Source organism: Prochlorococcus marinus XMU1408 (assembly GCF_003208055.1).
GTDB lineage: Bacteria > Cyanobacteriota > Cyanobacteriia > PCC-6307 > Cyanobiaceae > Prochlorococcus_B > Prochlorococcus_B marinus_A.
Genome location: NZ_QJUE01000006.1, coordinates 1 through 56,014 on the forward strand (window position 1 = coordinate 1; position 56,014 = coordinate 56,014).

67 protein-coding genes and 4 tRNA genes are annotated in these 56,014 nt (G+C 36.4%); 20 read left to right on the forward strand and 51 right to left on the reverse strand.

Annotated elements, in window-relative coordinates; translation table 11 throughout:
• From DNJ73_RS08440 to DNJ73_RS08455, 4 genes are all read left to right on the forward strand, one after another.
• A partial coding sequence (locus DNJ73_RS08440) for a tetratricopeptide repeat protein (RefSeq protein WP_158467277.1) occupies positions 1–2,008 on the forward strand: 2,008 nt, incomplete at its 5' end.
• 421 nt (positions 2,009–2,429) lie between these two features.
• Positions 2,430–2,660, forward strand: coding sequence for a hypothetical protein (locus DNJ73_RS08445; RefSeq protein WP_187152639.1), 231 nt, complete (start codon positions 2,430–2,432; stop codon positions 2,658–2,660).
• 82 nt (positions 2,661–2,742) lie between these two features.
• The gene (locus DNJ73_RS10090) at positions 2,743–4,527 is read left to right on the forward strand and encodes a sulfotransferase family protein (protein WP_187152640.1); all 1,785 of its coding nucleotides are present in this window, start codon (positions 2,743–2,745) and stop codon (positions 4,525–4,527) included.
• A 164-nt stretch (positions 4,528–4,691) separates the two neighbouring features.
• The gene (locus DNJ73_RS08455) at positions 4,692–4,901 is read left to right on the forward strand and encodes a hypothetical protein (protein WP_158467279.1); all 210 of its coding nucleotides are present in this window, start codon (positions 4,692–4,694) and stop codon (positions 4,899–4,901) included.
• A 405-nt stretch (positions 4,902–5,306) separates the two neighbouring features.
• Here the strand turns inward: DNJ73_RS08455 and DNJ73_RS08460 are convergent.
• Together DNJ73_RS08460 and alr are read right to left on the reverse strand one after the other, a co-directional pair.
• Positions 5,307–5,395 (reverse strand) — tRNA-Ser (locus DNJ73_RS08460).
• 60 nt (positions 5,396–5,455) lie between these two features.
• Complete coding sequence (gene alr / locus DNJ73_RS08465) at positions 5,456–6,655, reverse strand: alanine racemase (RefSeq protein ID WP_158467280.1); 1,200 nt, start codon at positions 6,653–6,655, stop codon at positions 5,456–5,458.
• Between the two features lie 82 nt (positions 6,656–6,737).
• Here alr and DNJ73_RS08470 point away from each other — a divergent pair, with 82 nt between their 5' ends.
• Positions 6,738–7,244 carry an HNH endonuclease gene (locus DNJ73_RS08470; protein WP_158467281.1) on the forward strand — a complete coding sequence of 169 codons (507 nt, stop codon included), beginning with the start codon at positions 6,738–6,740 and terminating at the stop codon, positions 7,242–7,244.
• A gap of 6 nt (positions 7,245–7,250) precedes the next feature.
• Here DNJ73_RS08470 and prfA read toward each other — a convergent pair whose 3' ends face one another.
• The 30 genes from prfA to rplC all read right to left on the reverse strand — a co-directional run bounded on the left by prfA (position 7,251) and on the right by rplC (position 23,765).
• The gene (prfA, locus tag DNJ73_RS08475; protein WP_158467282.1) at positions 7,251–8,348 is read right to left on the reverse strand and encodes a peptide chain release factor 1; all 1,098 of its coding nucleotides are present in this window, start codon (positions 8,346–8,348) and stop codon (positions 7,251–7,253) included.
• A gap of 36 nt (positions 8,349–8,384) precedes the next feature.
• On the reverse strand, positions 8,385–8,645 hold the full coding sequence (gene rpmE, locus DNJ73_RS08480) for a 50S ribosomal protein L31 (protein WP_158467283.1): 261 nt from the start codon (positions 8,643–8,645) through the stop codon (positions 8,385–8,387).
• 35 nt (positions 8,646–8,680) lie between these two features.
• Entirely contained in the window at positions 8,681–9,088 is a 408-nt protein-coding gene (gene rpsI, locus DNJ73_RS08485; RefSeq protein WP_158467284.1) for a 30S ribosomal protein S9, read from the reverse strand.
• On the reverse strand, positions 9,081–9,536 hold the full coding sequence (rplM, locus tag DNJ73_RS08490; RefSeq protein WP_158467285.1) for a 50S ribosomal protein L13: 456 nt from the start codon (positions 9,534–9,536) through the stop codon (positions 9,081–9,083). The genes rpsI and rplM overlap by 8 nt, the downstream gene beginning before the upstream one ends.
• Positions 9,537–9,724: 188 nt before the next feature.
• Complete coding sequence (gene truA / locus DNJ73_RS08495) at positions 9,725–10,567, reverse strand: tRNA pseudouridine(38-40) synthase TruA (RefSeq protein ID WP_158467286.1); 843 nt, start codon at positions 10,565–10,567, stop codon at positions 9,725–9,727.
• Between the two features lie 70 nt (positions 10,568–10,637).
• Positions 10,638–10,988, reverse strand: a complete 351-nt coding sequence (gene rplQ, locus DNJ73_RS08500; RefSeq protein WP_158467287.1) for a 50S ribosomal protein L17 — start codon at positions 10,986–10,988, stop codon at positions 10,638–10,640.
• A gap of 39 nt (positions 10,989–11,027) precedes the next feature.
• On the reverse strand, positions 11,028–11,966 hold the full coding sequence (locus tag DNJ73_RS08505) for a DNA-directed RNA polymerase subunit alpha (RefSeq protein ID WP_158467288.1): 939 nt from the start codon (positions 11,964–11,966) through the stop codon (positions 11,028–11,030).
• Positions 11,967–12,016: 50 nt separating this feature from the next.
• Positions 12,017–12,409, reverse strand: coding sequence for a 30S ribosomal protein S11 (gene rpsK / locus DNJ73_RS08510; RefSeq protein WP_158467289.1), 393 nt, complete (start codon positions 12,407–12,409; stop codon positions 12,017–12,019).
• A 63-nt stretch (positions 12,410–12,472) separates the two neighbouring features.
• The gene (rpsM, locus tag DNJ73_RS08515; protein ID WP_158467290.1) at positions 12,473–12,838 is read right to left on the reverse strand and encodes a 30S ribosomal protein S13; all 366 of its coding nucleotides are present in this window, start codon (positions 12,836–12,838) and stop codon (positions 12,473–12,475) included.
• A 111-nt stretch (positions 12,839–12,949) separates the two neighbouring features.
• Positions 12,950–13,066, reverse strand: coding sequence for a 50S ribosomal protein L36 (gene rpmJ / locus DNJ73_RS08520; protein ID WP_011295453.1), 117 nt, complete (start codon positions 13,064–13,066; stop codon positions 12,950–12,952).
• A gap of 43 nt (positions 13,067–13,109) precedes the next feature.
• Positions 13,110–13,658 (reverse strand): adenylate kinase, encoded by a 549-nt coding sequence (locus DNJ73_RS08525; RefSeq protein WP_158467291.1) that lies wholly within the window; start codon positions 13,656–13,658, stop codon positions 13,110–13,112.
• A 21-nt stretch (positions 13,659–13,679) separates the two neighbouring features.
• The gene (gene secY, locus DNJ73_RS08530; protein ID WP_158467292.1) at positions 13,680–14,999 is read right to left on the reverse strand and encodes a preprotein translocase subunit SecY; all 1,320 of its coding nucleotides are present in this window, start codon (positions 14,997–14,999) and stop codon (positions 13,680–13,682) included.
• Positions 15,000–15,059: 60 nt separating this feature from the next.
• Complete coding sequence (gene rplO, locus DNJ73_RS08535; RefSeq protein WP_158467293.1) at positions 15,060–15,512, reverse strand: 50S ribosomal protein L15; 453 nt, start codon at positions 15,510–15,512, stop codon at positions 15,060–15,062.
• Positions 15,513–15,518: 6 nt separating this feature from the next.
• Complete coding sequence (rpsE, locus tag DNJ73_RS08540; protein WP_158467294.1) at positions 15,519–16,142, reverse strand: 30S ribosomal protein S5; 624 nt, start codon at positions 16,140–16,142, stop codon at positions 15,519–15,521.
• Positions 16,143–16,156: 14 nt separating this feature from the next.
• Positions 16,157–16,525: a 50S ribosomal protein L18 gene (rplR, locus tag DNJ73_RS08545; RefSeq protein WP_158467295.1), complete on the reverse strand. Its 369-nt coding sequence runs from the start codon at positions 16,523–16,525 to the stop codon at positions 16,157–16,159.
• A gap of 32 nt (positions 16,526–16,557) precedes the next feature.
• A complete protein-coding gene (gene rplF / locus DNJ73_RS08550) occupies positions 16,558–17,097 on the reverse strand; it encodes a 50S ribosomal protein L6 (protein ID WP_158467296.1) in 540 nt (179 codons plus the stop codon).
• A gap of 18 nt (positions 17,098–17,115) precedes the next feature.
• On the reverse strand, positions 17,116–17,517 hold the full coding sequence (rpsH, locus tag DNJ73_RS08555; protein WP_158467297.1) for a 30S ribosomal protein S8: 402 nt from the start codon (positions 17,515–17,517) through the stop codon (positions 17,116–17,118).
• Between the two features lie 19 nt (positions 17,518–17,536).
• A complete protein-coding gene (gene rplE, locus DNJ73_RS08560) occupies positions 17,537–18,076 on the reverse strand; it encodes a 50S ribosomal protein L5 (RefSeq protein WP_158467298.1) in 540 nt (179 codons plus the stop codon).
• A gap of 92 nt (positions 18,077–18,168) precedes the next feature.
• Complete coding sequence (rplX, locus tag DNJ73_RS08565; protein WP_158467405.1) at positions 18,169–18,480, reverse strand: 50S ribosomal protein L24; 312 nt, start codon at positions 18,478–18,480, stop codon at positions 18,169–18,171.
• Between the two features lie 47 nt (positions 18,481–18,527).
• Positions 18,528–18,893 carry a 50S ribosomal protein L14 gene (gene rplN, locus DNJ73_RS08570; RefSeq protein WP_158467299.1) on the reverse strand — a complete coding sequence of 122 codons (366 nt, stop codon included), beginning with the start codon at positions 18,891–18,893 and terminating at the stop codon, positions 18,528–18,530.
• Positions 18,890–19,156, reverse strand: a complete 267-nt coding sequence (gene rpsQ / locus DNJ73_RS08575) for a 30S ribosomal protein S17 (RefSeq protein WP_158467406.1) — start codon at positions 19,154–19,156, stop codon at positions 18,890–18,892. Before rpsQ ends, rplN begins: the two co-directional genes overlap by 4 nt.
• 10 nt (positions 19,157–19,166) lie before the next feature.
• A complete protein-coding gene (gene rpmC, locus DNJ73_RS08580) occupies positions 19,167–19,379 on the reverse strand; it encodes a 50S ribosomal protein L29 (protein WP_158467300.1) in 213 nt (70 codons plus the stop codon).
• On the reverse strand, positions 19,376–19,861 hold the full coding sequence (gene rplP, locus DNJ73_RS08585) for a 50S ribosomal protein L16 (RefSeq protein WP_158467301.1): 486 nt from the start codon (positions 19,859–19,861) through the stop codon (positions 19,376–19,378). The genes rpmC and rplP overlap by 4 nt, the downstream gene beginning before the upstream one ends.
• A 12-nt stretch (positions 19,862–19,873) precedes the next feature.
• Positions 19,874–20,608, reverse strand: coding sequence for a 30S ribosomal protein S3 (rpsC, locus tag DNJ73_RS08590; RefSeq protein ID WP_158467302.1), 735 nt, complete (start codon positions 20,606–20,608; stop codon positions 19,874–19,876).
• Positions 20,608–20,988 carry a 50S ribosomal protein L22 gene (gene rplV / locus DNJ73_RS08595; RefSeq protein WP_158467303.1) on the reverse strand — a complete coding sequence of 127 codons (381 nt, stop codon included), beginning with the start codon at positions 20,986–20,988 and terminating at the stop codon, positions 20,608–20,610. Before rplV ends, rpsC begins: the two co-directional genes overlap by 1 nt.
• Positions 20,989–20,990: 2 nt before the next feature.
• Complete coding sequence (gene rpsS / locus DNJ73_RS08600; protein ID WP_158467304.1) at positions 20,991–21,266, reverse strand: 30S ribosomal protein S19; 276 nt, start codon at positions 21,264–21,266, stop codon at positions 20,991–20,993.
• Between the two features lie 35 nt (positions 21,267–21,301).
• The gene (gene rplB, locus DNJ73_RS08605; protein WP_158467305.1) at positions 21,302–22,165 is read right to left on the reverse strand and encodes a 50S ribosomal protein L2; all 864 of its coding nucleotides are present in this window, start codon (positions 22,163–22,165) and stop codon (positions 21,302–21,304) included.
• A 4-nt stretch (positions 22,166–22,169) separates the two neighbouring features.
• Positions 22,170–22,481, reverse strand: coding sequence for a 50S ribosomal protein L23 (locus tag DNJ73_RS08610; RefSeq protein WP_158467306.1), 312 nt, complete (start codon positions 22,479–22,481; stop codon positions 22,170–22,172).
• On the reverse strand, positions 22,474–23,109 hold the full coding sequence (gene rplD, locus DNJ73_RS08615) for a 50S ribosomal protein L4 (protein WP_158467407.1): 636 nt from the start codon (positions 23,107–23,109) through the stop codon (positions 22,474–22,476). Before rplD ends, DNJ73_RS08610 begins: the two co-directional genes overlap by 8 nt.
• Positions 23,109–23,765, reverse strand: coding sequence for a 50S ribosomal protein L3 (rplC, locus tag DNJ73_RS08620; RefSeq protein WP_158467307.1), 657 nt, complete (start codon positions 23,763–23,765; stop codon positions 23,109–23,111). The genes rplD and rplC overlap by 1 nt, the downstream gene beginning before the upstream one ends.
• Positions 23,766–24,130: 365 nt before the next feature.
• Between rplC and DNJ73_RS08625 the strand changes: the two genes are divergently transcribed.
• From DNJ73_RS08625 to recA, 5 genes are all read left to right on the forward strand, one after another.
• A complete protein-coding gene (locus DNJ73_RS08625) occupies positions 24,131–24,595 on the forward strand; it encodes an NAD(P)H-quinone oxidoreductase subunit N (RefSeq protein WP_158467408.1) in 465 nt (154 codons plus the stop codon).
• 12 nt (positions 24,596–24,607) lie between these two features.
• Entirely contained in the window at positions 24,608–25,630 is a 1,023-nt protein-coding gene (locus DNJ73_RS08630; protein ID WP_158467308.1) for an LdpA C-terminal domain-containing domain, read from the forward strand.
• Positions 25,631–25,811: 181 nt separating this feature from the next.
• A tRNA-Gln gene (locus DNJ73_RS08635) sits at positions 25,812–25,883 on the forward strand.
• A 13-nt stretch (positions 25,884–25,896) separates the two neighbouring features.
• The gene (locus DNJ73_RS08640; protein ID WP_158467309.1) at positions 25,897–26,676 is read left to right on the forward strand and encodes an HAD family hydrolase; all 780 of its coding nucleotides are present in this window, start codon (positions 25,897–25,899) and stop codon (positions 26,674–26,676) included.
• 116 nt (positions 26,677–26,792) lie between these two features.
• Complete coding sequence (recA, locus tag DNJ73_RS08645; RefSeq protein WP_158467310.1) at positions 26,793–27,926, forward strand: recombinase RecA; 1,134 nt, start codon at positions 26,793–26,795, stop codon at positions 27,924–27,926.
• 29 nt (positions 27,927–27,955) lie between these two features.
• Here recA and DNJ73_RS08650 read toward each other — a convergent pair whose 3' ends face one another.
• Both DNJ73_RS08650 and DNJ73_RS08655 read right to left on the reverse strand, forming a co-directional pair.
• Entirely contained in the window at positions 27,956–28,192 is a 237-nt protein-coding gene (locus tag DNJ73_RS08650; RefSeq protein ID WP_158467311.1) for a DUF2839 domain-containing protein, read from the reverse strand.
• 38 nt (positions 28,193–28,230) lie between these two features.
• Complete coding sequence (locus DNJ73_RS08655) at positions 28,231–29,679, reverse strand: helicase (RefSeq protein WP_158467312.1); 1,449 nt, start codon at positions 29,677–29,679, stop codon at positions 28,231–28,233.
• Positions 29,680–29,751: 72 nt separating this feature from the next.
• Between DNJ73_RS08655 and DNJ73_RS08660 the strand changes: the two genes are divergently transcribed.
• Positions 29,752–30,615 (forward strand): prephenate/arogenate dehydrogenase, encoded by an 864-nt coding sequence (locus DNJ73_RS08660; protein WP_158467313.1) that lies wholly within the window; start codon positions 29,752–29,754, stop codon positions 30,613–30,615.
• A 4-nt stretch (positions 30,616–30,619) separates the two neighbouring features.
• Here the strand turns inward: DNJ73_RS08660 and crtD are convergent, their stop codons facing one another.
• Entirely contained in the window at positions 30,620–32,137 is a 1,518-nt protein-coding gene (gene crtD / locus DNJ73_RS08665) for a C-3',4' desaturase CrtD (protein WP_158467314.1), read from the reverse strand.
• A gap of 26 nt (positions 32,138–32,163) precedes the next feature.
• Here crtD and DNJ73_RS08670 point away from each other — a divergent pair, with 26 nt between their 5' ends.
• On the forward strand, positions 32,164–33,051 hold the full coding sequence (locus DNJ73_RS08670; protein ID WP_158467315.1) for a fructosamine kinase family protein: 888 nt from the start codon (positions 32,164–32,166) through the stop codon (positions 33,049–33,051).
• Positions 33,052–33,085: 34 nt separating this feature from the next.
• Here DNJ73_RS08670 and DNJ73_RS08675 read toward each other — a convergent pair whose 3' ends face one another.
• Positions 33,086–33,448 (reverse strand): CAAD domain-containing protein, encoded by a 363-nt coding sequence (locus DNJ73_RS08675; RefSeq protein WP_158467316.1) that lies wholly within the window; start codon positions 33,446–33,448, stop codon positions 33,086–33,088.
• A 123-nt stretch (positions 33,449–33,571) separates the two neighbouring features.
• On the opposite strand from DNJ73_RS08675, the gene DNJ73_RS08680 reads away from it, so the two are divergent.
• Positions 33,572–34,084 carry a M67 family metallopeptidase gene (locus DNJ73_RS08680; RefSeq protein WP_158467317.1) on the forward strand — a complete coding sequence of 171 codons (513 nt, stop codon included), beginning with the start codon at positions 33,572–33,574 and terminating at the stop codon, positions 34,082–34,084.
• Positions 34,085–34,107: 23 nt separating this feature from the next.
• Positions 34,108–35,256, forward strand: a complete 1,149-nt coding sequence (moeB, locus tag DNJ73_RS08685; protein WP_158467318.1) for a molybdopterin-synthase adenylyltransferase MoeB — start codon at positions 34,108–34,110, stop codon at positions 35,254–35,256.
• 2 nt (positions 35,257–35,258) lie between these two features.
• Here the strand turns inward: moeB and DNJ73_RS08690 are convergent, their stop codons facing one another.
• Entirely contained in the window at positions 35,259–36,410 is a 1,152-nt protein-coding gene (locus DNJ73_RS08690) for a cob(I)yrinic acid a,c-diamide adenosyltransferase (protein ID WP_158467319.1), read from the reverse strand.
• Positions 36,411–36,542: 132 nt separating this feature from the next.
• On the opposite strand from DNJ73_RS08690, the gene larE reads away from it, so the two are divergent.
• The gene (larE, locus tag DNJ73_RS08695; protein WP_158467320.1) at positions 36,543–37,385 is read left to right on the forward strand and encodes an ATP-dependent sacrificial sulfur transferase LarE; all 843 of its coding nucleotides are present in this window, start codon (positions 36,543–36,545) and stop codon (positions 37,383–37,385) included.
• Positions 37,386–37,432: 47 nt separating this feature from the next.
• Here the strand turns inward: larE and speD are convergent, their stop codons facing one another.
• Both speD and recF read right to left on the reverse strand, forming a co-directional pair.
• Positions 37,433–37,900 carry an adenosylmethionine decarboxylase gene (gene speD, locus DNJ73_RS08700; RefSeq protein ID WP_158467321.1) on the reverse strand — a complete coding sequence of 156 codons (468 nt, stop codon included), beginning with the start codon at positions 37,898–37,900 and terminating at the stop codon, positions 37,433–37,435.
• Positions 37,901–37,942: 42 nt separating this feature from the next.
• Positions 37,943–39,043: a DNA replication/repair protein RecF gene (recF, locus tag DNJ73_RS08705; protein WP_158467322.1), complete on the reverse strand. Its 1,101-nt coding sequence runs from the start codon at positions 39,041–39,043 to the stop codon at positions 37,943–37,945.
• A gap of 79 nt (positions 39,044–39,122) precedes the next feature.
• Between recF and DNJ73_RS08710 the strand changes: the two genes are divergently transcribed.
• Positions 39,123–39,196 (forward strand) — tRNA-Arg (locus DNJ73_RS08710).
• Between the two features lie 16 nt (positions 39,197–39,212).
• Here DNJ73_RS08710 and DNJ73_RS08715 read toward each other — a convergent pair.
• The 8 genes from DNJ73_RS08715 to DNJ73_RS08750 all read right to left on the reverse strand — a co-directional run bounded on the left by DNJ73_RS08715 (position 39,213) and on the right by DNJ73_RS08750 (position 50,136).
• Positions 39,213–39,665, reverse strand: a complete 453-nt coding sequence (locus DNJ73_RS08715; RefSeq protein ID WP_158467323.1) for an N-acetyltransferase — start codon at positions 39,663–39,665, stop codon at positions 39,213–39,215.
• A gap of 1 nt (position 39,666) precedes the next feature.
• A complete protein-coding gene (gene ppc, locus DNJ73_RS08720; protein WP_158467409.1) occupies positions 39,667–42,651 on the reverse strand; it encodes a phosphoenolpyruvate carboxylase in 2,985 nt (994 codons plus the stop codon).
• A gap of 35 nt (positions 42,652–42,686) precedes the next feature.
• Entirely contained in the window at positions 42,687–43,826 is a 1,140-nt protein-coding gene (gshA, locus tag DNJ73_RS08725; RefSeq protein WP_158467324.1) for a glutamate--cysteine ligase, read from the reverse strand.
• The gene (locus DNJ73_RS08730) at positions 43,823–45,343 is read right to left on the reverse strand and encodes an anthranilate synthase component I family protein (RefSeq protein WP_158467325.1); all 1,521 of its coding nucleotides are present in this window, start codon (positions 45,341–45,343) and stop codon (positions 43,823–43,825) included. The genes gshA and DNJ73_RS08730 overlap by 4 nt, the downstream gene beginning before the upstream one ends.
• Before the next feature lie 61 nt (positions 45,344–45,404).
• Positions 45,405–45,830, reverse strand: a complete 426-nt coding sequence (psaD, locus tag DNJ73_RS08735) for a photosystem I reaction center subunit II (protein ID WP_158467326.1) — start codon at positions 45,828–45,830, stop codon at positions 45,405–45,407.
• A gap of 96 nt (positions 45,831–45,926) precedes the next feature.
• On the reverse strand, positions 45,927–47,321 hold the full coding sequence (locus DNJ73_RS08740; RefSeq protein WP_158467327.1) for a sensor histidine kinase: 1,395 nt from the start codon (positions 47,319–47,321) through the stop codon (positions 45,927–45,929).
• Between the two features lie 448 nt (positions 47,322–47,769).
• Complete coding sequence (rodA, locus tag DNJ73_RS08745; RefSeq protein ID WP_158467328.1) at positions 47,770–49,041, reverse strand: rod shape-determining protein RodA; 1,272 nt, start codon at positions 49,039–49,041, stop codon at positions 47,770–47,772.
• Positions 49,042–49,050: 9 nt separating this feature from the next.
• Positions 49,051–50,136, reverse strand: coding sequence for an Mrp/NBP35 family ATP-binding protein (locus tag DNJ73_RS08750; RefSeq protein ID WP_158467329.1), 1,086 nt, complete (start codon positions 50,134–50,136; stop codon positions 49,051–49,053).
• Positions 50,137–50,317: 181 nt separating this feature from the next.
• Here DNJ73_RS08750 and hemF point away from each other — a divergent pair, with 181 nt between their 5' ends.
• Complete coding sequence (gene hemF, locus DNJ73_RS08755; RefSeq protein ID WP_158467330.1) at positions 50,318–51,364, forward strand: oxygen-dependent coproporphyrinogen oxidase; 1,047 nt, start codon at positions 50,318–50,320, stop codon at positions 51,362–51,364.
• A gap of 11 nt (positions 51,365–51,375) precedes the next feature.
• Here hemF and DNJ73_RS08760 read toward each other — a convergent pair whose 3' ends face one another.
• A complete protein-coding gene (locus tag DNJ73_RS08760) occupies positions 51,376–52,128 on the reverse strand; it encodes an N-acetylmuramoyl-L-alanine amidase (protein ID WP_158467331.1) in 753 nt (250 codons plus the stop codon).
• A gap of 12 nt (positions 52,129–52,140) precedes the next feature.
• Positions 52,141–52,698, reverse strand: coding sequence for a cofactor assembly of complex C subunit B (locus DNJ73_RS08765; RefSeq protein WP_158467332.1), 558 nt, complete (start codon positions 52,696–52,698; stop codon positions 52,141–52,143).
• Positions 52,699–52,884: 186 nt separating this feature from the next.
• Here DNJ73_RS08765 and DNJ73_RS08770 point away from each other — a divergent pair, with 186 nt between their 5' ends.
• Positions 52,885–53,529: a ribonuclease D gene (locus tag DNJ73_RS08770; RefSeq protein WP_158467333.1), complete on the forward strand. Its 645-nt coding sequence runs from the start codon at positions 52,885–52,887 to the stop codon at positions 53,527–53,529.
• A 21-nt stretch (positions 53,530–53,550) separates the two neighbouring features.
• Here the strand turns inward: DNJ73_RS08770 and DNJ73_RS08775 are convergent, their stop codons facing one another.
• Together DNJ73_RS08775 and DNJ73_RS08780 are read right to left on the reverse strand one after the other, a co-directional pair.
• Positions 53,551–53,820, reverse strand: a complete 270-nt coding sequence (locus DNJ73_RS08775) for a hypothetical protein (protein WP_158467334.1) — start codon at positions 53,818–53,820, stop codon at positions 53,551–53,553.
• A gap of 42 nt (positions 53,821–53,862) precedes the next feature.
• Positions 53,863–55,098, reverse strand: coding sequence for a lipid-A-disaccharide synthase-related protein (locus DNJ73_RS08780; RefSeq protein WP_257473440.1), 1,236 nt, complete (start codon positions 55,096–55,098; stop codon positions 53,863–53,865).
• A gap of 57 nt (positions 55,099–55,155) precedes the next feature.
• Between DNJ73_RS08780 and DNJ73_RS08785 the strand changes: the two genes are divergently transcribed.
• Positions 55,156–55,226: transfer RNA gene (locus DNJ73_RS08785), tRNA-Cys, on the forward strand.
• Positions 55,227–55,567: 341 nt separating this feature from the next.
• On the forward strand, positions 55,568–55,999 hold the full coding sequence (locus DNJ73_RS08790; protein ID WP_158467335.1) for a hypothetical protein: 432 nt from the start codon (positions 55,568–55,570) through the stop codon (positions 55,997–55,999).
• The last annotated feature ends 15 nt before the right edge of the window (positions 56,000–56,014 follow it).

Below are 56,014 nucleotides of genomic sequence, written 5' to 3' on the forward strand. Positions count from 1 at the left end.
TTATAATCTAGGAAATATATTGAGAGCTCTTGGTAAATTACAAGAAGCAGAAGAATCCATCAGAAAAGCAATTGAACTTAAGCCTGATTTCGTAGAAGCACATTCAAATCTAGGACTTGTTTTAAAAAATCTTGGCAACTTAAGCGATGCAGAATTATCACTTCGCAAAGCAATTGAACTTAAACCTGATTTCGCCAATGCTTATTCCAATCTAGGAACAATCTTGAAAGATCTTGGCAACTTACATGAGGCTGAATTATCACTTCGCAAAGCAATCGCACTTAAACCTGATTTCGCCAATGCTTATTCCAATCTGGGAACAATCTTAAAAAACCTTGGCAATTTAAAGGAAGCTGAATTATTTCAGCGCAAAGCAATTGAACTTAAACCTGATTTTGCAAGTGCTTATTTAAACTTAGGAAATACATTACGAGATCTTGGTAATTTAAAAGAAGCTGAATTATTTCAGCGCAAAGCAATTGAACTTAAACCTGATTTCGTCAATGCTTTTTTAAACTTAGGAAATACATTACGAGATCTTGGCAATTTAAAAGAAGCTCAATTATCACTTAGTAAAGCATTTAAACTTCAGCCTGAAAGTGCTATTACTAATCACAATATGGGAATGATATTTAATGATCTTGGTAAATACCACACAGCTATAAAATTTTTTAAAAAGAGTATAGAGTTAGATAATGATTCAGTATTTCCCAAATGGGGCTTAATTACATCAAAAGGATATATATGCGATTGGAGTAACCATGAGAATCAAAATAAATGGTTGGAAAAGCTAGGAATTGAGGGTTCACCTGTAATACCATTAAGCTTATTTTATTATGAAGATAATCCATTAAAACAATTAAAAAGAGCTCAGAATTTATATAAGAAAAAATATCAAAAAGAAACTAAATCTATAGGACATTTTAAAAATAAAAAAATTCATATTGGATATTTCTCAGCTGACTTCAGAGCTCATCCCATGATGTATCTAATGAGCTCTATGTTCAAATTACATGATAAATCTAAATTCAAAGTATACCTATACTCATTTGTGAATAAGGAAGATGAGTATACTAAAATAGCAAAGGAATCTGGATGTATTTATAGAGATATAAAAGAATTAAATGATCTTGAGGCTGTTGAATTAGCAAGAAGTGATAGATTAGATATAGCTATTGATCGTATGGGTTATGTTAGTGGAAATAGAATGAATATATTTTCTTATAGAGTAGCACCTATACAAATTCATTATATGGCATATGCTGGAACACTTGGAGCTGATAGTATCGACTATCTTATAGCAGATAATATAATAATTCCAAAAGAATATGAAAAATATTATTCTGAAAAAATAATAAGGATGCCAAATACTTATCAATGTAATGATAATAAAAAAGAAATATGTAAGGAGCCTATTACTCGTAAGGAATTCAATCTTCCTGAAGAAGCATTTGTATTTACTTGCTTTTGTGCTAATAAAAAGATCACTCCACAAGAATTCGATATTTGGATGAAATTACTTAGATCAATTAATGGGAGTGTTCTTTGGTTATATAAATCAAATGATTATTCAGAAAAGAACTTGATTTACGAAGCAGAAAAAAGAAAAGTAGATCCAGATAGATTAATTTTTGCCAATAAATTACCATTAAAAAAACATCTAGCAAGACATGCTCTTGGAGATTTAGCACTAGATACTTTTAATTATAATGGTCATACAACTACCTCAGATGCTTTATGGGCAGGATTACCAGTTTTAACAAAGATAGGGGAAAGTTTTTCTGCAAGAGTCTCTGCAAGTTTGCTAAACTCAATAGGACTTTCTGAACTTATTACTTCTAGTAAACAAGAATACGAAAAGAAAGCTTTAAAGATCGCTAGTAATCCTAACGAACTTATAAGATTAAAAACGAAATTAGCCCAATCAAGAGAGACGTCACCACTTTATAATTCAGAATTATTCACTAGAGATCTAGAGAGTAAATTCAAGGATTTGTTAAATAAATAAGTGTAAAAATGATATTAAATTAATATATTTATTTTTCTAGTAAAAGTAATAATTTTTTATAAAACAAATAATAAACTTATGTAATTGCAATATTAACTATATAAAATCAAAAAAGTCATTATCAATGATAAGAATTATATTTCGAAGTTCATATTCCAAAAAAGTTCTACCAACAATATTCGAGTCAAATAACATGAACAAATATTGTCCTCATTCCATATTCTTTAAGTCTATTAGTAATTTTTAGCGATTTCGAACTCGTCTGAACTAATTAAAGGAGGGAGAGTCTTCTCTGACACTGCAATTATTCCTGTTATTGGTTTATGTGCCTTTATGAGCTCTCATATCAACCTATGATGACCAATAAGAACGGAGAGGGAGTCCGTTAGTGGCGAACCATAAAGAACGGCAGCGGAAGGGAATGAGAGCGTTAAAACTTCTTTTATTGGAATTGTGTATCAGAGAAGCGAAGTGGATAGGGAAGCATCCCAACTCATTAAAACTTCAGAGAGTTCCAATAGAAGAGTTTGAACAAACCTTTGATTATGGATTAAAAGATATAACCAAATTTGACGACTTCAATCAAGTAGTTGATTGGCAAAATAGTTCATTTTATCAAGCAATTAATCAATCATCTAGCGTTATTAGTTAAGTATTGATAATCTCAGAAAGAGGTTCAAATGGCACTTATAGTTAGTAGTAGAATTACTTCATACAAAAGTTCTTAGAAGATAATGGAATCTAGTGATAAAGATCAAGGGAAAAAGAATACACCTCAAGTCCAAACATTTTCAATTCCATTTCCTTTAAGAGAAAATCAAGAAAACATCACTATTAATACAAATACTCCTACGCAACCTTCTAAAGAACAAATAATTAATCAAGCATTTAAGTTTCATTCACAAGGAAACATTTCAGAAGCAGCAAAATATTATCAATATTTCATAAATCAAGGTTTCAAAGATCACAGGATTTTTTCTAATTATGGAACAATTTTACAAGGTCTTGGCAAATCACAAGACGCAGAATTGTCATTTCGTAAAGCAATTGAAATTAATCCTGATTACGCAGAGGCTTATTCCAATTTGGGAGTCTTATTGAATGATCTAGGCGAATTACAAGACGCAGAATTACATACTCTCAAAGCGATTGAAATTAAACCTGATTACGCAGAGGCTCATTCCAATCTGGGAAACATATTAAAAGAACTTGGAAAATTACAAGAAGCAGAATTACATACTCTCAAAGCGATTGAAATTAAACCTGATTACGCAGAGGCTCATTACAATCTAGGAATCATATTGAGAGCTCTTGGCAAGCTACAACAAGCAGAAATTTCATATCGCAAAGCAATTGAAATTAAACCTGATTACACAGAGGCTCATTCCAATCTGGGAAACATATTGAAAGAACTTGGAAAATTACAAGAAGCAGAATTGTCATTGCGCAAAGCAATAGAACTTAATCCTAATCTAGGAAACGCTTACTATCATCTATCACTTCTTAATTCCTTATGTGACAACAAAAGTTGGCAGGACAGACTTTTCTCTGAAAGCATCTTAAAGAATCAAAAGGAAAAAGACCTAGTTGATATTTACTTTGCCAGGGCGAATATTCTAGAAGAAAATTATAATTTCCCTCAAGCCTCTCATTTTCTAAAGAAAGCAAATAATTTGAATAGAAATATATATGGCTCAAATTATTCAGATATCAGGCAAAAAATAGAGAGTTGCTATCATAAAGTTTGGGAAGAAAAAAAAATAGATTTAAATCAAATAAATAATCTTCCTATTCCAATTTTTATAGTTGGATTACCACGATCTGGTAAAACAATTACCGAAACAATACTTGCCTGTAATAATAAATTAATAAAATGTGGAGAGGATTACACACTTCCAAAGGCTATAAAAATATATCACGAGGAAAAAGAAAATTTACTTGATTCAAATTTATCCAAGCTCTACTTCGAAAATATAGAAGCAGATATTTCCGGGAAATCATTTATTTCTACAACATTGCCAATGAATTTCATCAACATTGGATTAATTACTAGTCAAATTCCTACAGCAAGGATTATTTATTGTTACAGAAATCCTTTGGATAACATTAAAGAGACCTATAAAAAGAATATGGGAAATAAAAATACATACTCTTGTTCTATAGTTGAATCAGCAAATCTTTATATAGAAGTATACTTTTTAATGAAAGAATATCAGAAAAGGTATAATTCTATAATATATTTTCTAAATTACGATGATCTAGTCACAAATACTGGAGAAGAAATAAAACATCTTATTGATTGGCTTGGTTGGGAAAACAATAATAAATATTTAGAGCCTAATCTAGATCCGAAGACAATAAAAATAACAGGAAAAATTGATCAACAAAGAATAAATGAAAATGAAATATCCAGCTGGAAAAACTATAGAGATCTTTTAAAGCCCGCAATTCAAATATTTAATAGTAATACAAAATTTAGAAATCTATTTAAGCAATATGTAGAGGAAATGAATCAATAAATGATAGTTTTTTAATCAATACTATGTCCTAGAAGATAATAAGCAAATAACCTTACAAAACTGAGAAAAGTTTGAAGAAAAACATCCCAACACTTTCGCGGGAATGTATCAGTTCTGGGTTTGAAAAAGCGAATAAATAATTATTCTAAAAATAAGAAAATCAAATGAGAACACAAGGTATTTACATAAATGTTTCACGCAGAAATGATGATTTACCAGAAATGATTGAGGAGTATTCAGAAAAGTTCAACCTATCCAAAGCGGATACGGTTGCTGAGATTCTTAGAGCGTATCCAAAACTTATTGCTTACAAGCAGAAGGTAATGGAAGAAGAAAGCAGATCATTTGGGAGGATGTTTTCTAATGCCGTATGAGAAGAACAAAACCTCCTACCAAGATGAGGAGTTGTTTGAGAGAGAGCAAAGAGAAGAGTTAGTGAATACATAGAACAGAGAATCCTATTTCTCATTTGGAGTAGAGAGCACCCACCGTTACGGGTGCTCTTTTTTTATGCCTTCTTTTAAGGAGAGGGAGGAGAAAAGAAACCCCCACATCCTCAAAAAAGTTTCCCCCCACGCAGCACCCGAAAAAGAAAGATATACCTGAGATCTCCCTTCCCTTCAGTAATTTCCATTCCCCCCACATTTCCCCCCACACAGAACTCGGAATCTGTGGCACACTACGAACAGGTGCGAACTCTTTATTCTTCTAATCCCTTACTGCTACTGAGTTATTTCTGTTTTCTGAACTTATACGAACTTACCTGAACCAATAAAGAACGGAGAGGGAGGGATTCGAACCCTCGACAGAAGTTACCTCCTGTAACTCCTTAGCAGGGAGCCGCTTTCAACCACTCAGCCACCTCTCCATAATTAATACATTATCAAGTCAAAGCTCAAAAAATATATATTGTGATCCTCTTCGGATGTTAAGTGATTACTCTAGGGAGTCGATTTCTAAAACTGCAAAGAACTTCCCAAGGAATTGATCCAGATAAATCACTCCAATACTGAGGAGAAATAAAGTTTTCACCATCAGTTCCAAGAAGTGTTAAAACTTGGCCAACTCTGATATCTGGTTTGTCAGTTATGTCAAAAACCATTTGATCCATAGCAATAGAACCAACTTGAGGTACTAAAACACCATCTATGGATGCAGATATCTTGCCAGAAAGAGCTCTACTCACTCCATCTGCATATCCAATAGAAACTACAGCAAGCTTGCTTTCCCTTTTAGTTTTAAATAAATGTCCATAGCCCACTCCTGTTCCCTCTTGCACTTCCCTAATTAATGTTACTCTGGCCTTAACTTTTAAGGCTGGCTGAAGATTCAAAATAGACTCAAAATTATTAATCGGTAGATAACCATACAAACTTAGTCCAACTCGAACCATGTCAAAATGGAGTTGTTTATTGGAAAGTGTTCCTGCAGAATTTGCCAAGTGTCTACAAAGGGAATTGCTCCTCACACCTATATCTTTCAATACCTTTTCAAATCTGTTTAATTGAATCTGAGTAAAACTGATAAAAGACTGATTCAAATTATCTTCATCAGCAATCGCAAGATGACTATAAATTCCTTGCAATGAAATACTGTCTAAGCAATCAATTTTAGAAACCAAATCTTCTACTTCATTGCAATTACATCCAAGTCTTGTCATTCCTGTATCTACCTTTAAGTGAATAACGAATTTTTTATACTTATGTTTAGCGATGTTGTTACAGATTATTGCCTCACGAATACCACTAATCGTAGGAATCAGATCCCAGTAAAAAGAGGAATACAATTCTTCTGAATTTATTAGATTTCCAAGAATCAATATCTGGCATGTCAAACCAGCATTTCTTAATTGAATTCCCTCTTCTAAAGTTGCTACACCAAGGGTATCAGCACCTCCATTTAAAGCAGCCTTTGCGACAGTCTCTGCTCCATGGCCATAACCATCAGCTTTGACAACTGCCATTAGTAAGCAATCTTTGCCAATATAGTTTTTCAAGACTCTTGCATTATTTTCAATTGCTTTAGAATCAACTTCAACCCATGCACGACTACAAGGGTCAGGTTTAATTACACTTTTAGATGTCTCATCAAAAGTGACTAACTTTTCACTCTTACGGATGTTGGACATTATTTAGATGCAATCAATGTAATAAGGGAAACTGCAACAAGGCTGTAATACCACTAGCATGCCGCTTAAATAGCTTGCTTGCATGGGTCAAGTTCTTGTTTTGAATGCGTCCTATGAACCATTGAACATCACTTCATGGCGTCGCGCGACTGTCTTAATGCTTAAAGGTAAGGCTGAAAGTCTTGAAGAAGATCCTGCTCACAATATTCGACAAGATGTAAAAGCCCCTACTGTAATAAGATTAAGACAATTTATTAGAGTTCCATATCGTGATATCCCTTTAAGTAGAAAAAATATATTTCAAAGAGATCATAACTGCTGTCAATATTGTGGCCAAAAAAATAAAAAACTTTCAATTGATCATGTCCTACCCCGCAGTAGAGGAGGAGCAGACAATTGGGAAAATGTTATTACTGCCTGTCTTCAATGTAACGTAATTAAAGGTAATAGGACACCTGAAGAGGCAAAAATGCCATTAATAACAAAACCTTACAAACCTTTGAATAATATGAGTTTTGAGACGACAAGACAAATTCACTCCGGACGCCACAAGGAATGGGGTAAATATGTAATTGGATGGGTAGCTTAGTTCCTTTTACTCTACAGATTGATTACTAAGTTCTTCCATTTGTCTTTTTTGTTCTTCTGCAATACATGCTTCAATAACATCTTCCAGTTGACCAGATAAAACTTGTTCTAACGGAAAATTAATTCCCAATCTATGATCAGTGGTTCGGTTATCTTTGTAGTTATAAGTTCGTATTTTTTCACTTCTGTCACCTGTCCCCACCTGAGACAATCGCGCAGATCTTTCTTTTGCATTTGCCTCAGCTATTTCTAATTCTAATAATTTAGCTCTTAAAATCTCCATTGCTCTCTCTCTATTTTGTAATTGAGAACGTTCCTGTGTACAAAAAACTCTAATGCCAGATGGCTTATGAAATAAATCAATTGCTGTCTCAACTTTATTAACATTTTGTCCACCAGCACCACCTGACCTGGCCGTACTAATTTCTAAATCAGTGGCTTCTATTTTTACCTCAACTGGATCAGCTTCAGGCATTACAGCAACAGTTGCCGTGGAAGTATGTATTCGTCCTTGAGATTCAGTTGAGGGGACTCTTTGGACTCTATGAACACCTGCTTCAAACTTCAATTGGCTATAAACAGAATCACCTTTCACAGAAATAATCATTTCACGAAAGCCGCCTACGTCAGCTTCGGTTGAGCTTATGGGTTTTACATTCCACCCTAATTTTTGCCCATATCTCTCATACATTCTTGCTAAATCTCCAGCCCACAAACAAGCTTCGCTCCCTCCAGCTCCAGCTCTTATCTCAAGCATCACACTTCTTTCGTCTCTTGGATCTTTAGGCAAAAGAGCTAAAGTCAATTTTTGAATTAATTGATTTTTTGTAAGTTCGAGGGTTTGAAGTTCTTCTTTAGCTAAAAGTTCCATTTCTTTATCGTCTCTACTATTTTTTACTAAATCTTTAGCTTCAGTACATTCTTTTTCTATATTTTGGAGTTTCAAATAATCATTAACTAAAGGCTCAAGTTTTGATCTTTCCCTAGCAATTTTCTCTAATTGCTTTGGATCTGACGCAACATCTGGATCTGCTAGTTGCATCTCCAAATTTTGAAAACTACTTTTAGCTGTTTCTAAACGTTTTATTAGGGTTGAAGAATCCATTCTTTTTTTTCCCTAAGTCTTTTTAAATCAGCTCTATCAACTTTCTTTTGTCTTTTTTGTTGAATTATCGTTATCTTTACTTGATTCAGATGAAGCCATACCATATTTCCTCATAAATCTGTCAACCCTGCCTTCAGTATCAAGTATCTTTTGAGTCCCTGTAAAGAAAGGATGATTTCCACTCCAAACATCAACCTGGATTTCCGGTTGTGTAGAACCCGTTGTCATTACAACTTCACCATTACAAATTACTTTTGCATCTGGATACCAAGTTGGATGTATGTCTGATTTAGGCATTTTAAAAAAAGAATAAGGTTAAGGTAAAAGTAAAGTTATCTCTTGGAAAATTGTGGGGCTTTACGAGCTTTCTTAAGACCATATTTACGCCTCTCTTTTGCTCTAGGGTCTCGACTTAGGTGACCCTCAACTTTAAGGGGCTTTCTATTATCAAGAGATAGTTCACACAAAGCTCTTGCAGCCCCTTGCTTTATCGCATCAGACTGACCAGTTAAACCTCCACCATATACATTTACTAAGACATCATATGATTCACTTAAGCCTAAAGTTTTTAAAGGAGCTTTAACTGCAGATATATAGGCTGGATTAAAATTTAGATAATGATCACCAGGTCTCCCATTTATAACTATTTCACCTTTGCCAGGAGTTAATCTCACTCTGGCTACAGATGTCTTACGTCTACCAGTTCCCCAGTAAACTACTTTGTTAGTGGAACTAGTCATTGTAAACAGAGTTAGAATTTAGATTAAGAACTTTAGGTTCTTGCGCTGAATGAGGGTGATCAGAACCTTTATAAACTTTTAGTTTATTAAATAATTGTCTGCCTAATCTCGTATGAGGCAGCATTCCTTTGATTGCCTTCTCTACTATTCTTTCAGGAATTCTAGATTGAAGTGCCTTAAAGGTTTCAACTTTCATTCCTCCAGGACGTCCAGAGTGTCTTCGATAAAGTTTTTGATCAGATTTTTTACCGGTAACTTTGATCTTTTCTGCATTTACGACAATAACAAAATCACCTGTATCTAAATGAGGGGTGAAATTTGGCTTTGTCTTACCCCTAAGGACACTAGCAACTTCAGTTGCTAGTCGACCAAGAGTCTGATTCTCTGCATCCACCAGAAACCACTGGCGATCTATTGAATCCGATGATGGAACGGATGTCTTGTTCATTTTTCCTGGACGCCTTTAACACTGAATAAACATTATCGTGTTGATAATGCTGTTTTAGGAAGTTATCAAGTCAAATAATTGATCTGATTCTTCAGAAGTTTAATTCTACACTTTCATGGCTGAAAACTGGCCTTTTTTACTCATAAAATTTTAATTACTGATTTAATGAAATTCCAAATATGCAATCATCAATCTTTTGTATTTTTTAATTCTTGAAAAGAATCTACAATTGGCAGAGAAAATCTAGGGAAAGTATCAAAACTTTTTTCTTTTGAAAAGATTTTCTCTTCATAACCAACTCTTATCAAACAAAGGCCATGAGGTGGAGCAGCTTCCCTAACCTCAGAACGCAAACCATTTCTCCATCTATTTTTAAATTCTCTAAGAGTCAATCGGTTTTCTCCTAAAGCAACTAATTGACCCATTAAAAGTCTGACCATTCCATACAAAAAACCACTCGCCTGGATCTCAACCGTAACAATATCGCCATCTCGACAAATTGAAACTTCTTGAACCGTAGTCAATGAATTACTTCTATTACTTCCCGCTTTTTGAAAAGCAGCAAAATCATGAAAACCCACTAAGTCATTCAATGCATTTTTCATTAAATCAACATCTAATCGAACTTTATACTTGTGCCAACTGATATTTTGAAGAAAAAGATTTGGATGGCAGCCATTAAAGATTGAATATCTATATCTTCTATTCTTGGCCGAATAACAAGCATGCCAATCTTTTGACACACTAGCTGCCTCAAGTACTCTAACTGTTGCTGGGAGCCTCCCATTAAGTGCTGATGGCCATTTATTAATAGGAATAGGCCCAGAAGAATCAAAATGAACAACTTGTCCAGAAGCATGTACACCTGAATCAGTTCTGCCTGCTGCTATTACCTTTACTGGTCTATTCGGATCAAGCTCTGCAATTTTTTCTTCTAAAGTTCCTTGGACTGTAATTAAATTGCTTTGATTTTGCCAACCACTAAAACCTGAACCATTATATTGAATAACAAGTGCAATTCTATTAGTCAAATTAACCTAAAAATTTAAATTAACGAAAAATCTGAACGTATTAAATTAAGTAATGATAGTAATAAATAATTTATACAAGCTCAACGATCGCCATTTCAGAATTATCTCCACGTCTTGGAGTGGTTCTTACGATTCTCGTATATCCACCTTGACGATCACCATATCTTTCTTGAGCTTTTTCAAAAAGTGCGTGAACCAGCTGTTTATCGTATACATACCCAATAGCTCTTCTTCTAGAAGATAGACTTCCATCCTTAGCTAAGGTAATCATTCTCTCGGTTTCATCCCTTAAAGCTTTGGCTCTAGCTTTGGTTGTTGTGACTCTACCTTCACGAATTAATTGAGTAGTTAATCCTCTTAGAAGAGCCTTCCTTTGGTCAGCGGGACGACTCAGTTGTGGAATTCGACGTTGATGACGCATTGGATTAGCTTTGAAATGAAGTAAGAAAAAAACCGAACATCATGCAGAGGTTCTACTTTGTGGAATAGAAATTCCTATTCTCTCGAGAGCTTCAATGACTTCATCAGCAGATTTAGAACCGAAGTTCTTAATTTCCAATAAATCCTCATAACTGAAGCCCATCAAGTCTGAAACAGAGTTCACTTGGGCTCGTTTTAGGCAATTGTAAGCTCTTACTGATAAGTTTAACTCCTCAAGGGGAATTTGGGCCTCTGCAGCAGGCTCTGGCTCTTCAGGTATCTCTTCTACCATTGAAACAGTGGCAAGAGGTTGGAAAAGCTCAATTAATTGATTTGCAGCTTCAGCTAATGCATCATCAGGAGAGGTAGATCCATCAGTTACTAGCTCCATTTTCAATCTTTCTCTTGTTGAACCACCCTCCGCTACTGCAGTTTCATCAATAGTAAAATTGACCCTAGTTATGGGCATAAATACAGCATCTATTTGAAGTAAATCAATCGCACTTGTCTCTTCGTTTCTTCTATCAACCGGTCTATATCCTATGCCTCTTTCAACATGCAATTCTAATTCTAGATTATGCCCCTCATGAACAGTTGCTATTGGACGATCCCCATCGACAACGTCAACTTGAGATGAAAACTGAATATCCTTCGCTTTAACTTCAGCAGGACCAGTAACAACAAGTCTTCCAATCTCAAGATCTTGGCTGCGACTATCAACCGAAAGTTGTTTGCAATTTAGAAGAATATCTAAAACGTCCTCTCTTACGCCTGGGATTGTTGCATATTCATGATTAATACCAGCAATCCTTACAGCAGTAACTGCGCTGCCTTCTAGCCCCCCCATTAAAACTCTGCGTAGGGAATTACCCAAAGTTGTTGCTTGACCTCTCTCAAGAGGGCCAATTAGGAAGACGCCTGTTTGGGAACGATCATTAGAAACTTGATGGTCGATCCTGTCGATCTGGTATTGCAACACGGTCTAATGTGATGTGGAAAGAAAAGAAAGTTTCACTTAAGTGAATAGATTTAAACGCGTCTGCGTTTAGGTCTCCTACAACCATTATGAGGCAGAGGAGTTACATCTCTGATTAAAGTAATTTCAAGACCAGCTACTTGCAACGCACGTATTGCGGTTTCACGACCAGAGCCAGGTCCTCTTACAAGAACCTCTATTTGACGCATTCCTTGTTCTAAGGCTCTTCGAGCTGCAACTTCAGCAGCGGTTTGGGCAGCGAAAGGAGTACCTTTTCGAGCTCCCTTAAAGCCGCTTGCTCCTGCGGATGACCATGAAATCACTTCACCCGAAGTGTCAGTGATTGAGACAATGGTGTTATTGAAGGTACTTTGAATATGCACAACTCCATTTGGAACGTTGCGCTTTGACTTCTTAGAACCGGTTTTCTTTGAGGTTGTAGCCATTAGGCTGTGCCTTATTTAAATAGATTTAAAAATTTACCAAGTGGTAACAGGATAATTAAGAAATTATTTCTTTCTTCCTGCAACAGTTTTTCTTGCTCCTCTTCGAGTTCGAGCATTTGTTCTGGTTCGTTGTCCACGAACAGGCAAACTCATTCTATGTCTACGCCCACGAACACATCCTATGTCTTGAAGTCGTTTGAGTGCCATTCCTTCTTGACGTCTCAAATCTCCCTCAAGAGTGAATTCTTCAGTAACAGCTCTAAGCTTCTGAACATCACTATCTTCTAGATCCTTTACACGTATATCAGGATTAACTCCTGATTTTTCGAGGATACTCTTGGCTCTGGTTAAGCCAATACCATAGATGTAAGTTAGGGCAACTTCGACCCGCTTTTCGCGTGGTATGTCGATGCCTACAATCCGTGCCACTTAAGAATAATTCGAAGGGGAACAATGAAAGTCATCATAATTTAAAGATGACTTTATTTAAGAAGTAAACGAAAATAATTAATCGATAAAGACTTCTTAAAACTTCAGGGATCAGCCCTGACGCTGTTTATTTCGAGGCCTTTTCTTGTTGATCACATAGATCCGGCCTCTGCGCCTTACGATCTGGTCGTCAGGACTAATTTTTTTAACTGAGGATCTAACCTTCATTGGTGAGACTCTCCAATTTCCAAACTATTACTGTACTACATCGTCAGCCTAAAGCTTTCTCGATACATGAAAACACAACATCTATGTCAGCATTACCATTAATCCCCTCCAGAATTCCTTGCTTGGTATACAAATCAATTAGAGGAGAGGTTTTTTCTCTGTAGATTTTAAGCCTATTGATTATGACTTGTTCGTTATCATCCTGCCTTCCTCTTTCTAATAGCCTTTTAATCAAATAATCGTCGGCGGTTTTTATTAATATTACAGCCTCTAGAGGTTGATTAATTTTTTCTAAAAGTTTTTCTAACGAACTTGCTTGATTGACATTTCTAGGGAAGCCATCAAGCAACCAACCTTTTTTAGTATTCAACAACCTTCCCTCAACAATTGAGAGAACTAAATCATCACTTACTAATTCTCCTTTGTTCATAATCTCCGCAGCTTTAATACCTAAAACTGATCCAGAGGAGACCTCATCTCTAAGTAAATCTCCAGTTGAAAGATGATCTAGTCCATACTTCTTGCAATAAAGATTGGCTTGGGTACCTTTACCTGCGCCAGGCGGACCAAGAAATAGTAATTTATTTTTCATTTAAAAATCATACTAAAGATTTTATTGACGAACTAATCCCTCATATCTTTGTGAAATTACATAAGTCTGAACTTGCTTGGAGGTATCAATTGCAACTCCTACCAAAATCAATAATGAAGTTGCACCAAGCCCTTGAAAGGTTTGAACATTAGTTGCTCTCTCTACTGCAGCAGGGACAATTGCTACTGAACCGAGAAATAAACCACCAAGTAAAGTTAGACGGTTTTGAACACCTGAAAGATAATTAGAAGTAGAACTACCAGGCCTTACGCCTGGAATTGCAACACCGCCTTTTTTTAAATTAGAGGCAATATCTATTGGATTAATTGTTAAAGAAGCGTAAAAATAAGCGAATCCCAATATCAATGCAAAAAATGTAATTGCATATGGCCATGGGTTCGATGAGCCAGGATTCAATGAGCTAGCAGCCTTAATAAGTAATGGGTTTTGAGTGAAATTCGCAATTGTTATTGGCAGAAAAATCAATGCTGAGGCAAAAATTATTGGCATAACCCCACCAGCATTTAACTTTAGAGGTAAATAACTTTGCCTACTTGGTAAAAGAGCTGTGCCTCCCATTTGACTTTTTGCACTTACTATTGGGATTCTTCTCGCACCTTCTTGAACAAAAATAATGCCAACAATAGTAATCAAAAAAACTATTAGTAAAATTATTATGCCTAGAACATCTGCTCGATCTCCAGTTTGAGCTTTTTCAATCGTAGAACTAAGTGCCTTTGGTAAAGTTGCAACAATGTTCAAGAAAATAACCAAAGAAGCTCCTTGTCCTATTCCTTTTTCAGTAATAATCTCACTAAGCCACATAACTATCATCGATCCAGTAACTAATGCTAGGGATGTTTGTACAACAAATTCAGTTTCGCCAAGTCCTTCTACTGAATATTGTCTAAGAATTAAAGCAAAAACTGTACTTTGAACTAATCCCCATCCTAAAGCGACATATCGAGTGATTTGAGCAATTTTTCTTCTTCCTGCCTCACCTTCATTTTTCTGTAAATCTTCTAATTGAGGTAAAGACGCAGTTAGCAACTGAATAATGATTGAAGCATTGATGAATGGAAGAATACCCAGTGCAAAAATACCCAAAGTTGAAATTCCACCGCCTGTAAAAATATCAAGGAATCCAATTAATTGTCCCCCCTGATCAATAAAAGATTTAAAAGCCTCTCTATCTATTCCTGGCATAGGAATGTAAATTCCTAATCGAACAATTAATAAAAGCCCAAGGGTTGTAATTACTCTTCCCCTAAGCTCTTCGTTACTAAAAAGCTGAGTAATTACTTCGCCTGCGCTTGGGTTACGGCCACGACTTATTAACATTTAAGAATGAAAATTTGTTTAAAACTAATGTATGAAAACTATATTTTCAAGGCTAAGAACTTAGGAGAATAGCTCGCATGTTCCTCCTACTTCCTCTATTTTCTTTTTGGCAGTTTCTGTGAAAGCTGCTGCTTGAACAGTAAGTTTGACTTCTAACTTACCGTTTCCGAGAATTTTCAGTGGATTTTTTGGCTTCGTAAGAATACCCTGCTTAACCAACAAATCAAGATTAACGACTGTGCCTTCTTTTAACGAATTTAAACTAGAAACATTAAGTACAGAAAAATTTTTCTGATTCACTATTGGAAAATGCTTTAATTTTGGAACTCGCCTGTATAAAGGCATCTGCCCTCCCTCAAAGCCAGGCCTAGTAGGTCTTCCTGAGCGAGATTTTTGTCCTCTCATCCCAAAGCCACAACTAGCACCCTGACCAGCAGCGATACCTCGACCTTTACGCATTTTTTTACGTCTAGATCCTGTATTTGGCTGAAGTGATTCCAATTTAATAGTCATGATTTTTTAAGAATAAATCTGCTCAAGTGAAATACCACGCTCTCTTGCAGTGGCTTTATGAGTGCGCAATTCACTCAGCGCAACCATTGCAGCACGAGCATTATTTAGAGGGGTCTTACTACCTAATCTCTTTGCAAGTACGTTTTTTATTCCAGCCAACTCTAAAACAGTACGGATTGAACCACCCGCAATTACTCCTGTTCCTGGAGCCGCAGGACGAATCAGTACACTTGCAGCACCATCTCTTCCATTTGAGAGTGTAGGGATAGAGCTATTTCGTGTTAAAGGAACACGAACTAAATGTTTTTTTCCATCAGCTACACCTTTCCTTACGGCACCAATTACATCTCCAGCTTTTCCTACTCCAACGCCAACTTGCCCTTTTTCATTGCCTACAACAACTATCGCCCTAAAACTCATTTTTTTTCCACCTTTAACTGTCTTTGATACCCTTCTGATTTGAACAACACGTTCTTGCCACTCAGAGTCTCTTTCCTGTCCTCTTCTTTCTCTCCTGCCACCACGTTTTTCGCCTCTGTTGCGACGATTTTCCTGTCTACCATCAGCAGAGGGTGCATCTGATGATCCAGAAGTTTTTTTATTTTGGGACTGGTTTTTAGTGTCTGTCATTATTAAAGCAATGATTAAAAGTTCAAGCCTGCCACTCTGGCAGCTTCGGCTAGAGCTTTAACCCTGCCATGATAGATGTTTCCACCTCTGTCAAAGATAACTTGTTTGATGCCTTTTGATAAAGCTTTTTTTGCAACAAGTTCTCCTACTGCTGTAGAGGCATCACAACTACCAGCATTAACTTTTAGAGAAGCTTTCAAATCTTTATCAAGGGTTGATGCAGCACATATGGTGTTTTGAGCATCATCATCAATTATTTGAGCATATATATGGTTGTTGGAACGAAAAACAGCAAGCCTTGGTCGAGCTTCTGTTCCACTTAAGTGCCTTCTCAAGCGTTTATGACGTTTTTGAGTCTGTTGTTTTCTAGAAAGTTTTGACATGACAAAAAATTTTTTAAAAAAGATAATGAAAATTAAGCTTTGCCAGATTTACCAGCTTTTCTGATTATCTGTTCTCCTTCATATTTGATTCCTTTACCTTTGTAAGGCTCTGGAGGCCTTATCGCTCTTATTTTTGCAGCTTCATTACCAACTAGTTCTTTATCGGGACCTGTAACAGAAACATTTGTATTGTTTTCAACTTTAAAAGTTATACCTTCTGGAGGAACAACCTCAACTGGATGACTATACCCAGCACTAACAACAAGTGTTTTCCCTTTTACTTGCGCTCTAGAACCAACCCCAACAATCTCAAGTTTTTTTGTAAAGCCATTACTTACTCCCTCAATCATGTTTGCTACTAATGATCTGCATAATCCATGCATTTCTCTGGACTTTCTCTTTTCATTGAGAGGGGAAACCACAATGGAATTATCGTTTTTACTTATGCTCACTCCATCAGGAAGGATTCTCTGCAATTGACCATTGGGTCCTTTTACAGTGATTAATAGACCTTCGATTTTTACATCTACCTTTTCAGGAAGGGAGATTGGTTTTTTTCCAGTACGAGACATAATTAAGTACCTAATCAATCAACAGACATAGCAGAGGACTTCTCCTCCAACACCTTGTTTTCGGGCATCACGATCACTCATGACTCCTTTAGAGGTGGAAATTATTGCAACTCCAAGACCTCCTAAAACTTTTGGTAATCCTCGAGTATTTTTATAAATCCTCAAACCTGGCTTACTCACTCGCTGCATTGAACGAATAATTGGTGAGCGATGCTTACCGGTATATTTCAATCCAAGAATGAGCTGCTTTCTAAAGCCTTCTCCTTCTTCATTGATCTCTGCTATGAACCCCTCTCGCTGAAGAACCTTAGCGATGCTAAGAGACATTCTTGAGGCTGGGACTTTTGTTTGTTCATGACGTTTTTCACTTGCATTTCGAATGCGAGTGAGCATGTCTGAAATTGGATCGTGGTTGGACATAGTATTTAGCTAATCAAACTCATTTTTTACGGAAAGGCATTCCCATTTCACTAAGGAGAGCCTTGCCTTGTTCATCGGTAGAAGCACTGGTCACAATAGTGATATCCATGCCTCTAATTGTGTCGACTTTGTCAAAAGTAACCTCAGGGAAAATAAGTTGTTCTTTGACTCCAATGGTGTAATTTCCTCGCCCGTCAAAGCTTTTTGGACTCACACCACGAAAATCTCTGATCCTTGGAAGTGCCAAATTAATGAACCTCTCCAAGAACGCGTACATACGATCACCTCTAAGTGTAACTGCACAACCTATTGGCATTCCTTGTCGAATCTTAAAAGTGGCGATTGCTTTCTTTGCTCTCGTTACAAGAGCTTTTTGACCTGAAATAGTAGCCATTTCAGCTAGAGAAGCTTCTAAAGATTTTGAATTCTGTGCAGCTTCACCAAGTCCTCTATTTAAGGTGACCTTTTGCACTTTGGGAACTTGATGAATATTTGTCAGACCAAGATCTTTTAAAAGTTTTGGTCTGATTGTCTCTCGGTAGCGGGTTTTTAATGACATGGCTTAAAAAAATTAATTCTGGTCTTGGTCAGAATTGAATTAGGAAAAGAAAGTCTGCTTTAGTTAATTCAGACAAAGGAATAGTGAATTAATTAATCAATTAATTCTCCAGTCTTCTTTAATCGTCGTTTCTTTGATCCGTCTTTATCTACAAAAATTTCAACCTTGCTAGCAACTTTTTCTTTACTTGAGTAGATCATTACATTTGAAGCATGTAAAGAAGTTTCTTTTGTCTCAATTCGACCAGTTTCTCCTTCCTGTGATGGCTTTACATGCTTTGTAATTTGATTAATTCCCTTCACTACAACTCTATTTTCATAAGGGAGGATTTGAAGAACTTCTCCTGTTTTTCCCTTATCCTTACCAGAAATGATCTGAACTGTATCTCCTTTGCGAATCTTCATTTTGATACGACCAGAAGAAACTTTACTTTTGTTAATTGCTGGCATGACTAAATAACCTCCGGAGCTAAAGAGACAATTTTCGTAAAATTACGTTCTCTTAATTCTCGAGCTACAGGACCAAATACCCTTGTCCCTCTTGGGTTTTGATCATCATTTATAAGAACAGCAGCATTATCATCAAATCGAATTGAATTTCCAGTATCTCTTCTCATTGTTGCTCTAGTGCGAACCACAACAGCTTTGACTACATCAGATTTTTTGACCCCCATATTTGGCATCGCATCTTTAACAGAAGCAACAATAACATCGCCAACATGGGCATAACGACGATTAGAACCTAATACCCTAATACATTGCAAACGCTTGGCACCACTGTTGTCTGCGACAGTGAGGAATGTTTCTTGCTGAATCATTTGACTGCCTCCTTGGATTTCATACCCTTAACAAGAACTTCAGTCACAGTCCATCTTTTTTGAGCGCTCATGGGAGGAGACTCTTTAATTCGAACTCTATCTCCAACTTTGCAATGATTTTCAGCATCATGAGCTTTATATCGAGTAGTTCGACTAATGATTTTTTGGTAGATAGGATGTGGAAATCGATTTTCCACTGCAACTACAACTGTTTTTTGCATTTTGTCACTGACAACAGTGCCGACCATTTCCTTAAGTGCCATAACTAAAAAATCAAGATGATGTATTTGAGCGGCTTCGCTCATTAGAAACCGTTAAAAGCTGAGCCAACTCGATTCGTGCCTCTTTAAAACGGTGAGTTTTCACTAGCTGTCTAGTAGCCTGCTTAAATCGAAGATCAAAAAGTTCTTTTCGAAGATTTTCAATCTTTTCTGATATATCGGAATCAGAGAGATTCCTTACATCTTCCGTAGTTGTTTTGCTCATGATGATGACTCCGAATCATCTGCTGAAACTTGCGTTTTAGCAGGTTTATAATTTCCCTTATTGAGATCTTCCTCTAGGGAAATAAATTTTGTTTTTACTGGCAACTTGTATTGAGCAAGACGCATTGCCTCTTTTGCAATTTCCTCTGTAATCTCATCCCCACCCATTTCAAACAATATTCGACCTGGCTTAACAACTGCAACCCAAAATTCTGGATTACCTTTACCAGATCCCATTCTTGTTTCAGCGGGCCTCATAGTTACCGGCTTATCAGGGAAAATACGAATCCAGATCTGTCCTCCCCTTTTTACATAACGAGTCATTGCTCGTCTACTAGCCTCGATTTGCCTTGAGGTAACCCACCCACAGTCTTGTGCCTGCAATGCAAACTGACCAAAAGCGATTTTGTTGCCTCTAGTAGCAACGCCGCGCATACGGCCTCTTTGTTGTTTGCGAAATTTAGTTCTTTTGGGACTAAGCATGATTAAACCTCCTTATTTGCCTTCATTGGATCGATCCTCAAATTGTTGAGGTCTTCGGTTCGACCTATTTCGCCTAGGTGAAGAACCAACAGGTAAAGGCTGTTCTTCTTTAGGAAGAACTTCACCTTTAAAAACCCATACTTTGATTCCTAAGACTCCATAAGTTGTACTAGCAACTTTGGTTGCATAGTCGATTTCTGCTCTCAAAGTATGCAGAGGGACTCTTCCCTCTCGTGTCCATTCAGAACGTGCAATTTCAGCTCCATTCAATCTTCCACCAACTTGTATTTTCAAACCTAAAACACCTGCTCTTTGTGCTCTTTGAACAGCCATTCGAATTGTTCGTCTGAATGCAACACGCTTTTCTAATTGTTGAGCAATATATTCTGCAAGTAAAAAAGCATCAGCATCAACTTTTTCTACTTCAACAACATTTATTCGTACTTGCCTATTCCTATCTCCAATTGTTTTTTGAATACCAGACCTGAGTTCTTCGATACCACTGCCTTGTCTTCCAACAATTACTCCAGGCCGAGCAGTTTTTAATTCGACCTCAAGTTGATCTGCTTTTCGAGCAATCAATACATCACTTATCCCGGCCGCACCATACTTTTTCTTGATAAAAGTACGAATACGGTCATCTTCTTGCAGTAGCAAAGGATAAGTTTTACTAGGTGCGTACCATTTAGAACGATGCTCTTGGGTGATACCAAGCCTGATTCCAGTTGGATGAATTTTATGTCCCATCAGTCTGAACCCTCAGAAGTGATTGATTGATTGGCCGAAACAGAAATGCTGATATGACATGTCTGCTTTTTGATAGCAAATGCTCTACCTTGAGCCCTAGGTCTGTAGCGTTTCATTGGGGGTCCCATATCAGCCGTAGCAGTGGTAATAACCAGAGAAGAAGGATCTAAACCAAGGTTGTGTTCTGCATTAGCAACAGCAGATCTCAATACCTTCGTTATTGGCTCCGTTGATCTATAAGGCATAAATTCAAGCATGATTAATGCATCTCTGTAAGTTCTTCCTCTAATTTGATCAAGAACACGTCGTACTTTTGAAGCAGATCCTCGAATGTAACGACCATGAGCTTGGGCTGCAGTTTTGGTAGGTGAAATAGTCATGATTAACGTGCTCCTTTTTTATCTCTAATGTGACCTTTATAGGTTCGAGTTGGAGCAAACTCACCTAACTTGTGTCCAACCATTTGCTCTGTTATGAAAACAGGTATATGGCTCTTCCCATTATGAACAGCAATAGTATGGCCAATCATCATTGGCAAAATTGTTGAAGCTCTGGACCAGGTTTTGATGACAGTTTTATCTTCATTTGAGTTTTGCTTCTCGATTTTACGAAGCAAACTATCTGAAATAAAAGGCCCTTTTTTGAGTGAACGTCCCATAACGATTTAAAAGAATTGATAAAGAGAGATAGAAATCATGAATCGCGACCTCCTCTACTACGTTTAGAAACTCGACGACGTTTTCGGAGAACGTACTTATTACTCGGCTTATTCTTCTTCCTGGTTTTTAAACCAAGAGCAGCTTTACCCCAAGGAGTCACAGGACCAGCACGACCAACTGGGGCCTTGCCCTCGCCTCCTCCATGTGGGTGATCACATGGATTCATAACACTTCCTCTAACTTGAGGGCGTCTGCCAAGCCATCTTCTCCTTCCAGCTTTCCCAAGGCTTGTATTTCTAATTTCAGAATTACCAACCTCTCCAAGGGTCGCATAGCATTCTTTTCTGACTAAACGAACCTCTGTTGAGGGTAATTTCAATGCAACATAATCTCCTTCTTTAGCCATGACCTGGGCACTAGCTCCAGCTGTGCGAACCATTTGTCCCCCTCGACCGGGATACAACTCAACACAATGAACACTGGATCCTAAAGGCATTGAAGAAAGTGGTAAAGCATTACCAGTTTCAATTGGTGCATCTGGACCTGAAATAACTTCTTGGCCAACACTTATACCAGCAGGTGCAAGAATATACCTCTTCTCACCATCTGAATAGAAGAGAAGTGCAAGTCTTGCATTGCGATGAGGGTCATAATGAATTGCTGCGACCTTTGCAGAAACACCGTGCTTGTTTCGACGAAAATCAACAATTCTATATAACCTTTTATGTCCTCCACCTCTATGCCGACAAGTAATTATGCCTCTGTTATTGCGTCCTTTTTTGCGATGTTTAGATACTACAAGTGAACGCTCAGGCTTACTAGATGTAACTTCACTAAAATCAGTTACAACTCTTGTCCTAGTACCTGGAGTATAGGGTTTGAAACTTCTTATAGCCATTGTTTTAAGCCTCCTCAGATTCTGGGAACAACTGGATGGAGTTGCCTTCTGCTAGACGAACAACAGCCTTCTTCACTTGTGGCCTCTTGCCAGAAAACCTACCAACTCTTCTACTTTTTCTAGGGGGATTCATGGTACTAATACCAAGAACCTTTACATCAAACATTTTTTCAATAGCAGCTTTAATATCTGGCTTAGCTGCTCTTGGATCGACTTCAAAGGTGTACTGATTTAAATCCAAAGCTTTTGTCGCCTTCTCTGTTATCAAAGGACGCTTAATCACATCAGTAAGTCGTTGATCAAAAAATTTAGTCATTACCGTAGACCTCCTTAATTGTTGATAATGCGTCTTCACCTATTACCAATGAATTAGCATTGAGAAGATCAAACACATTTAATTGATCAGCAGAAATAAGCTTGATTTTCTCCAAGTTTCTGATTGAACGCTTAATAATATCTGAAGGTTGATTCAGAATGATTAAAACTTTTCCATCAGAATCAATTCCTACTCGCTTGAGTAGTGAAACGATTTCACTGGTTTTAGGAACTTCTAGTTTTAAACCAAAGTCTTTAATTATTTTTGCATCTGAAATTCTGCTCATAAGAGCAGTTCTCAGAGCAAGTCTACGTTCCTTCCTATTCATTTCCAAATTATATTTCCTGGGCTTAGGACCAAATACGATTCCACCTCCTGGACGAAGAGGGGTTCTAATTGAACCTTGTCTAGCTCTACCAGTCCCTTTTTGTTTGTAGGGTTTGCGACCACCGCCTCGAACCTCTGATCTAGTCAAAGTGCTTGCAGTTCCCTGACGGCTGTGAGCTTGCTGACGCAACACAGCTCGATGTAATAGATCTACTGCCGTAGATTCCTTGGCAGTTTTCAAGTCAATTGATAATTCGCCAGATTCTTTACCTTGCCAATCAAGAACAGTACAGTTAGCCATCATTTACCTCCTTGTTGGGTAGAGACGCCAACTTTTTTGGCTGGTCTTATGTTTAGAAGAGATCCAGGCTTCCCTGGAACAGATCCTTTTACTACCAAAAGATTGTGATTAATATCTATCTTAAGAATTTCAAGGCCTCTAGTAGTTACTTTTTTACCACCAAAACGACCCGCCATTCTCTTGCCTGGGTAAACACGACCTGGAGTTGTTCCAGCTCCTGTTGAACCAGGTAATCGATGATTCTTTGAACCGTGGCTCATAGGACCTCGACTAAACCCATGTCGTTTTTGATAACCAGCAAATCCCCTACCCATAGTGTCGCCACTAACATCAACCTTCTGACCTTTTTCGAAATCATCTACAGTTATTGAAGCCCCAAGTTCAAATTCACTGGAATTTTCAACTCGGTATTCTCGAAGATGACGCAAAAGATCATCCCCTGATTTAGAAAGATGACCTTTTGAAGGCTTGTTGATTAGTTTTTCACGAATTAATTGAAAACCTATCTGTACAGCGGCATAACCATCTGTATCAGCAGACTTCAATTGAGTTATTCGACAGGGACCCGCTTCGATCAAAGTGACTGGAACGGCTCTGCCTTGATCATCGAAGAGTTGGGACATCCCCAACTTCTTACCTAAGATTCCTAAAGACATGAGTTAAATTAACGCCAGCGAAAGGTCAATCTGTATAAAGAAAGACTTGTAATCTGAATAAATCGCTTATCTAGCCAAAAAAGTTGAAATTAATTTAAATTCAATTTGTTTGGAAATGCTAGCGATAATAAGCTGGCTGAGACTTTTCTAAACTTTCTTAAAAGTTCAAATAGTATCTCGACAAAAGTAAATTAATTCTTCTGTACTGGCCAAAAAGACTAAACGCATACGCCTAGTCTGCTTAAGGTTCTAGAGGCTCGGCTAGCGGACGGGCTTAGAAAGCTTTAGCAACTTATAAGATTACACTATTAACGTCCATTTTGTGTGATGCTTCACATGAACAAGATAAAGAATTTGATTTAAGGATGCCTTTATTACTTTCTGGTCAGAAATTTCGCACTGATCTTGAATCATTTGGGTGTCTTGCCATCCTGACGCCATTAGAAGGAGGAGCAGAAACTCGTTTACTTCGAAGACTTAGAGCTAATGGATATCAGACTCAGATAACTTCCGCGAGGGGATTGGGTGACCCTGTTGTCTTTCTTAGCCAATTACATGGGATCAGGCCACCACATTTGGGACATCAAAATGTTGGGAGAAATGGTGCATTGGGTGAGGTACAACAAGTCATTCCACAATTAAATGAATTATTGGTAGAAAATAAAACCTTAGTCCTTTGGTTGTTAGAGGGCCAAGTCTTGTCAAAGTCTGAACTACTATCCATCAATAATCTTTGCCAAAAAGAACCACGCATAAAAATTGTTATTGAAATGGGAGGAGCTCGAAGTATTAAATGGCAACCATTAAATGAATTCATCAGTGAAAATTAAAGATTAATCCAGGTGATTACTAACAATTCGATTTGTAATTCTGAAGCTCTCAAAAAAGGTAACTGGGTCAAATTAATCTGCGGAGCTAGTAATCAAGATTTACCATCAATAGTTGATCTTTGCTCAATTTATGGAGCAGCAGGTGTTCATTGCATTGACCTTGCAGCAGACGAAGCAGTTATCAATGCAGCTCGCAATTCTATTGACTGGGTTTTTGAAACTTATGGGAAAAAGCCATGGCTGATGATTAGCTTGAGTGATGGACAAGATGCACATTTTCGAAAAGCTTGGTTTAACCCAGACTTGTGTCCTTCGAATTGCTTACGACCCTGTCAAAATATTTGTCCAGCTCTTGCGATAGGAAACGAGGGTGGTGTAAACACCAATAAATGTTATGGATGTGGACGATGTATTGATACATGCCCATTAGGAATCATTCAAGAAAAGGATCGAAGATTAACTCTGAAAGATTTCGCTCCATTGTTAACGACGATTAAACCAGATGCAGTAGAAATTCATACTGCTCCTGGAAGAGTCAAAGAGTTTGAAAAGACAATCAAGGAAATTTTCAAAGCAAATCTAAAGCTAAAGCGATTATCTGTTAGTTGCGGATTACAAGGGCATGGAATCAATCATGAAGAATTAGCTGAAGAACTTTGGCTTCGCCATAAATTCCTGAGAATTCATAATCAAAAACCTCTTTGGCAACTTGATGGACGGAGGATGAGTGGAGACCTAGGAGCAGGTGCGGCCAAAATCGCAGTAAAACTCTGGGAAAAGATACGCCCAATAGCCCCACCAGGACCTTTACAACTTGCTGGCGGTACTAATGAATCAACAATTAAGTACTTACCAGAGATTAATGGACCTGAAGGCGTTGCTTTTGGAGGTAAAGCAAGAAAAATAATTCAACCATGGTTAGAGGAGGCTCAACGAAAACGAATTAGTCTTAAAGATTGGCCAGAAGGCTGGGAAGCAGCTCTTTCAGAAGCAAAACGATTAGTAAATCCTTGGCTCATAAGAAAATCTTCATAATTGAATGTTCCTAACCAAATCAGTCATACGAAAGCATTAGTTAGGTTCTATCAAGAAGAAATTTTGGTATTAACTCAAAAAATCTTGATAAGGACATGACAGGATTGAATCAAATATGCAATTATCTAAGAGAAAGAATCCAAATCTGTGTCTATCCATTGCAAACATAGATCTGGAATAATGGGCCGTCGCCAAGTGGTAAGGCATCGGGTTTTGGTCTCGACATTCCTAGGTTCGAATCCTAGCGGCCCAGTTTTCAACTTTTAGTGATAGATAAACCGTTACTTATTCTTGATTTTGATGGTGTCATCGTTGACGGCATTAAGGAGTATTGGGCAAGTTCTAGTCAAACTTTTCTAAACATAATTTCTTCTCAAGAAAAAGAAATAATTTTTTTGCCGCATGAGATCCCTACAACTTTTAAGGCCATGAGACCCTGGGTTCACCATGGTTGGGAAATGGTTATCCTGGCTGCTGAATGTTCAGATAAAACCAGTCAAATCAACTTAAATGGGATTGAAAAGTTCTCAAAAAATTACTCAAAAGAATGCTCTTCTATACTGAATAGATGGGGTTGGACACCTTCTCAATTACAAGAAGCTTTAAATCAAACGCGACGAGAAGCGATATCAAATAATTTTGATCAATGGTTAAATTATCACCAACCTTTTGCTTCAGTAGTTCAACGGCTCCATCAACTTGAGAAAGAAAGTATTGAATTTGCTGTTTTAACTACAAAAAGTTTTGAGTTTACAAAAAAACTTTTGCATTCTTTCAGCCTTCAGCCCAAACTTATTTTTGGTCACGAGTCAGGCAGTAAAATCGATATCTTGAAGAAACTCTTACACAAAAGAGTAATCCGAGGATTTATTGAAGATCGGAGAAGCACCTTAGAAAAAGTCCTTGAAGATCCCCAGCTAAGATCTATCCCTTGTTATTTAGCAAGCTGGGGATACTTAAAACCCCACGATCGAAAGAATCTTCCTTCTGGTATTAAATTAATAGATCTAGAAATTTTAAGAGAACCCATTTCGAACTGGCCTTGACTAAATAGCGTACGTCTGTACTATCGGTGTAATTGATATTCGTTGAGAATTTGAGTATTTAATCATCAATCTCAATCAACATCTGTTGTTATCCATTTGAATTAAAGTTATTTGTCATGCCAAGCGAAGTCAAGCCATTCCAATCATCTGACTCTAAAAAAATAGAACCAAAATCTGGAGAGAAAGAAAAAGCATTGAGTTTGGTAGTTGGACAAATAGAACGCAACTTCGGGAAGGGGTCGATCATGCGTCTAGGGGATGCTTCAAAGATGCGAGTAGAAACGATATCGACGGGTGCTCTAACACTTGATTTAGCTCTTGGTGGCGGCTATCCCAAAGGACGTGTAGTAGAGATTTATGGTCCAGAAAGTTCTGGAAAAACAACGCTTACATTACATGCAATAGCAGAGATTCAACGGAATGGCGGAGTTGCTGCCTTTGTAGATGCAGAACATGCTCTTGATCCCGTCTATGCAGCCTCTCTCGGTGTTGATGTAGAGAATCTTCTCGTATCTCAACCAGATACAGGAGAGATGGCATTGGAAATCGTTGACCAACTTATTAGGTCTGCTGCAGTTGATCTAGTTGTTGTTGACTCAGTCGCTGCACTGACACCTCGTTCGGAGATAGAAGGGGAAATGGGTGATCATTCAGTAGGTGCCCAAGCCCGTCTAATGAGCCAAGCGATGAGAAAAATTACTGGAAATATTGGTAAATCTGGATGCACAGTCATTTTCTTAAATCAATTACGTCTAAAAATTGGTATTACATATGGGAATCCAGAAACAACAACTGGTGGAAATGCTCTTAAATTTTATGCCTCTGTAAGATTAGATATTCGTCGTATTCAAACATTAAAGAGAGGAACTGAAGAATATGGGATTCGTGCGAAAGTAAAAGTCGCAAAAAATAAAGTCGCACCCCCATTTCGAATAGCTGAATTTGATATCCTTTTCGGGAAAGGGATTAGTACTCTTGGTTGTCTTCTAGATTTAGCAGATGAAACTAATATCGTTACTCGTAAAGGGGCTTGGTATAGCTATGAAGGCGACAATATTGGGCAAGGAAGAGACAATACCATTACTTGGCTTGAACAAAATCCAGAATCAAAAGAAATCATTGAAAAGTTGGTAAAAGAAAAATTAACTGAAGGCTCAGAAGTAAGTGCTAATTCAATGCGTCCATTAGCTACTGCTGCGCGCAATACTTCATCGCGAGCAAATTTAGGCCAAGTTTCGGCAAACGGCTAAAGGGAAGAAATATAGATTACTTGAATTCATCAGATATCTGCAGGAACCCACCACCCTGCCGCAGGTCCAATAAAACGAACAACGATCCAAAGAACAACTAAAGCAGCAATACCTATCCATCCTGTACGAATACTTAATTGAATAAATTGATCTCTTTGTGCTTGAGTAACAGGGAACCAAGAGACAATGCGGGGTGACTGATTACTAGAGTTTTTTTTACCACGTGGTTTCAAACCTTGTTCAGATCTTCGACGAGCTTCTCCCATTATTAAAAAACAATATTTTTTAATCTAAGAGATTGATTTTAATAAGGCAATAAACGTTCCAAAATGACCCAAGGCTCAAGAGCTTCAAATATTAATTTTCCCCAACTTCTATTACGCATACGACCATCAAGTATGGCGACTCGAACATCTTTACCTCTAATGAATGCAACAGATTTGAGAAGGGTAGCAAGAGTTTCTGGCAGAAGGAAGTCTCGAAACCAGTTACGACCTTGCTGCTTCAGCATTTCAACTCTAGCAGCAATCCAAGGTGATTCTAAAGTAGGCAATGGAATTATAGGGAAAATCAATTGATCAGGAACAGGTAGATTGTGTTGATTAATAATCCACCAATTACAACTACAACAAATAATCCCATTAGTTTCAATATTAGTGGTTTCATGAACAACTCTCAATCCAAACTCTCCAGCCAATTCACTAGTTAGTTGAAGTCGTAGTTGTAGATCATCAACTAAAATAATGGTTGCATGAATACGACAAAGGATTAATCTTTGACATTGTCTTAAAATATACCGATAAAATTGAGATGTATTTGGTAGCGGTTGTCTTTTAGGTACAAATAAAGGAATGGGTTCTTGCTCAAGCCTATTCCCTAAATTCACCTTCAAAGTAAAAGAGATTTTCTTACTGTTTAAATCTAAAAAGAAAGAATCAGTATTGCCTGAATTAGTCAGAAGCAAAAGAGTGTTATTAGATAACAAACCTGAGAGAGTTTGCAAAGGAACCAAAGGTTGAATATGCCAATCCCAGCCGAGTGTTTTATTATCTAATTTTGCCCATGTGACCCATTCATTATTGACCACGTTAAAAGCTCTTTCCCAAGGTATTGCTAAAGGTAATTCATTTTTCAGAATTTCTTTTAAAGTTAAAATTTCTCTATTATCAATTCTGATGGCAGCATCAGTAGTAGCAGATTGACAGAAAAGTCGCCTACTTAAACGCTCATGAACTTCAATGATTGATTTTTCATAACTTGAATGAGAATCAATTAACTGCTCCCAATCTTTTGAAGTAATTTTAATCGACATCGACTCTCTAAGCTCATTAGCCATAAACTCAGATTCAGGAAAAATTAATTGGCGATTTTTTAATAAACCATTTTCATTTGCAAAAATAAGATCTTGATACCTAAGAATCCATATTTTTTTATCTGAGGGAATTAATTCTATTCCTTCTACATAATCGAAAACCAATCGACTAGATCTTAATTTTGGTAACTCAACTTCAAACAATTGTCGACATTGTTTCTCTGAAAGAATCAGCACAATATTATTGTTATGCAAACAAAGTGGAATCAAAAGACCCGGCCACCAAAAATTTCTACTATCACTTGTTAATTGAATAAAAGTATTGTCTTTACGGCTTAAACTTCTAGAAATCAATCTTGTTAGCGTCAAATTATGAGGCCATAGAACAACATTATTTTGATAGTATTTTTTTAAATGATTATGTGAATTCACTTCAAGCATTAGAAAACCCTTTATCAATAAATTCTTTTAATCATGTTGCCCTATCAATGAAGATATAGAACAATAATACTTATGGAGCTTAAATCAAAACCCTCAAAAAATATTGGAATTGTGGGATTGGGTCTAATTGGAGGGTCCTTAGGCTTAGATCTCCAAAAGCTTGGCTATACAGTGTATGGAGTTACTCATCGAGAAAAAACTGCAATAAAAGCAAGAGAACGAAAACTCGCCCAGATAGTAAGTACAGATCCAGATATATTAAAAGATTGTTCCGTTATATATATAGCTTTACCACTTGATCAACTCCTAAAGCCGTCATCAATTTTAATTAATGCCATTCCTAGAAATGCTGTTGTTACAGATGTTGGATCTGTAAAAGTTCCTATTTTAAATACCTGGAAGAGCTTACATCCGCGTTTTATAGCAAGTCATCCAATGACAGGAACAGAAGAATCTGGAGTTAATGCAGGTCAACACAATTTATTTAAAAATAAGCCATGGGTTGTAACTCCAGATAAAGAAACTGATCAGAAAGCACTCGAAATAATTCATCAAATTTCTCTGTCACTAGGCTGTAAATGGATAAGCGCTGAAGCTCAAATACATGATGAAGCTGTTAGCTTAATTTCACATTTACCCGTTCTTATTAGCGCGGCTTTGCTAAATACACTCTTTACCAATACAAACCCTTCTATATATTCACTTACAAAAAGTATTGCATCCAATGGGTTTGCGGATACATCTCGGGTAGGAGGGGGCAATCCAGCATTAGGAGTATCTATGGCAAAATTAAATAAGAAAAATTTAATGAAGAATTTATTATTCTATAGACATTCTCTAGATCTTTTTGAAAAATATTTACTTGAAGAGAATTGGAATGAACTCGAAAATATACTAATCAGAACGCAGGAAGGACGAAAAAATTTTATTTCATAAGCTACTATCTAAAGACAGGAATATTCAAATGTCTACCTTTACGTTCCATTAATTGTCTCACAACCATCATTGCTGATTGACTTACACCTGCTGTACCTTCACCAGGATATATTGAATCTCCACACAGCCATAACCCTTTAAGTGGGGTTCTACTTGGCAAGCCAAAAGGGCCGAATTGAGATGGATGTTGGCCGAGACCTCCGACTATGCCACCAGGACGTCCTGTCCATCTTTCAAAGCTTCGAGGCGTAGAAAGTTCTTTATGAGTCCAACTAGTTTCTCGTAAATCAAACTTGTTATTTAAAATAGCAATAATCTGCTTAGCTGCGATATTTTTTTTACTGATATAGGATTGACTCTCTAGATGAGACCATTGATCAATATCAACGAATATACTTGCAATTAAAGTAGCCATACCAATAGGCGCACGTTGATCATCTTCCATGCTTATAGAAATAAAGATAGAGCCAAAATGCTCATCAAATATTTGAATATGAGCTGGACAATTATCCGGCAAATCAGAACGGATTAGAGCTCCATAAAAGACAAGTGCACCACTTGGTTGTGGTAATTTATTTATACTTTCACGATATCCTTTCGACAAACCTCCATCAATGGGAATTAAATCTAAAAGAGATTGAGGAGGCAAGCTAAAAACAATATCTGTCGCATTTATCTGTATCAACTTATTTCTTCTATCAATGAGACTGACATCAAAAGTATTTGTATCTTTTTTACTGAATATACGAGTAACTCTATGGGCAATCAAAAGATTCCCACCATCTCTTAAAAAACTATTTTTCAATAGCTCGCTAAGGATTTGCATTGATCCATGAAGATGCCAAAGACCTCTAGGCGACTGAGCCATTTGAAGAACAGTTGCACCATATAATGCTGCAGTTCTACTTGCTGGCTCTTGAGAATAAAGTTTTAATTGAAGGTCAAGAAATCTTCGAAGACGTCTATCTCTATGGCAACCTGTGATTCTAAGCAAATCAGCAATAGTCAACTTGCTCAAAACACCTGTTAAAAGATTTGAAGGACGTATTGCTCTAATTAATTGACTTAAGTCCCAAAAATTTCTTACTGGAAGGATTGGATCTCTATCGACAAATTCCCAATTACTTTTGTGAATTTGAGAACATAGAAACCAAAAGGGATCACTTCCTGGAAACTGTTGTTGTCTCTCTTTCTCCCACCTTAATGGATCATGCCAAAGATTAATTGGCTCAGTCCCATCACCTAGAACAACCGAACATCCAGGATCTAAAATTGTTGCCTCTGGTATTGGAACATCTAAAAAATTAAATAAACGATGGTGAATACCTCCTTTCTCGAGACCTGCTACTTGCGTAGCTCCTACATCGAAAGTATATGGACCTCTTTGAAAAGTTCCGGCACAACCACCTAATTGAGTATGTGCTTCAATTAAAGTTACTGAATAGCCTTCTTTTGCTAGCAAAGCTGCACCTGTTAAGCCAGCTATACCTCCTCCAACAACAATGATAGATTCTTCAGACATAAAAAATTATCAGGTAAAATAAGTGAATGGAGGACTTAATAAAAAAGGCTCTCTCAAAATCAAATAAAATAAACGGAAACTCCTTAGTCGATAAGATAATTCCCGTAGGGGGGGGGTGTATTCATAAAGCTTGGTGCGTTCATTTCCAAAATGGGAAAAAAGTTTTTGCCAAATCAAATCATATAAACAATCTTAATATGTTTGAGTTCGAACGTGAGTGTCTTTTAGTCCTCACAAGATTTGCGAACGGATCTTATATTTGTGTTCCTAAGCCCCTTGATCTAATAATTGTTCAGAAGATATCTATACTTTTTCTAGAGTGGATTGATCTCAAACAATCTAAACAAAATTTACTAGGTAAAGGGTTAGCTCTACTGCATAAATCATCAACTGAAGAAAACAATAAAAACTTTGGATGGGAGAAAGAAGGCTTTATAGGTTCTAATCCCCAATCAAAAGGATGGGATAGTAATTGGGGAATGTTTTTTGTTAATTACCGACTGAGACCACAACTTATACAAGCCGCTAAATGGGGAGTAGAAATTGAAGAGCATGAAGATGTTTTAACATATTTAAGCTCATATCTAAATAATCATCGTCCACAAGCGTCGCTAGTGCATGGTGATCTTTGGTCAGGTAATTGTGGAAACACTAAAAATGGTTTAGGGAGTCTATTTGACCCTGCTAGTTACTGGGGAGACAGAGAAGTTGACATATCTATGACTAAATTATTTGGTGGTTTTAATAAAGAGTTTTATGAGGGATATGAGGAAATTTGGCCACTAGATAAATTTTCAAAAGATAGAACTTTGATCTACAATCTTTACCATTTGCTTAATCATGCAAATATTTTCGGTGGTTCTTACAAAGAAAACTCATTAAAAATATTAAAAGATCTAAGATCACGTCGTTAACGAAATCTTAGATCTTTTAATATTTTTAATAAATTTAACCTAAGTACTCTTTTTTCAGAGTCTGAACTTTATCAAATACAGCAGTTCTTTTTTCACTTGTTGTTAAGTTCTGCCAACTCCATTGACCTAACACTACAATTCCAAGAAGTTCTAGCAAACCGGGAAGAATTGGGAAGAAATTAACTGTATCAATTACAACCTTGATTAATACTTGAGCAAGAACAACCACAGCAATAATACCTGCTGCCTTGCCATACTTACCCATCTGAGTCCAATCAATCTTGCTCAAAGATTCATTAACTTTTCCCATCACATCACTGTAACGTTCCGAAAAGTTAACACCTTCAGTTTTCCCAGCCTTTGATTCATCTTTAGAATCAGGATTTACATCAGACATGAACACAAGCTACTAAGCAAATATGGACTGAGCGTATCGAATTAATTAAATAAATGCCATAGGCATAATAGAGATAAGTCCGAACCAAAATAGAGAGGATGCCGAATCAAATCATTTTTCCCAATGAAAATTCCAAATTATATTGAATTCCATAACAACACCAATAGTATTCTTTCTAGGTTTTTAAAGGCAGCAGAGCCCAAAGAAGGCTGCGCAATATTAATTGGTCAAAAAAAAAGCTCAGCAACAGATTACAAAAATAATTTTTGGGAGATAAAATATGTATGGAATTGTCGCAATATATGGGGGCAAGAAGAATCGAAATTAATCCATTTAAAGGCAAGGACAATACTTAATCAAAAAAATATACAACTTTCAAAAAATAATTACTTCGAAATAGACCCTAAAGATCAAATTGCAGCTCAAAAATGGGCAAGGAGAAATGAGCTAGAAGTTTTATGCTGTGCTCACTCACATCCATTGGGTAAAAATAGACCGTCAGAAATGGATTTATTCTGGCACAGATCTCCTGGTCTTATGGTTATCTCAAACAAGGATGGAAATTTAAAAGCATGGTGGATTAAAAATAAATTTAGCTTTCATAAAGTGAAAATTGAAATTTTTTCTTTAACCTAAATTAATCATTAAGGGTTTGATGAATGGATCATAACCAGAGTGAATCTAATTTAAGTTCTGATGAATTTTCTAGGTATGCAAGACATATAAGTCTTCCTGAAATAGGTATTAAAGGCCAAGAGAAACTTAAAACTAGTTCGGTTGCTTGCATAGGAACTGGAGGTCTAGGATCCCCTCTTTTAATTTATCTTGCCGCAGCAGGAATTGGAAATATCGGCATAGTTGATTTTGATGTCGTTGAATTATCAAATTTACAAAGACAAATTATTCATACAACACATTCGATAGGTATCCTAAAAACACTCTCTGCAAAAGAACAAATTCTCAAAATAAATCCTTCTTGCAAAGTCGATTTATTCAATGAAAAGTTAACAAGTAACAATGCCCTAGCTATACTTAAAAATTATGACGTAATATGTGATTGTTCAGACAACTTTCCAACTAGATATTTAATTAATGATGCTTGTCTGTTACTTAACAAACCAAGTATATATGGTTCAATTGCAAAATTCGAAGGCCAAGCAAGTGTATTTAATTTAAAAGCAGATAGCCCTAACTATAGAGATCTAATTCCTACACCCCCACCAAAAGAGCTAATACCCTCGTGCTCTGAGGCAGGAGTCATGGGAATTCTTCCAGGTATTATTGGTACAATCCAGGCAACTGAAGTAATAAAAATAATAACAAATATTGGTTTTCCACTTAATGGAAGAGTCTTAATATTTAATGCATTAACAATGAATTTTAAAGAGCTAAAATTGAGATCTAATCCAGAAAACAGAAATATCAGCCAACTAATAGATTACGAAAGTTATTGTTCGAATATTAAAGTTAAAAATGAGGTAAATTTTGATATAAAAAATATTTCGGCAACTGAATTAAAGTTACTGCTTAGTAAAGCATCACAAGAAATATTATTAATTGATGTTCGCAACCCAAATGAACATATTGAAGGTTCTATTTCTGGATCCAGACTAATACCTCTTAGTACAATTGAAAGTGGAGCCGCCATTAATGAAATGAAAAATCTTGCCGCACAAAAAAAACTTTATATATTTTGTAAAAGTGGGAAAAGATCATTGCGCGCAATAAAGCACTTAAAAAAATTTGGAATTACTGGTATTAATATTGAAGGAGGTATTGAAGCCTGGTATAAAGAAAAACTTAATTAAAACTAATAATCGACTCCTTTTTTTAAATCAACTCCTTTTTCTGCATAGTGCTTATGACACACCATCTCAGAATGAACGCTTGCTAAATCAAAATATACAGGATGATTTTTACACCTTCCAGTAATGATTACCTCAGTCTCTGACGGTTTGCGCAGTAATGTTTGAACAATCGGCTCAACTGGTAGCAGCTCCAAATCAACCGTTGGATTCAGCTCATCCAAAATCACAGTCTTATATAAACCGCTTGCAATCCCTGCCCTTGCAATTTCCCATGCCCTTTCAGCTTCTACATAATCAATAGGCTTTTGTTGCCCCCTCCAAACAATTGCATCTCTCCCAGATCGAAGATGATCTACTAAATGAGGATAACTCTCTCGAAGAGCTGCAATGGCCGCATCCTCCGTATAACCACTACCACCCTTAAGCCATTGCAAAATTAATACACGATGACTCTTGTCTTGACTGATCCCTCTACCTATAGCTTGTAAAGCTTTACCCAAAGCACTCGTTGATTTTCCTTTCCCTTCACCGGTATATATTTCAATCCCACCAATATTATTCTCAAATAAATTTTCATCGTGATTCATATCAGGGCGTCTATGAGCTTTCATCTCAGAATGCAGTTCTGCAACTTTAATGAGAGAATTTGGTGCAGCCCTCCCAGTGACGATAATTTCCATACCGTTAGGTCTTGAGGTCAAAGTTTTAACAACTTCCTCAATAGGTAACAATCCTAAATCTAGAACTGGATTCAATTCATCTAAGACAACTACCGAATACAAAGCACTCGCAATTGCCCCTTTTGCGATATCCCATCCTCTTTGAGCTTCTTGATAATCAAACTGTGTAGATTGATCAGCGTTAAAAAATTCACCTCTACCAGTTCTAACTTGATCAATTAGATGGGGGAAACCTTGCTGCAAAGCATCAATTGCTGCATCCTCGTCATATGCACGTCCAGGTCCTTTCAAAAATCTGAGAAGTAGTACTCTTGTTTGTCTTTTCTCACATATTCCTAAACCTATAGTTCTCAAAACCACTCCCAAAGCAGCCTGACTCTTTCCTTTTCCCTCTCCGTCATATACATGTAATTGTCCATGACTACGTTCCTGGCTTTCCGATGCTGTAGTAATTCCTATACCGTTTGATACCACGATCGATAATTCTGATTCTTATAAATGCAACTTAACTTCTTCTACATGAGGCGTCATAGAATATGCATAATACATACAAAATGAACGAGTGTAGAAGTTTCAATTTCATCAAATTAATGATCTTATAAAAAAGTGTTTTTTAGTCAACTTGAATCCTTAACCGACTTAGAACTCAAACAACTAAAGTTGTTAAGAGAGTTTATTAAAGATACAAATAATGTTTGTGTTGCTTATTCAGGAGGAGTCGATAGTTCTTTAATTGCGACCATATCACAAGAGCAACTAGGTTCCAAAGCCTTTGCTGTTACTGGTGTCTCACCCTCATTAGCTCCATATTTGCTTAGACAAGCTCGTCTTCAAGCCGCTTGGATTGGTATACGTCATGAAGAATGCCAAACGAATGAACTCAAGGAACCAAATTACTTTAAGAATCCTGAAAATAGATGCTATGCGTGCAAAAAAGAATTGCACAAACATTTAAATCAAATTTCACAAAGATCAAATAATGCTCAAGTACTGGATGGAGTTAATTATGACGACCTTCACGACTTTCGACCAGGAATTAATGCATCTACTCAGGCAGGAGTGAAATCGCCTCTAGCCGAACTCAAAATTGATAAAAAATCAATTCGTTCAATTTCTAAATCATTAGGTTTACCTTGGTGGGATAAACCTGCTCAACCTTGTTTAGCATCTCGCATTCCTTTTGGAGAAGAAATCAGTTCGAAAAGACTTGAGAAAATTGCGTTAGCAGAAGAATGGATTATTAATCAAGGGTTTTCAAAAGTACGTGTAAGAAGTCAAGGTCTAGCGGCAAGAATCGAATTGCCTGCAAATCAAATAGATGACTTTCTTAAAATTATTGAAAGGAATAAATTAATTAAATATTTTTTATCTTTAGGTTTTCATTCAATAAGCGTTGATCTTGAGGGTTTGATTAGTGGAAAGCTTACTAGAGATATAACGACAAGTTAGAAATAAACTGCAATAGCGAAATTATCATTGATATACTGATCATTTCATCAAGGTTGACGATGCAAGGTTTGAATCCCTAAAGGGATTTCTCTTGGGATATTTTTCAAAGAAAAGTGCTTAGCCATAAAATCTTCAGCTAGAAACTTGCAGGCCTTTTCAGGCATAGTATGGTCCCCACACGTGAACACATCAATTGCTGCATAAGCAATCTCAGGCCATGTATGTATTGAGATATGCGATTCAGCCAATAAAGCTAGTCCAGTAACACCCTGAGGTTTAAAACTATGTGTTACCAAATTCAAAAGTGTTGCTCCTGCAATTTTGGCTGATGAAGTAATGGTTGTCCTTACAAAAGCTTCATCATTAAGCTTCACAAGATCACATTGATAAAGTTCAAGTATGCAGTGTTTGCCAATATTCTCACTAGTAATAGTATGTAAAGCTTCCGTATCATTTAACTTGCACGACTCATGCCATCCAGGATTTGGATGCAATTCTGAAAAAAAAGGTTCCATATCTATTCAGAAAATCATTCCCACAATAACCGACAAATAGTTTCAACCAATGGAATCTAATTCAATTAATTGTGAGTTACGTACCCATTCACCTTCAAAAGATTCCACATGTGTTGCACTTATTAAGCATTGATGTTTTTGACCGACAGCATCTAAAAGCAATAATTGTCTTTTGGGGTCCAGCTCCGCCAATACATCATCTAAAAGTAAAATTGGAGATTGGCCATACAAAGTTTTAATTAATTCTAATTCTGCTAATTTCAAAGACAAAACAATTGTTCTCTGCTGACCAGCAGAACCAAAACGTCTAGCATCTACTCCATTTACTAAAAACTGAACATCATCACGATGAGGACCAACTCGACAATTACCCGTCATCTCTTCCTCAGTCCTCATCTCAAAAAGTTGACGTTCAATACTCTCCCTCCAAATCTTTTCACTTTCTTCGCCTTCAAGTTTACTACCTGGTAAATATGTAATATTCAGTTTTTCTTTACTATTACTTAAATGTTGTTGCCAGCATGCAGCAATTGGAAGTAGGCGATTTAAGATACGCCTACGTCTTCGATGAATTCTGGTACTCACTAAAGCCATTTGCATATCAAAAGAATCTAATAAAATATTTTTGTCATTATTCGATTCAATAGTAAAATTACGCCAAAGCTGGCTTCGTTGCCTAAGCAGCCTAGAGAACCTACTAATCAAGTCAGAGTAAATTGGCTCAAGTTGTTGAACAATTCTATCTAGCCAATTTCTTCTTAAAGATGGCTCTCCTCTTATTAAGTCAAGATCCAAAGCACTAAACCCTACACTTCTCATAGGTCCAATCAAATCAATTTGACGACTTAAAAGTTTGTCATTTTTGTAAGCTTTTCTACCACCTTTTCGATTTAACTCCAACGAAAGTTTTTGATCATCATCAATCAATGCAGTTAAGAAAGCCTTGTCTTCGTCCCAAAAAATCAAGTCCTGATTTCGGTTGGATCGATGAGAACGTAAACTAGACAATAACTCTACCGATTCAAGAAGATTAGATTTACCAACTCCATTTTGACCAATTACTATCAATCTATTTGCAGTTAACTCAAACTGAAAACGTCGATAATTACGAAAATTATTAAGTTCTAACTGATGAAGTTGAATGTTTCTTTATGGAATTTGTATGTAAGCTAATTTTAATAAGGTCTCAGTATTTGGCCTTTTTTTAATCACAACCCTTTTTGGGCATGTAGCTCAGTTGGATAGAGCATCAGATTCCGGTTCTGAGAGTCGGGGGTTCGAGTCCCTCCATGCTCGTGAGCATTATTTTATTTCACAGTCTAAATCCCATTGTTTTAATACCATTTGGATCCAACAAAAATCCATTTGCTTTTAATGCTTTAAGAGAAATCAATGGTGCAGCAACCGAAATGCTACACCCTGGTAATTCACGTCTAATAATTTCAATTGCCTTGAAAACTACGATAGAAATATATTTTTCTTGCTGATCTCCAGGTTCTGCCACTAAATCCCACAAATTGGCATTTAAACCTTTATCACTTGTCACACGAACAAAACCTACAAGGTCATCAGAAGTCTTGTGAATAAGAGTTAAATAAAAATCACTACTTTTCAAGGCTAATTCTAACTTTCTTGGTTGATGAGTATCTTGATTACATTTGGATAGAAGCCTATTGATTTTACGTACCGAACCAATTTCACTTCTAAGAAGAACAAAGCCCTCAGGAATTTGAGGACATTTATTTGCTGAATTTAATCCAAGCATGTCATCCTGTATTTCTCATACCTGCAGCAATGCCATTAATTGTCAACAATGCTCCACGTAATAATTCACTACGACTATATGTTCGAGAACTCTGAGTAGAGTCCATACTCAAATCTTCACTAATTGGAGGTTGACGATTCTGATCTCTTAATCGTTTCAGAAGAGCGACTTGTAAAAATCCTAGTGGAACAATTGTCCTATTGCGTAGATTTACAGACAATTGCAATGCAGGATCCGCACTTAATAATTTTGGCTTATCAGTAATTTCCAGAATTAATTTCTTAGTCAAACTATACTCACTAGATATAATCTCGAAAATACGAGCAAAAGCATCTCGATTATCATTGCCACCTAGACTAACCATATAGTGATGTGCAACATCTAAATCTACTTTTGAAAGTGTCATCTCTACTTTAGAAATCAACATCCTGAAAAATGGCCATCTTTGATTCAACATTCGAAGCATCTCCAATTGGTCGGGATCTTTATTCAGTTCAGTGGCGAAAGCTGTGCCAACACCGAACCAACTTGGCAAGAGGAAACGACTCTGAGTCCAACCAAAGACCCATGGGATAGCACGAAGACTTGATAAGTCTTTTGCGCCACTCTTCCTTCGAGCAGGACGACTAGAAATTTGCAACTTACTTATTTCCTCTATTGGAGTCACTACTTGAAAAAATTGAACTAATTCTGGATTATCATGTACTAGAGCACGATAATGCTCTCTTGAACGAGCTGCAAGTCTCGTCATCAATTCATTCCAACTTGGCGTAGCATCTAATTTATTAGTAACTAAGCTATTCTGGAGAACAGCTGTAGTTACAGTCTCAAGATTATAAAGAGCCAGTTCTGGAAGACTATATTTTGAAGCAAGAACCTCTCCTTGCTCAGTTATTTTTATTCGGCCTTGAAGGGTACCACTTGGTTGAGCCAAAATTGCTTGATAAGCAGGTCCTCCTCCCCTTCCTACTGACCCACCTCTACCATGGAAAATACGTAATGCTATTCCTTGTCTACTAGCAAGATCCTGAAGTGCTATTTGGGCCTTGTGAATTTCCCAATTACTGGAAAGAAAACCAGAATCCTTATTACTATCAGAATATCCAAGCATAAGTTCCTGAAGTGGTTGGATTCTTTCTCCTACTCGTGGCAATAAGTCACGATAAATATCTGACTGAAGCAGCGACTCCATTACAGAAGGAGCATGTTGTAAATCCTCCACAGTTTCAAATAATGGAACAACAAGAAAATCAGCAGCTCCTAAAGTTGGATCAATTAAACCTGACTCTTTTGCTAAAAGAAGAACTTCTAATAAATCCGAAGCTGTATGACTCATTGAAATTACATATGAGCGACATATACGAGTACCAAATTCTTTCTGAAGCCTATGAAGCATATGAAAAACTGAGATCGTTTCCTGAGTACTTTTTGACCACTCAAAAGCAGGGGGGATCAATGGTCGCCGAGTTTGCAATTCTTTCATTAACCATTCAACTCGACTTTTCTCGTCCATCACCCCATATGAAGTTGATAAATCTAAATACTTAGTGAGTTCATCCAAAGCATCACTATGTCTTGTACTCTCTTGCCTTATATCTAAGCTGGCCAAAGAGAAGCCAAAGATATGCACTTGATTCAATAAAGTATCTAGAGGTTCACAAGTCAGATCTGTACTAACTAAGCTATTTTTAATAAGTTCTAATTCATTCTTAAATTCATCTACAGACCTATAGTGGAGAAATTCATCAAAGCTATTATTTGTAGTTGTTAAAGGTTTACCTTCGGGTGAGAATTGCCATCCAGCATCTGCTAACTGTTTATTACGAAGTTGAGTAAGTCGTAATCGTTCTAATGTATAACTTAGTTTCAAACGGTAAGGTTCTAAACGATATCTAGCAGCCCTTTCCTCATAGATATCAGGAAAACGGACTCTGTCCATTTCTAATGATTCTAACAAAGGAGCACTTACTTGACTCCATTGCATAGATATACTCAATTGGTCTCTAAGCTCTTGCACGGATGCAATATATCTATCCAACATTAATTGTCTTTGATAGCAAGCTGTTCTCCATGTGATTTCTGGAGTTACAGATGGGTTCCCATCACGATCGGAACCTACCCAAGAACCAAATGTACAAAAAGCTTCATTAGGAATCTCAACATCTGGATAACTAGAGGCTAAAGCTGTAGTGAGTCTCCTTCTTAATTGAGGCATTGCGTCAAACAAAACCTGCTGAAAATAATGAAGTGCATAATCGACCTCATCAAGAACAGTTGGTTTAAATTGATGAAGCTCATCAGTTCTCCACCAAAGTCTTATCTCCTCCTCTAATTGCAATCTAAATATCTCCTTCTCAGAGTCAGAGATTAAGTTATTTGATTGCAGTTGTTGTAACAGAGTGGCTACTCTGCGTTGTTTGTGTCTAACAGTGTGTCTAACTATTTCAGTTGGATGAGCCGTAAAAACAAGGCGAATATCCATTTCCCTCATCAAAGCATCTAGCTGAGCAGGAGGGACATTGAGACAACGTAATCGCTCAAACAATTGTCTAAAAGTTGCTGGCGCTGTCTGATTAGCTAAAGCTGGAGCAAAAGGATCTATTTTATAAGTGTTTTGATCTTGCTTTCCTTTTTTCATACTGTCTAAATAACTATCTTCTTCTATTCGTTGCTCAAGAATATTTACCAATTGAAAATAAAGAGAGAAAGCCCTTGCAGCAGAAATAGCCTCAGCTAAGTCCATTTCCGTAATTAATTTAACTATTGCCTGCGAAGAATTATCTTGATTTGACTTGCTAGGGTCACTTAATTGCTTTAAACGCAATAATCGCTCAGTTTGCTCATGGGGACATTCACTTTTGAGAACTGTTTTCCAAAGGTCCTCGACTAGTTCAAGCCTTTGCTGCAATAAATATCCAGGGTCTTGATCCTCAACACACGCTGTCGAGTGATTAGAGATATTTTCGTTAGGAAGATTTTTCAACATAAACCTATTATGAGGCAGTTCTACCGACTTAGTCACTAAGTCGGTGATTTCATTTGAATGAAATTCGCTTCTTCTCGTTCCATATCATTAATACCTTTATGAAGCAAGGACTGAATTGATGCACCCTTCGAATAAGAATCAAGCCATATCATTGATTGATTTCCATTTGTTAAAACAGATTCGATAGGTTTAAGTAATTCAAAGATATCAAGCTCCTTCGCCAAAGGAGTAACATCTAACAGAATTTCCTTTATCCAATCTATACACTTTATTTGTTTTCCATCTCTCCAATGAGATAAATCTGCATCAAGACTAAATTTAGCTGCATTCAAATCATTTTCATCTGATAAAAAAGCCAATTCTGTTGACGATTTTGAGCTTGCTTCGATTGGATCATACTTTTTTAAGTTGTTTTTAAGATTAATAATTCTCAGTTCCAATAATGCAGTAATTGCCAAAAGCAAGTCAACATTGCATACCAAATCACATATCCTCAGTTCTAATCTATTTAAAAGATGAGGCCTCTCTGGCCCATTTGGTCTGACTGATGTCCATAAATGTCTTTCATTAAGCATTTTGCCCTGACTTAGTTGCTCTTCAATCCAGGTCACATAATGTGCATGATCCAAAAACATAGGAACATTTGATGGTGTCTTCGGGAATTGCACCCATCTTTGAGAATGCACCCCTGTTGCCTTCCCTTCCAAGAAAGGAGAACTAGCACTTAATGCAAGAAATAAGGATGCTTCACATCTAACCAAACGAAGGGCTGAAAAAAGTAAGGACAAATTTTCAATACCTAAATTGATATGAATACTTGCTGTTACAACCTTTGTTCCATAATTTTTTTCTATAAATGAGTGATATAAATTTTTTGAATCTGACCTTTCAAAAATTTTTGTATTTCCAAGACTCAATGTACTTCCTGGAAGAATAGTCAATTTTTTTAAATCAAGCCATTTTCTAAGTTTTTGTCTGGGTAGTAAAAGCGCATGTTTTAAAACTGCATATCTTTTATCTGGAACTGTTATGTACTCAATATTTCTTTGATCAGGCTCTTTTACAAAATCTAAAAGATCTTTAGTAACAGATGACGCAACCCCTACATTTGTACCAGCAAATGTACCTGTAAAAAGCTCCACTTCAAAGCCCTTTAAAAGCATAAGATCGGTCATAAGTCAGGACCTACTAAGCAAGCTAAAGCAGTAAACATTCCTCTCGCCTTATTTAAAGTTTCTTGATACTCATTAGAAGGAATGGAATCCGCAACAACTCCAGCCCCAGCCTGAACTTGTACAGTAAAATCATGTTTATTTTTCTTACGTACAACCATTGTTCTGATAGTAATAGCTGTATTCAATGCTCCATTTAGATCAATAGACCCATAAACGCCAGAATAAGGGCCTCGTCGTTGTTTTTCTAGTTGATTAATTAATTGCATTGCTCTTATCTTTGGAGCACCACTAACAGTCCCAGCAGGGAAAGAAGCAATCAACAAATCCCAAACATCCTTTCCTTTTTCTAGATAGCCTTCCACCTCACTAACTATGTGCATTACATGCGAATATTTTTCTATGACCATTAATTCTTTTACAAAAACACTACCTGGAAAGCAAACTCGACCTAAATCATTTCGACCAAGATCTACTAACATGACATGTTCAGCTCTTTCTTTAGGATCTTTTAAAAGATCTTTCTCTAGCATTGCATCTTCTAACTCATTTTTACCTCTTGGACGAGTGCCTGCTATTGGTCTCAAACTAGCTTGAATGCCTTTTTCTGTTTGTTGGGCTTTAACCATCACTTCCGGACTTGAGCCGATCAGTTGCCAATCTCCAAAATCAAAAAATGCCATAAATGGTGAAGGATTAACCATCCTCAAGCTTCTATATAATTCAAATGGCTTTTGCGAAACAGTCGACTCCAATTTTTGACTAAGGACTAATTGAAAAACATCACCTTTTTTAATAAATTCTTTTGCTAATCTAACACTATTTTCAAATTCACTTTTTGTAGTATTGAAAGTCATATCAATTGATCTATTACCTTTTTCATTCCACTTTAAAGACTTAATAGGCTTTAAAGGCTCTGCCATTAAATCTTGAAGTTCGTTGATTTGTTTACAGGCAGTTTCATAAGCCTTTTCAACAGAAATACCCTGACTTAAATTTCCATATGCAACAGCTGTGATTAGACGTTTGACTTGATCAAAAATAAGAATTTTATCCATAAACATCCAAATCCCATCTGGCAACTCTTGATCAGTTAATTCATAAGTAGGAACTGAAGGCTCAATCCATTGAATTAGTTCATACCCCCACATTCCAAAGAGTTGTCCTAATTGCGGTAAGCCTGACAAAGAAACAGATTTATAGGGCGCAAGCATTTTTCTTAGAGTTTCAATCGGACTTCCATGGAACTTTTCTTCTTTCCCATCTCTCCATAATCTTGTCAATTCATTACCCCTAACTATCACCTTCCAAAGAGGATCTGATGCAACTACACTCCACCTCCCTATGTTTTCTCCACCTTCCACTGATTCAAGTAAAACCCCTGGTGCGTTATGGTTCCCAACCTTAAGCCAAGTCGATAGGGGTGTTTCTAGATCCGCTGGCCAACTTTTTGCCAGTGGAATATAGTTTGCCCCGCTGGAGGCTGATAGAAGAAATTGTTTCTTATCTGAACTATGCATGACTGCATAATGGCAGCCCAATATATGGATTTAAAGGGAGCAAAAGTTTAAATTCGATTACTTATGCATCGTAAGTATTTTTTCCGCTAAATTTCAAGCTTGCTGGATTAGGATTTTCGCCAATTCGCCTATTGTTATAACCTTCTTTCAGACGACCTTCATTTGGCTTCTCAGAGAAAACGCCATCTTTCGGGAAAAGTAATTCTCTATCTCCTCCAGGATAAATTCTATATATTTGACAAGTTTCTATTCTTGGCTTAAATCCTCTCAATTGAGTATTCAAAGCAAAACACTGTTCTTTTCGAGCAAAGTACATAAGATTTTCACCCGCATGCATTACGGCAGCGCCACCAGTTGGAAGTTCAAAGACCTCAGAAGACTTACTTGTCCAAGTAATTGCATATTTTTCCTCGGTTTCAGCCGAGTTTAATAATCCCCCAGTGCTACCAATATGCTTCGGAAGTGATCCAGGTAATACTTCGGTCATTTTTTCAATTAAATCTGCTTTTTCTTTATATTTTTAAATTAGCACTTTATTTTGTGCCTTTTGACTCATTTCAAGTCAACTTCACACGCGTCAACATTAATCAACAGAATCAAATTCTTTTAATTCGGAAATAGGAAAAAATATTGTTATTCCACTATCTCTCCTATTAGTAAGACGACCACCAAGACTTTTTAACAGCCTTTGAGTAGCAGCCTGACTAAGCTGTAAATTTCCCGTTGCTGGATTCCAGCTAAGAACTGGACCAATTTCCTCATTTGAAACGTTTTCAGGCGCTTCTGAAGTATGGGTTGTAGAAAGCTGCGTTAAGATTTGAAGCTTTAGTCTTTGCCCAGCTGGTCTCAATTTCAAAGTTAATTCCCCACCAGTTTGTAATCCTCGAGTATTGCGGTCAATAAGACCAGTCAACATCAATTCAAGACCTTCAGAATCACTCAAAACTTTTGGCAAATCTGAAGTGATGTCAAGAATAAGTTTTAACCCTTTTCGCTCTAGCTGATTACTCCAAACGGGAGAAAGCATTGTGATCATTTTACCTAAATCAGTTAGAGCTAAATTAGTTTGTTCTGGCTTGCTTCTCTCCAACTCAACTGCATTAAAAATCAAACCAAATCGATCAATTTGTTCTGTACATTCAATATCTATTTGCTTCAAACGATTTGCAACAACTTTAGGTAAATCTTGCTTTCTCATAAGAGATCTTATCAAAGTTCTGATTGTCGCCAAAGGAGTTCTAATTTCATGTGTCAAAGCTTCAAGCAAGGTGATTTCATTACTTTTTGAACTTGATTTATCATCATCATTAATTATGTTGTCTGGCAAAGTCTGGATATTTAAACTTGGTGCAATATCTGCCAAACGTTGAGATAATAAAGGCCAAAAGACTTTGGATAGATCATCATTTGTTTTTAACTGACCCATCTCTTCAAGAGCGTTTCTAAGATTATTAGCCTGTTCAATATTTTCTGTATTCAATCTATTATCAAGCAATGTTAAAAGATCACTCAAAGTTTCAGGATCACTGCGCATCAATAATTTGCGCTCATGACATTCACCTTCTAAAGCAAGTGCAATCTGAATTTCAGGAGTAATAACTATTAGCAAAGGATCATTCCCATCTTCCTCAAGAAGAGTCAATCGCTCATAGTTTGAGGAATCACTATGAATATCCATCGAAACTGATTGACTGGGAGGCAATATCCCCACAGAAGGATTTGCAAGATTAAACAAATCCTTTGGTGCCCAAACCCATCCTTGAAATTTCTTCAATAATTTTGGTTCATAAAGAGCCGGTAATGGAGAAGACAGCCACAAACCTCTAGTCAGATTCATAGGCATCAAAATATCTGACTGCAGAGTATCCAACGCTGCCCACCACATTCTTCGCACTGCAGATTCACTGCATGAAGTGTTAAGGACGCCTTGAGCCATCCTTTTTTGTAAATCTTGAATTGTTACTAGAGACGAGCTCACACAAACCTCCTGACTTTATACAATCCTTTAAATCCGTTTGATTGAATAGATTTTGAAGGATGAAAAAGCATAGAAAGCAGAGTTGAATTTTCTGGAAGAATTTTTATCTGACTATTTTGCTTAAATTGAATTGAGATCCTCTCAATCAATCTGTGCAAAGAAGCAAATGAAAGACTTATTGAACAAAATAGGATAATGGGACCTAACTGGTCTATATATCCAATAGTTAAAAAGGTAATTAAACCTTCTAAAGCAAATACTTTTACATAACAAGATAACTAATTTAGTGAAAATATTGGTTTATTCAGATAGTGAGGATTTCTTTCCTTTACATGAAGGATAAAACTAATCACTCATTCTTCCCGATAATAAATCCAATCAAAACTGAAACCTCTATTCCTAATCATTTAAAATTTTTTTTAAGCTACACATCAATTAAAGCTTTTGATCAGAGATTTTTTCTTATAGATTGACCTCTTCTAGAGACAGATAAACAAAAACCTAAACTTATAAAATTAACTAATAAAGCAGTCCTTCCATAGCTCATAAAAGGTAATGGAATTCCTGTGACAGGACCAAGACCAATTGTCATAAATATATTCACCATAATCTGAAAAATAAACATTGAAGCTATTCCAATCACAATTAAAGACTCAAAGTTTGTTCGAGCTTCAATAGATATTCTTATTAATCGAAAAATTAAAATAAAGAATAAAAATATAACCAACAAAGAACCTAAAAAACCAGTTTCTTCTCCAAGAGCACTAAAAATAAAATCAGTATGTTGCTCTGGTATAAATTTTAGTTTTGTCAATTGTCCTTGCATTAGACCTGAGCCAATCAAGCCTCCTGATCCAATACCAATTTTGCTTTGGAGCATATGGTAACCACCACCTAATGGATCTTGAGTGGGATCAACAAAAATAATTAATCTATCTCTTTGATAATCCTTCAATACATTTAACCAAAACCAAGGAGTAATTTTTGCTATACAAGAATGAAATAAGATTACAAGTAATGTTAATAATTTTTTTTTGGGTAGAGATTTATACGCTAAAAAACCAATTATTGGTATCCAAATAATCAGACCTATTTTGTACAAGCATGCAAGTAAACCTGTCACCAAAGTAGCCAAAATAATAAATGCCCATTCATATGGCATTCCTGACCAATACAACATTCCAAGTAGTATTGCTCCAAAAACAAGAGATGTTCCAAGATCAGGCTGTAAAAAAACCAAAATCCAAGGTAAAAAAGAAACTAATAAAGGTTTCGTTAAATGAGATAAATCAGCAAACCGCCGTCGATCTAAAATCGAAGCTAAGACCAGTATTAAAGTTATTTTTGCAACCTCCGATGGTTGAATATTGAAACCAGCAAAACTGAGCCATCTCTGAGCACCAAGGGCAGAAGTACCACTAAAATTTACATATAGAAGTATTAAAAGAGTAATTAAGTATATTGGGAAAATATATTTTCTTAAACCTTCCAAAGGAAATTGAGCAATAAAATAAATAATTAAAAAACCAATATAAGCCATAATTGCATGTTGATACCAATCTGTAATTCCAATAACTCTTTGAGTACTCGCAATTAAAAAACATGATAAATGTACTAAAATAATAGGTACAATCCAAATTATATAATCTACATTCTTCCAAAATTTTTTATTCCTAATTAGATTCAACCCAGATATTTTTTTACGGCCAAAGTCAATCATAATTGTAAGTTAGTATTTAACAGATAGTGAATTACTAACCGTTCTAGCAAGTTCTAAAAATACCTTTGCTGTTATTGAATCTCGAGACGTATGAACGACTGGAAGATCATTGCCTGTACCCGAATAGATGTCTGTTTCTATTGGTATCTGAGCAAGTAATGGGACATTGTTTTCTTTAGATAATTGTTTACCTCCACCTGAACCAAAAATCTCATAAGATTTTTGAGGCTGATCTGGAGGAATGAAATAAGTCATATTTTCAATAACCCCAAGGATAGGAATATTCATTTGTTTAAACATTGCCAACCCCCTTCTTGAGTCTTGAAGGGATACATTTTGTGGAGTTGTCACTATGATCACACCTGCCATAGGCACTGCCTGAGCCAATGAAAGTTGAGCATCTCCAGTTCCAGGAGGAAGGTCTACTATCAAAAAATCACGTTCTCCCCAAGAAGCTTGATATAAAAATTGCCTAATAATTCCATTCAGCATTGGTCCACGCCAAATAACTGGCTGATCTTGATCAATTAATAATCCCATTGAAACCATGCCGATTCCGCAGGTTTCAATGGGAATAATCTTTTGATCAGAACCAGAACCACTAACTTCAGGTGTTATTTCACTCACACCAAGCATATAGGGGGTATTTGGACCATAGATATCCGCATCAAGCAAGCCAACCTTGAACCCATTTTGACTTAGTGCACACGCTAAATTCACCGCAATCGTACTTTTTCCTACGCCGCCTTTACCACTGCTTATGGCAAGCACATTTTTTACATTTGGTACAGGGCTTAGTCCCTGAGATTGACCACCGTGACCAGCTTTACCAATTGGAGACTGATCAGATGAAGATGAATTACCTATCTCAATTTGAACTTCTTCAAAATCCTCCAAAGACTTTATACTTTCCCTAATATCGCCAGCAATGCGATCTCTCTGAGCTTGAGCAAAATCTGGAAGAGTCAATCTTACAACTATTTTTGGTGGAGTTACTGAAACTATTTTCAGCCATCCAAGCTCACTAATAGATCGCTTACTTCCTACATCTTTGACTGAATCAAAAGCCTTTAAAACCTTGTCGATGGTTTTCATTCTTAATTTCTAATACACTTGATAATAGTGAAAAAATCAACGCAATTTCCACTTCCTAACCCAATGATAGGCCCTTTGGTAATAAATAAAAAACTATTCGCAATACAAACTTTTCCAATATTGGTGTGAAATTTGCATCATTTGAAAGTATTTTTCTAAAGAAAGAAAAATAAAATTAATTTTGTCCTCCTCACAAAATCTTGCCAATTTACCGGCAAAAAATTCAAGAGAAAGAGCTAAAAAGCTTGTCTTAGGGCTACAAGATGAAATTTGTGCTGGCCTTGAAACTATTGATGGAGAAGGGAAATTCTTAGAAGAATCTTGGGAGAGACCTGAGGGTGGCGGAGGGCGCTCCAGGGTCTTAAAAGATGGAAAAATCTTTGAACAAGGAGGCGTGAATTTTTCTGAAGTACATGGCAATGAACTACCACCTTCAATTATCAGCCAAAGGCCTGAAGCAAAAGGTCACTCTTGGTTTGCAACAGGAACCTCAATGGTTCTGCACCCCAAAAGTCCCTACATACCAACTGTGCATCTTAATTACAGATATTTTGAAGCTGGTCCTGTTTGGTGGTTTGGTGGAGGTGCGGATCTAACCCCTTTCTATCCATACCTTTCTGATACACGTCACTTTCACTCATGTCATAAAGCTGCATGTGACACCATTAACACTGATCTTCATAAGGTTTTTAAACCTTGGTGTGACGAATATTTCTTCTTAAAACATCGAAATGAAACAAGAGGAGTTGGAGGTATTTTTTATGACTATCAAGATGGATCAGGTTTACTATATAAAGGACAAAATGCCAATGGGAAAGCCTCTCACATATCAAAAGAGCTAGGGAACTATTCTTTAAATTGGGAAAATCTTTTTTCACTTGCCAAAGCATGCGGGCAGGCATTTCTGCCCTCCTATGAGCCAATAATAAAAAAGCGAAAAAATCAGATATTTTCAACAAAAGAAAGAGACTTTCAACTTTATAGGCGAGGTAGATATGCTGAATTCAATTTGGTATGGGATAGAGGCACCATTTTTGGCTTGCAAACTAATGGAAGAACTGAGTCAATATTGATGTCTTTACCACCCTTAGCAAGATGGGAGTATGGATATAAGCCAGAAGAAAATTCACGTGAGGCTCTTTTAACAGATTTATTTACTAAGCCTCAAGATTGGTTTACAGATAAATCTCTGGAAGAGAGGTGTTCAACTCATAAAGCATTGGATTAGATACTGCACTTCTAGATTATTCCATCTAAAAAAGCCTGAACTATTTCATTTGCAAGAAGCTTGATTGTTTTTTGCCTTGTTTTTAAATTTCTGAGATTTTTTTCTAGCAAACCCTCTAATTTCCCAATTTCAAGAATCCTTATTTGCCTTCTTGGAGCACCTAAACCTCCTCTAAATAGAACAGGAAACCTTCCAAATGTTCTTGCGATTGACTCATCTATTTTATTTGGCTTCTCAGAGAAAGGAGGGATCAAGCCTGAACCAACTCCATACTTACCATATGCATCAAAATGAATCTCAATCGCGTACCCACCACGCTTGGCGAATCTCCTACCTACTGACCAATTCGTTCTTGGATCATTAGCATCATCTATATTTCGTATCCCTGGGTCATAAGAACTGATATTTAAACCTTTCTTTTTACCAAGTTTAACAATTGATTCTTGTAATTTTAAATTCCAAAAAAGTTCATCGCTAATTTCAGGATCCATTGGATTCAAACCAAACTTATCAACAGCTTCGCCAGGGGTCCCAGCTCCAGCCAATCCCTGAGAATCTGCATGACCAGCTAATATTAAAATAGGGATATTTTTATCCACATCTATACTTCCAACCCAGGCTGCAGGAAGATTGGAACTTTCACCAATAATCAGTTCAAAATCTTCAGTAAGATTAAAATTCCTATTGTAATAATCTTGAGAGAAAACATAAAAAGTAATTAAGAATACTATTAATTTTAAACTATTTAATAATTTATTTCTCACCGCTAATAATAATTAAATAGGTGAAGAAAGTAGAGAATTTTCACTACTAAGCTCGAGAGTTTCAGATAATTCCGACTGAATTGCTATCAGCTCATCACGATGAGCTTTGATTCGTAAAATACTGATCTCTGATAAATCTGAACTTAATAACTTAACTTCTAATGATTCCTCTCTTTTGGATTTAACACGATAAATGAATCCAGCTAGAGGTGCACCAATTGCAGCCAGTAATAATGGCCACCAACTCAAAAATGGATAAAGCTGAATCAGAACAAGGCCCAAACAGGCTGAGCCAACTCCACCTAGGCAAGATAAAAAGATCACCAAAAAAGTACTAGAAGCAACATTGCCATTAAAGATCAACAATTTCTCTTCAACATTGCCTCCATTTCTTTTCCAACCACGTTCTTCTAACCAAAAACTAATGCCTTTCAAAACTTCCAAAGGAGGCAAAGGAGACTGAACATCTACTACTGTTGTACGGTCCTTACTAGCAGCTCGCAGAAAAAACCCTAAGCCTATCGCTAATAGGATAGTCAAAAATAAAGTTGAGGAGAATGCAGATTGCATCTCAAAAATACGACCTTTTTTATTTTAATTGTTCTGGAAAACATAGCTACAAAAGTGAGCTAAAAAAATTAAAAGATATTTGAAAAGATAAAATCGTTTAATTTACTGAATATTTCCAATCATTTGAGGTATTAGAATTAGATCATAAAGAAATTACTGATCAATTAAATTCCCATTAAATTCGTTATGCCAAAAAAACTTGATGAGCCCTCTACTTTCAAGATCTTTGATAAAGACATAGATAATGAAACGGAAATTGCTTTAAGCTCATCTTTAGCTTTAGCAGTTGATACCGAAGCCATGGGATTAATTCATGGTAGAGACAGGCTATGTTTAATACAAATATGTGATGAATTTGATAATGTTATTTGTATTCGTATAGAACGAAATCAAAATTCAGCACCACACTTAAAATCTATTCTTGAAAAAAAAACAATTGAAAAAGTCTTTCATTTTGCAAGATTTGATGTGGCTGCCTTAGCAAGTAATTTAAATATTTACGTTAATCCAATTTTTTGTACAAAAATAGCAAGTAAAATAGGTAGAACTTACAGTCCAAGGCATGGATTGAAAGAAGTAGTTATGGAAACTGTTGGAGTGGAATTAGATAAACAAGCTCAAAGCAGTGACTGGGGAAAAGTTGGTGATTTAACTCAAAAACAACTTATCTATGCGGCTAATGATGTTAGATTTTTACTAGGAGCAAAACACAAACTTGAAGAGATGTTGAAACGTGAAGAAAGATGGGAATTAGCCAAAAAATGTTTCCAATGCGTACCAGTTTTGTCCGAGCTTGATAGAAAAAGATTTATAAATATTTTTGATCATTAATTTTTTCAATCTACAGATCTCTTAATCCTCAAGCATAAAATTCTCCTCTTCTTTTAGAGCCTTTAATAATTGATCAAATGATGCCGAGGCGGATTCACTCTGGTTTTTATCCTCATTTAAAGTTTGCTCAAGGATCTTTTGAGCAATTTCTTTTCTAGATTGCAAATCTTTTTTCCCTTCTTTAGCTGCCTCGACCTCTACTTTTCGTCGAGCGGCTGAAATACTAATACTTAAAGAAGATGCTATCTGAGCACAAATTTTAAGATAATGATGATCTTCAATTAGTGGCATAGGCAGAAGATTGAATCGAAAATCTTCATAAAAAATCTTCTCCTAGATTACACCGCACTCTAAACCCTTGGACAAGTGAGTAGAAATAATAAGGGCTATAGCATGACTTCCACCCTCGGGACCCATTCTTTTTGATCCTCTTAAGCCAATAATCTCTCTATCAAAATCAGAATTTAGTAAAAACCCCACTTGTTTGGCGAGAGTTTCATCCCTCTTCGCAATAGTTACAGCACCTCCTAATAAACGACTTTGGCGCTTAGCAAAATTGAAATTAAATTGATGTCCCTTACCCGGCAAGGACACGCATGGGATACCTAAACCTACTAATTGTTCTGTGGCTGTTCCTGCATTAGCTACTCCTACTTCTCCCCACTTAGCCCAACAAGAAAACTTATTAAAACCTATCAATATGAGTAATGAGTTTTTTTTCCATGTTTCCGAAATTCCATTTTCATCTGATGATTGATAAGTAGGTTTAAAACCTAAGTCAATCAAAATCAATTCTATTTTTTCTCTCATTGAAGAAGAACTTAAAGGCACAAATACTGCAATTAAGGATGAAATTTGAATAAGCTGAATTGCAATTAGAAGTCTTTTAAAATTCTGATACGCCTCAGGCAAACGACTTCCACATAACAAAATCAAACGTCTATATTTTTTAAAATCATCAGGACATTCTCTCTTAGAAATCCCATCCATCATTGGATTTCCCGGCGATAATGCCTTTACTCCATGATTTCTCAAACCTCTAGCGGTAATTTTATCTCTGACTACAACCATCCTGCATCGACTAGATCGCATCAACCAATATTCCCAAGGATCCCACTCAGTTCCTTTCAATCGATGGTAAAAATCACTCAAAGATGATCTAGGCCCACTCGCCCATGTGTAATCACTTTTAGGAGTACCAACAAACAAATAATTTGCCCCACTAGCCCATGCGAACAAAAGAGGTAATAAATCTCCAACTGCAACGACAATTCTTCCTTCTTTAGCTGATCTATGAATCAAAGTCCATTGTCTCCAGAGACTTCCTAATAATCCAGCTTTTAAATCTAAAACCAAGCCACTAAAACTCTGATTACTAAATCCCCCGCTTGGTAAAATTGTTGAGGGGCCAATTTTGGTAAGCCAGCCATCTTTTACAAGCTTTGAGAATGCGTCACCATCTCCAACCATCGGGAGAACCGCAGGGGAGATATCTGGATTAATTTCATGGAGAGCTTCTATAACCTTGCAAGCAATCGTGTCTTCTCCATGACCATTACAAAGAAACAAAAGATTTTGTTCGGTTTGACTGATACGATTTGAATTGGAAATGAAGATTGCATTTTCGGCGGCATGGCCAAGTGGTAAGGCAGAGGATTGCAAATCCTTTATCCCCAGTTCGAATCTGGGTGCCGCCTTAATTATTATTCGTTTAATTTTTCTAAGGAAGCCTTCCAGCTCAATGCTCCATGTGTAGCGAGTAGCAAGTTTCAAGAAGGTTCAGAAATTAATAAATTGATTTTGGTACTAGATCTAAATTTTGATCATATATCCATTCTTACAGTTAGCCTCAAAAAGAACCACTAGCGAAAAGCTTACAGGTAATCAGCATAACAATTAATTACATCTTATTTTGACTACTTGATAGAATATTTTTTGCTCATGTTATGAAGGTTTTTTTTCATTACAATTAAATAGAAGAATTCACATGAAAACATTATTCATGAATTAATATTAATCATATTAAACAATAAGAACAGTGTCTGATCAAATTGAATTCAGTTCTTTTTATAAATTATTAAATTCAATAAAGGAAGGTAAATTAGATCAAATATCGTTACTTGATGAAAAGATCAATGAATTCAAAAATGGTAATAACACGAAAAGTTTTCTTGATGAGTTAGGATCTCTTTATCTTTCTATAGGTATAACAGAGTTATATAATTTCACGAATACAAAAAATCTACAGGAAATAGGACTAATCGATAAAGAAGGATGGGAAACTTTATCTTCTTCGAATCAACAAGAATTACCTGTATACTTAGCAAATAAAATGATTGAGTACGTTAAAGAGAATAAAAAAGTAAAGGAAATGTCTAAAAAGTGGAATGTTAGAGAAGGTGAAATAAGAAAACATATAACTAAAATGGCAAGATATATAACTGAAGGGATTATTGATGTAATTGAATAATAAAAAAGAAAGATT

Coding starts and splice junctions, on each gene's coding strand:
- DNJ73_RS08610 (WP_158467306.1), bottom strand. CDS start 22,481: ATGACTAAATTTTTTGATCAACGACTTACTGATGTGATTAAGCGTCCT.
- DNJ73_RS08650 (WP_158467311.1), bottom strand. CDS start 28,192: ATGGGAGAAGCTCGTCGAAGATCTGAACAAGGTTTGAAACCACGTGGT.
- DNJ73_RS10090 (WP_187152640.1), top strand. CDS start 2,743: ATGGAATCTAGTGATAAAGATCAAGGGAAAAAGAATACACCTCAAGTC.
- rplM (WP_158467285.1), bottom strand. CDS start 9,536: ATGAACAAGACATCCGTTCCATCATCGGATTCAATAGATCGCCAGTGG.
- alr (WP_158467280.1), bottom strand. CDS start 6,655: ATGTCCAACATCCGTAAGAGTGAAAAGTTAGTCACTTTTGATGAGACA.
- DNJ73_RS08525 (WP_158467291.1), bottom strand. CDS start 13,658: ATGAAAAATAAATTACTATTTCTTGGTCCGCCTGGCGCAGGTAAAGGT.
- rplD (WP_158467407.1), bottom strand. CDS start 23,109: ATGGCTAACTGTACTGTTCTTGATTGGCAAGGTAAAGAATCTGGCGAA.
- rplQ (WP_158467287.1), bottom strand. CDS start 10,988: ATGCGTCATCAACGTCGAATTCCACAACTGAGTCGTCCCGCTGACCAA.
- rpmJ (WP_011295453.1), bottom strand. CDS start 13,066: ATGAAGGTTAGATCCTCAGTTAAAAAAATTAGTCCTGACGACCAGATC.
- rpmE (WP_158467283.1), bottom strand. CDS start 8,645: ATGCCTAAATCAGACATACATCCAACTTGGTATCCAGATGCAAAAGTA.
- rpsH (WP_158467297.1), bottom strand. CDS start 17,517: ATGTCCAACCACGATCCAATTTCAGACATGCTCACTCGCATTCGAAAT.
- rpmC (WP_158467300.1), bottom strand. CDS start 19,379: ATGAGCAAAACAACTACGGAAGATGTAAGGAATCTCTCTGATTCCGAT.
- DNJ73_RS08775 (WP_158467334.1), bottom strand. CDS start 53,820: ATGCCACTAATTGAAGATCATCATTATCTTAAAATTTGTGCTCAGATA.
- DNJ73_RS08730 (WP_158467325.1), bottom strand. CDS start 45,343: ATGCATAGTTCAGATAAGAAACAATTTCTTCTATCAGCCTCCAGCGGG.
- rplC (WP_158467307.1), bottom strand. CDS start 23,765: ATGTCTTTAGGAATCTTAGGTAAGAAGTTGGGGATGTCCCAACTCTTC.
- rpsE (WP_158467294.1), bottom strand. CDS start 16,142: ATGACAGACACTAAAAACCAGTCCCAAAATAAAAAAACTTCTGGATCA.
- rpsK (WP_158467289.1), bottom strand. CDS start 12,409: ATGGCTACAACCTCAAAGAAAACCGGTTCTAAGAAGTCAAAGCGCAAC.
- DNJ73_RS08660 (WP_158467313.1), top strand. CDS start 29,752: ATGGAGCTTAAATCAAAACCCTCAAAAAATATTGGAATTGTGGGATTG.
- rplF (WP_158467296.1), bottom strand. CDS start 17,097: ATGTCTCGTACTGGAAAAAAACCAATCTCCCTTCCTGAAAAGGTAGAT.
- DNJ73_RS08765 (WP_158467332.1), bottom strand. CDS start 52,698: ATGCAATCTGCATTCTCCTCAACTTTATTTTTGACTATCCTATTAGCG.
- secY (WP_158467292.1), bottom strand. CDS start 14,999: ATGTTAATAAGTCGTGGCCGTAACCCAAGCGCAGGCGAAGTAATTACT.
- DNJ73_RS08625 (WP_158467408.1), top strand. CDS start 24,131: ATGCCTTTATTACTTTCTGGTCAGAAATTTCGCACTGATCTTGAATCA.
- rplP (WP_158467301.1), bottom strand. CDS start 19,861: ATGCTTAGTCCCAAAAGAACTAAATTTCGCAAACAACAAAGAGGCCGT.
- DNJ73_RS08455 (WP_158467279.1), top strand. CDS start 4,692: ATGAGAACACAAGGTATTTACATAAATGTTTCACGCAGAAATGATGAT.
- DNJ73_RS08770 (WP_158467333.1), top strand. CDS start 52,885: ATGCCAAAAAAACTTGATGAGCCCTCTACTTTCAAGATCTTTGATAAA.
- rplX (WP_158467405.1), bottom strand. CDS start 18,480: ATGAAGATTCGCAAAGGAGATACAGTTCAGATCATTTCTGGTAAGGAT.
- rpsC (WP_158467302.1), bottom strand. CDS start 20,608: ATGGGACATAAAATTCATCCAACTGGAATCAGGCTTGGTATCACCCAA.
- rpsS (WP_158467304.1), bottom strand. CDS start 21,266: ATGGGACGTTCACTCAAAAAAGGGCCTTTTATTTCAGATAGTTTGCTT.
- DNJ73_RS08675 (WP_158467316.1), bottom strand. CDS start 33,448: ATGTCTGATGTAAATCCTGATTCTAAAGATGAATCAAAGGCTGGGAAA.
- rpsQ (WP_158467406.1), bottom strand. CDS start 19,156: ATGGCACTTAAGGAAATGGTCGGCACTGTTGTCAGTGACAAAATGCAA.
- DNJ73_RS08750 (WP_158467329.1), bottom strand. CDS start 50,136: ATGAAAACCATCGACAAGGTTTTAAAGGCTTTTGATTCAGTCAAAGAT.
- crtD (WP_158467314.1), bottom strand. CDS start 32,137: ATGTCTGAAGAATCTATCATTGTTGTTGGAGGAGGTATAGCTGGCTTA.
- DNJ73_RS08655 (WP_158467312.1), bottom strand. CDS start 29,679: ATGCTTGAAGTGAATTCACATAATCATTTAAAAAAATACTATCAAAAT.
- rplB (WP_158467305.1), bottom strand. CDS start 22,165: ATGGCTATAAGAAGTTTCAAACCCTATACTCCAGGTACTAGGACAAGA.
- prfA (WP_158467282.1), bottom strand. CDS start 8,348: ATGGATTCTTCAACCCTAATAAAACGTTTAGAAACAGCTAAAAGTAGT.
- gshA (WP_158467324.1), bottom strand. CDS start 43,826: ATGACCGATCTTATGCTTTTAAAGGGCTTTGAAGTGGAGCTTTTTACA.
- moeB (WP_158467318.1), top strand. CDS start 34,108: ATGGATCATAACCAGAGTGAATCTAATTTAAGTTCTGATGAATTTTCT.
- rplN (WP_158467299.1), bottom strand. CDS start 18,893: ATGATTCAGCAAGAAACATTCCTCACTGTCGCAGACAACAGTGGTGCC.
- rplO (WP_158467293.1), bottom strand. CDS start 15,512: ATGACTATTAAATTGGAATCACTTCAGCCAAATACAGGATCTAGACGT.
- DNJ73_RS08715 (WP_158467323.1), bottom strand. CDS start 39,665: ATGCTTGGATTAAATTCAGCAAATAAATGTCCTCAAATTCCTGAGGGC.
- rpsI (WP_158467284.1), bottom strand. CDS start 9,088: ATGACTAGTTCCACTAACAAAGTAGTTTACTGGGGAACTGGTAGACGT.
- ppc (WP_158467409.1), bottom strand. CDS start 42,651: ATGTTGAAAAATCTTCCTAACGAAAATATCTCTAATCACTCGACAGCG.
- rplV (WP_158467303.1), bottom strand. CDS start 20,988: ATGACTATTTCACCTACCAAAACTGCAGCCCAAGCTCATGGTCGTTAC.
- DNJ73_RS08470 (WP_158467281.1), top strand. CDS start 6,738: ATGGGTCAAGTTCTTGTTTTGAATGCGTCCTATGAACCATTGAACATC.
- psaD (WP_158467326.1), bottom strand. CDS start 45,830: ATGACCGAAGTATTACCTGGATCACTTCCGAAGCATATTGGTAGCACT.
- rplE (WP_158467298.1), bottom strand. CDS start 18,076: ATGTCATTAAAAACCCGCTACCGAGAGACAATCAGACCAAAACTTTTA.
- rplR (WP_158467295.1), bottom strand. CDS start 16,525: ATGTCAAAACTTTCTAGAAAACAACAGACTCAAAAACGTCATAAACGC.
- DNJ73_RS08670 (WP_158467315.1), top strand. CDS start 32,164: ATGGAGGACTTAATAAAAAAGGCTCTCTCAAAATCAAATAAAATAAAC.
- DNJ73_RS08445 (WP_187152639.1), top strand. CDS start 2,430: ATGAGAGCGTTAAAACTTCTTTTATTGGAATTGTGTATCAGAGAAGCG.
- speD (WP_158467321.1), bottom strand. CDS start 37,900: ATGGAACCTTTTTTTTCAGAATTGCATCCAAATCCTGGATGGCATGAG.
- rodA (WP_158467328.1), bottom strand. CDS start 49,041: ATGATTGACTTTGGCCGTAAAAAAATATCTGGGTTGAATCTAATTAGG.
- DNJ73_RS08680 (WP_158467317.1), top strand. CDS start 33,572: ATGAAAATTCCAAATTATATTGAATTCCATAACAACACCAATAGTATT.
- recA (WP_158467310.1), top strand. CDS start 26,793: ATGCCAAGCGAAGTCAAGCCATTCCAATCATCTGACTCTAAAAAAATA.